The sequence below is a fragment of the Halobacterium yunchengense genome, from assembly GCF_037031165.1.
GTDB classification, from domain to species: Archaea; Halobacteriota; Halobacteria; order Halobacteriales; family Halobacteriaceae; genus Halobacterium; species Halobacterium yunchengense.
In genome coordinates, this window is record NZ_JAYEZL010000003.1 from 437,436 (window position 1) to 495,106 (window position 57,671).

At 65.2% G+C, this 57,671-nt stretch carries 51 protein-coding genes, 1 tRNA gene and 1 other RNA gene (2 of these 53 cut by a window edge); 25 read left to right on the forward strand and 28 right to left on the reverse strand.

Features of this window, described 5'->3' with window-relative positions; all coding sequences use genetic code 11:
- Both mvaD and U5911_RS11390 read left to right on the forward strand, forming a co-directional pair.
- Positions 1 to 644, forward strand: partial view of a phosphomevalonate decarboxylase MvaD gene (gene mvaD / locus U5911_RS11385; RefSeq protein WP_336034246.1) — the 3' portion only. 337 nt of this gene lie to the left of the window's left edge; the window shows 644 of its 981 coding nt (coding positions 338-981); its start codon lies off the left edge, out of view; the stop codon is at positions 642 to 644.
- A 118-nt stretch (positions 645 to 762) separates the two neighbouring features.
- A complete protein-coding gene (locus U5911_RS11390; protein WP_336034248.1) occupies positions 763 to 1,914 on the forward strand; it encodes an NAD(P)/FAD-dependent oxidoreductase in 1,152 nt (383 codons plus the stop codon).
- Positions 1,915 to 1,971: 57 nt separating this feature from the next.
- Here U5911_RS11390 and U5911_RS11395 read toward each other — a convergent pair whose 3' ends face one another.
- Complete coding sequence (locus tag U5911_RS11395) at positions 1,972 to 3,312, reverse strand: phosphoribosylamine--glycine ligase (RefSeq protein ID WP_336034250.1); 1,341 nt, start codon at positions 3,310 to 3,312, stop codon at positions 1,972 to 1,974.
- A gap of 225 nt (positions 3,313 to 3,537) precedes the next feature.
- On the opposite strand from U5911_RS11395, the gene U5911_RS11400 reads away from it, so the two are divergent.
- The 4 genes from U5911_RS11400 (at position 3,538) to U5911_RS11415 (ending at position 7,595) form a co-directional block, all read left to right on the forward strand.
- The gene (locus tag U5911_RS11400) at positions 3,538 to 4,839 is read left to right on the forward strand and encodes an ABC transporter substrate-binding protein (protein ID WP_336034252.1); all 1,302 of its coding nucleotides are present in this window, start codon (positions 3,538 to 3,540) and stop codon (positions 4,837 to 4,839) included.
- A 167-nt stretch (positions 4,840 to 5,006) separates the two neighbouring features.
- Positions 5,007 to 5,648, forward strand: coding sequence for a LolA family protein (locus U5911_RS11405; RefSeq protein ID WP_336034254.1), 642 nt, complete (start codon positions 5,007 to 5,009; stop codon positions 5,646 to 5,648).
- Positions 5,645 to 6,550, forward strand: a complete 906-nt coding sequence (locus tag U5911_RS11410) for a S49 family peptidase (protein ID WP_336034255.1) — start codon at positions 5,645 to 5,647, stop codon at positions 6,548 to 6,550. The genes U5911_RS11405 and U5911_RS11410 overlap by 4 nt, the downstream gene beginning before the upstream one ends.
- The gene (locus tag U5911_RS11415) at positions 6,537 to 7,595 is read left to right on the forward strand and encodes a DUF4350 domain-containing protein (protein ID WP_336034257.1); all 1,059 of its coding nucleotides are present in this window, start codon (positions 6,537 to 6,539) and stop codon (positions 7,593 to 7,595) included. Before U5911_RS11410 ends, U5911_RS11415 begins: the two co-directional genes overlap by 14 nt.
- Before the next feature lie 170 nt (positions 7,596 to 7,765).
- Here U5911_RS11415 and U5911_RS11420 read toward each other — a convergent pair whose 3' ends face one another.
- The 8 genes from U5911_RS11420 to U5911_RS11455 all read right to left on the reverse strand — a co-directional run bounded on the left by U5911_RS11420 (position 7,766) and on the right by U5911_RS11455 (position 15,541).
- Positions 7,766 to 8,515, reverse strand: a complete 750-nt coding sequence (locus U5911_RS11420; RefSeq protein ID WP_336034259.1) for an ABC transporter ATP-binding protein — start codon at positions 8,513 to 8,515, stop codon at positions 7,766 to 7,768.
- A complete protein-coding gene (locus U5911_RS11425) occupies positions 8,512 to 9,405 on the reverse strand; it encodes an ABC transporter ATP-binding protein (RefSeq protein ID WP_418771471.1) in 894 nt (297 codons plus the stop codon). Before U5911_RS11425 ends, U5911_RS11420 begins: the two co-directional genes overlap by 4 nt.
- Complete coding sequence (locus tag U5911_RS11430) at positions 9,398 to 10,741, reverse strand: branched-chain amino acid ABC transporter permease (protein WP_336034261.1); 1,344 nt, start codon at positions 10,739 to 10,741, stop codon at positions 9,398 to 9,400. The genes U5911_RS11425 and U5911_RS11430 overlap by 8 nt, the downstream gene beginning before the upstream one ends.
- Positions 10,738 to 11,949: a branched-chain amino acid ABC transporter permease gene (locus U5911_RS11435; RefSeq protein ID WP_336034262.1), complete on the reverse strand. Its 1,212-nt coding sequence runs from the start codon at positions 11,947 to 11,949 to the stop codon at positions 10,738 to 10,740. The genes U5911_RS11430 and U5911_RS11435 overlap by 4 nt, the downstream gene beginning before the upstream one ends.
- 216 nt (positions 11,950 to 12,165) lie before the next feature.
- Positions 12,166 to 12,492, reverse strand: coding sequence for a P-II family nitrogen regulator (locus U5911_RS11440; RefSeq protein ID WP_336035858.1), 327 nt, complete (start codon positions 12,490 to 12,492; stop codon positions 12,166 to 12,168).
- Between the two features lie 25 nt (positions 12,493 to 12,517).
- The gene (locus tag U5911_RS11445; RefSeq protein WP_336034264.1) at positions 12,518 to 13,903 is read right to left on the reverse strand and encodes an ammonium transporter; all 1,386 of its coding nucleotides are present in this window, start codon (positions 13,901 to 13,903) and stop codon (positions 12,518 to 12,520) included.
- Positions 13,904 to 14,201: 298 nt separating this feature from the next.
- Entirely contained in the window at positions 14,202 to 14,609 is a 408-nt protein-coding gene (locus U5911_RS11450; RefSeq protein ID WP_336034265.1) for a DoxX family membrane protein, read from the reverse strand.
- 317 nt (positions 14,610 to 14,926) lie between these two features.
- On the reverse strand, positions 14,927 to 15,541 hold the full coding sequence (locus U5911_RS11455) for a VOC family protein (RefSeq protein ID WP_336034266.1): 615 nt from the start codon (positions 15,539 to 15,541) through the stop codon (positions 14,927 to 14,929).
- A 135-nt stretch (positions 15,542 to 15,676) separates the two neighbouring features.
- Here U5911_RS11455 and U5911_RS11460 point away from each other — a divergent pair, with 135 nt between their 5' ends.
- On the forward strand, positions 15,677 to 16,435 hold the full coding sequence (locus U5911_RS11460) for a DUF2797 domain-containing protein (RefSeq protein WP_336034268.1): 759 nt from the start codon (positions 15,677 to 15,679) through the stop codon (positions 16,433 to 16,435).
- Positions 16,436 to 16,484: 49 nt separating this feature from the next.
- Positions 16,485 to 16,868: a hypothetical protein gene (locus U5911_RS11465; RefSeq protein ID WP_336037156.1), complete on the forward strand. Its 384-nt coding sequence runs from the start codon at positions 16,485 to 16,487 to the stop codon at positions 16,866 to 16,868.
- Positions 16,869 to 16,939: 71 nt separating this feature from the next.
- On the opposite strand, the gene U5911_RS11470 is transcribed toward U5911_RS11465, so the two are convergent.
- On the reverse strand, positions 16,940 to 18,043 hold the full coding sequence (locus U5911_RS11470) for a glycosyltransferase (RefSeq protein ID WP_418771514.1): 1,104 nt from the start codon (positions 18,041 to 18,043) through the stop codon (positions 16,940 to 16,942).
- Positions 18,044 to 18,056: 13 nt separating this feature from the next.
- Entirely contained in the window at positions 18,057 to 19,175 is a 1,119-nt protein-coding gene (locus tag U5911_RS11475) for a glycosyltransferase family 4 protein (RefSeq protein WP_336034272.1), read from the reverse strand.
- Positions 19,176 to 19,248: 73 nt separating this feature from the next.
- On the opposite strand from U5911_RS11475, the gene U5911_RS11480 reads away from it, so the two are divergent.
- The 3 genes from U5911_RS11480 (at position 19,249) to U5911_RS11490 (ending at position 20,755) form a co-directional block, all read left to right on the forward strand.
- Positions 19,249 to 19,524, forward strand: coding sequence for a ribonuclease P protein component 4 (locus U5911_RS11480; RefSeq protein WP_336034274.1), 276 nt, complete (start codon positions 19,249 to 19,251; stop codon positions 19,522 to 19,524).
- A gap of 83 nt (positions 19,525 to 19,607) precedes the next feature.
- The gene (locus U5911_RS11485) at positions 19,608 to 19,850 is read left to right on the forward strand and encodes a YhbY family RNA-binding protein (protein ID WP_336034276.1); all 243 of its coding nucleotides are present in this window, start codon (positions 19,608 to 19,610) and stop codon (positions 19,848 to 19,850) included.
- On the forward strand, positions 19,850 to 20,755 hold the full coding sequence (locus U5911_RS11490; RefSeq protein WP_336034278.1) for a mechanosensitive ion channel family protein: 906 nt from the start codon (positions 19,850 to 19,852) through the stop codon (positions 20,753 to 20,755). Before U5911_RS11485 ends, U5911_RS11490 begins: the two co-directional genes overlap by 1 nt.
- A 16-nt stretch (positions 20,756 to 20,771) precedes the next feature.
- On the opposite strand, the gene arsN2 is transcribed toward U5911_RS11490, so the two are convergent.
- Genes arsN2 through U5911_RS11510 form a run of 4 tightly spaced genes read right to left on the reverse strand, consistent with a single transcriptional unit; the run spans position 20,772 to position 22,721 of the window.
- Entirely contained in the window at positions 20,772 to 21,218 is a 447-nt protein-coding gene (arsN2, locus tag U5911_RS11495) for an arsenic resistance N-acetyltransferase ArsN2 (protein WP_336034279.1), read from the reverse strand.
- Positions 21,200 to 21,496: a hypothetical protein gene (locus U5911_RS11500; protein WP_336034280.1), complete on the reverse strand. Its 297-nt coding sequence runs from the start codon at positions 21,494 to 21,496 to the stop codon at positions 21,200 to 21,202. Before U5911_RS11500 ends, arsN2 begins: the two co-directional genes overlap by 19 nt.
- Before the next feature lie 27 nt (positions 21,497 to 21,523).
- Positions 21,524 to 22,354, reverse strand: a complete 831-nt coding sequence (arsM, locus tag U5911_RS11505) for an arsenite methyltransferase (RefSeq protein WP_336034282.1) — start codon at positions 22,352 to 22,354, stop codon at positions 21,524 to 21,526.
- Complete coding sequence (locus U5911_RS11510; protein WP_336034284.1) at positions 22,347 to 22,721, reverse strand: ArsR/SmtB family transcription factor; 375 nt, start codon at positions 22,719 to 22,721, stop codon at positions 22,347 to 22,349. Before U5911_RS11510 ends, arsM begins: the two co-directional genes overlap by 8 nt.
- Before the next feature lie 226 nt (positions 22,722 to 22,947).
- Here U5911_RS11510 and U5911_RS11515 point away from each other — a divergent pair, with 226 nt between their 5' ends.
- On the forward strand, positions 22,948 to 23,286 hold the full coding sequence (locus tag U5911_RS11515) for a MoaD-like domain-containing protein (protein ID WP_336034286.1): 339 nt from the start codon (positions 22,948 to 22,950) through the stop codon (positions 23,284 to 23,286).
- 65 nt (positions 23,287 to 23,351) lie between these two features.
- Here the strand turns inward: U5911_RS11515 and ffs are convergent.
- Positions 23,352 to 23,664, reverse strand: an RNA gene (ffs, locus tag U5911_RS11520) — signal recognition particle sRNA.
- A 128-nt stretch (positions 23,665 to 23,792) separates the two neighbouring features.
- Here ffs and U5911_RS11525 point away from each other — a divergent pair.
- From U5911_RS11525 to U5911_RS11535, 3 genes are all read left to right on the forward strand, one after another.
- Entirely contained in the window at positions 23,793 to 24,824 is a 1,032-nt protein-coding gene (locus U5911_RS11525) for a nucleotidyl transferase family protein (protein ID WP_336034288.1), read from the forward strand.
- A 116-nt stretch (positions 24,825 to 24,940) separates the two neighbouring features.
- Positions 24,941 to 25,333 (forward strand): DUF5798 family protein, encoded by a 393-nt coding sequence (locus tag U5911_RS11530; protein ID WP_336034290.1) that lies wholly within the window; start codon positions 24,941 to 24,943, stop codon positions 25,331 to 25,333.
- A 76-nt stretch (positions 25,334 to 25,409) separates the two neighbouring features.
- A complete protein-coding gene (locus U5911_RS11535) occupies positions 25,410 to 26,390 on the forward strand; it encodes a PLP-dependent cysteine synthase family protein (protein WP_336034291.1) in 981 nt (326 codons plus the stop codon).
- 12 nt (positions 26,391 to 26,402) lie between these two features.
- Here the strand turns inward: U5911_RS11535 and U5911_RS11540 are convergent, their stop codons facing one another.
- The 3 genes from U5911_RS11540 to U5911_RS11550 all read right to left on the reverse strand — a co-directional run bounded on the left by U5911_RS11540 (position 26,403) and on the right by U5911_RS11550 (position 28,565).
- A complete protein-coding gene (locus tag U5911_RS11540; protein WP_336034293.1) occupies positions 26,403 to 26,813 on the reverse strand; it encodes a CoA-binding protein in 411 nt (136 codons plus the stop codon).
- A 151-nt stretch (positions 26,814 to 26,964) separates the two neighbouring features.
- Entirely contained in the window at positions 26,965 to 27,609 is a 645-nt protein-coding gene (locus tag U5911_RS11545; RefSeq protein WP_336034295.1) for an RAD55 family ATPase, read from the reverse strand.
- A gap of 116 nt (positions 27,610 to 27,725) precedes the next feature.
- Positions 27,726 to 28,565, reverse strand: coding sequence for a geranylgeranylglycerol-phosphate geranylgeranyltransferase (locus U5911_RS11550; RefSeq protein WP_336034297.1), 840 nt, complete (start codon positions 28,563 to 28,565; stop codon positions 27,726 to 27,728).
- A gap of 96 nt (positions 28,566 to 28,661) precedes the next feature.
- Here U5911_RS11550 and U5911_RS11555 point away from each other — a divergent pair.
- Positions 28,662 to 28,736: transfer RNA gene (locus U5911_RS11555), tRNA-Arg, on the forward strand.
- A gap of 279 nt (positions 28,737 to 29,015) precedes the next feature.
- On the opposite strand, the gene U5911_RS11560 is transcribed toward U5911_RS11555, so the two are convergent.
- From U5911_RS11560 to U5911_RS11600, 9 genes are all read right to left on the reverse strand, one after another.
- On the reverse strand, positions 29,016 to 29,186 hold the full coding sequence (locus tag U5911_RS11560; protein WP_336034298.1) for a hypothetical protein: 171 nt from the start codon (positions 29,184 to 29,186) through the stop codon (positions 29,016 to 29,018).
- Positions 29,187 to 29,566: 380 nt separating this feature from the next.
- Positions 29,567 to 32,017: an Eco57I restriction-modification methylase domain-containing protein gene (locus U5911_RS11565; protein ID WP_336034300.1), complete on the reverse strand. Its 2,451-nt coding sequence runs from the start codon at positions 32,015 to 32,017 to the stop codon at positions 29,567 to 29,569.
- A gap of 74 nt (positions 32,018 to 32,091) precedes the next feature.
- Entirely contained in the window at positions 32,092 to 32,406 is a 315-nt protein-coding gene (locus U5911_RS11570) for a hypothetical protein (protein WP_336034303.1), read from the reverse strand.
- Positions 32,407 to 33,030: 624 nt separating this feature from the next.
- Positions 33,031 to 35,319, reverse strand: a complete 2,289-nt coding sequence (locus tag U5911_RS11575) for a phospholipase D-like domain-containing protein (protein WP_336034305.1) — start codon at positions 35,317 to 35,319, stop codon at positions 33,031 to 33,033.
- A gap of 102 nt (positions 35,320 to 35,421) precedes the next feature.
- Complete coding sequence (locus tag U5911_RS11580; protein ID WP_254768438.1) at positions 35,422 to 37,065, reverse strand: ATP-binding protein; 1,644 nt, start codon at positions 37,063 to 37,065, stop codon at positions 35,422 to 35,424.
- Positions 37,065 to 37,730, reverse strand: a complete 666-nt coding sequence (locus tag U5911_RS11585) for a DUF8166 family protein (protein ID WP_336034308.1) — start codon at positions 37,728 to 37,730, stop codon at positions 37,065 to 37,067. The genes U5911_RS11580 and U5911_RS11585 overlap by 1 nt, the downstream gene beginning before the upstream one ends.
- A gap of 73 nt (positions 37,731 to 37,803) precedes the next feature.
- Positions 37,804 to 39,069 (reverse strand): DNA double-strand break repair nuclease NurA, encoded by a 1,266-nt coding sequence (locus U5911_RS11590; RefSeq protein ID WP_336034310.1) that lies wholly within the window; start codon positions 39,067 to 39,069, stop codon positions 37,804 to 37,806.
- On the reverse strand, positions 39,069 to 41,780 hold the full coding sequence (locus U5911_RS11595) for an SMC family ATPase (RefSeq protein ID WP_336034312.1): 2,712 nt from the start codon (positions 41,778 to 41,780) through the stop codon (positions 39,069 to 39,071). Before U5911_RS11595 ends, U5911_RS11590 begins: the two co-directional genes overlap by 1 nt.
- A complete protein-coding gene (locus tag U5911_RS11600; RefSeq protein WP_336034314.1) occupies positions 41,777 to 43,294 on the reverse strand; it encodes a metallophosphoesterase family protein in 1,518 nt (505 codons plus the stop codon). The genes U5911_RS11595 and U5911_RS11600 overlap by 4 nt, the downstream gene beginning before the upstream one ends.
- A 60-nt stretch (positions 43,295 to 43,354) precedes the next feature.
- On the opposite strand from U5911_RS11600, the gene U5911_RS11605 reads away from it, so the two are divergent.
- The 9 genes from U5911_RS11605 to U5911_RS11645 all read left to right on the forward strand — a co-directional run.
- The gene (locus U5911_RS11605) at positions 43,355 to 44,485 is read left to right on the forward strand and encodes an ArsR/SmtB family transcription factor (RefSeq protein WP_472779955.1); all 1,131 of its coding nucleotides are present in this window, start codon (positions 43,355 to 43,357) and stop codon (positions 44,483 to 44,485) included.
- Entirely contained in the window at positions 44,478 to 45,197 is a 720-nt protein-coding gene (locus U5911_RS11610; protein WP_336034315.1) for a hypothetical protein, read from the forward strand. Before U5911_RS11605 ends, U5911_RS11610 begins: the two co-directional genes overlap by 8 nt.
- A 56-nt stretch (positions 45,198 to 45,253) precedes the next feature.
- Positions 45,254 to 46,060 carry a DUF2797 domain-containing protein gene (locus tag U5911_RS11615; RefSeq protein ID WP_336035863.1) on the forward strand — a complete coding sequence of 269 codons (807 nt, stop codon included), beginning with the start codon at positions 45,254 to 45,256 and terminating at the stop codon, positions 46,058 to 46,060.
- Positions 46,057 to 48,666, forward strand: a complete 2,610-nt coding sequence (locus tag U5911_RS11620; RefSeq protein WP_336034316.1) for a Piwi domain-containing protein — start codon at positions 46,057 to 46,059, stop codon at positions 48,664 to 48,666. The genes U5911_RS11615 and U5911_RS11620 overlap by 4 nt, the downstream gene beginning before the upstream one ends.
- Before the next feature lie 9 nt (positions 48,667 to 48,675).
- On the forward strand, positions 48,676 to 50,223 hold the full coding sequence (locus U5911_RS11625) for a ribonuclease H-like domain-containing protein (RefSeq protein WP_336034317.1): 1,548 nt from the start codon (positions 48,676 to 48,678) through the stop codon (positions 50,221 to 50,223).
- A 2-nt stretch (positions 50,224 to 50,225) separates the two neighbouring features.
- Positions 50,226 to 52,961 carry a DEAD/DEAH box helicase gene (locus U5911_RS11630; protein ID WP_336034318.1) on the forward strand — a complete coding sequence of 912 codons (2,736 nt, stop codon included), beginning with the start codon at positions 50,226 to 50,228 and terminating at the stop codon, positions 52,959 to 52,961.
- 269 nt (positions 52,962 to 53,230) lie between these two features.
- Positions 53,231 to 54,970 (forward strand): hypothetical protein, encoded by a 1,740-nt coding sequence (locus U5911_RS11635; protein WP_336034319.1) that lies wholly within the window; start codon positions 53,231 to 53,233, stop codon positions 54,968 to 54,970.
- Positions 54,967 to 57,450: a phospholipase D-like domain-containing protein gene (locus tag U5911_RS11640; protein WP_336034320.1), complete on the forward strand. Its 2,484-nt coding sequence runs from the start codon at positions 54,967 to 54,969 to the stop codon at positions 57,448 to 57,450. The genes U5911_RS11635 and U5911_RS11640 overlap by 4 nt, the downstream gene beginning before the upstream one ends.
- Before the next feature lie 115 nt (positions 57,451 to 57,565).
- A protein-coding gene (locus U5911_RS11645; RefSeq protein ID WP_336034321.1) for a hypothetical protein crosses the window boundary here: on the forward strand, positions 57,566 to 57,671 show its 5' end (the start). The gene runs 1,127 nt beyond the window's last position; only the first 106 of its 1,233 coding nucleotides appear in the window; the start codon lies at positions 57,566 to 57,568; its stop codon lies beyond the right edge, outside the window.

Here is a 57,671-nt window from a genome sequence, read left to right on the forward strand (position 1 = left end):
CACTGGCCGCCACGGAGGCCGCCGGCCTCGAGTACACGCTCCCCGAGGTGTCGACCATCGCGCGCCGCGGGTCGTCGTCGGCCGCGCGCGCCGTCACGGGCGGGTTCTCGGACCTGCACGCGGGCCTGAACGACGAGGACTGTCGGAGCGAGCGCCTCGACGTCCCCGAGTCGTTCGCGGCGGACGTCCGCGTCGTCGTCGCGAAGGTCCCCGCGTACAAGGAGACCGAGCACGCGCACGCGGAGGCCGCGGACAGCCACATGTTCGAGGCGCGGCTCGCGCACGTCCACGACCAGCTCGCGGAGGTCCGGGACGCGCTCCGCGAGGGGGACTTCGACCGCGTCTTCGAGACGGCCGAACACGACTCGCTGTCGCTGGCGGCGACGACGATGACCGGCCCGGCCGGGTGGGTGTACTGGAAACCGGACACCATCGAGGTGTTCGACGCCGTCCGGGAGCTCCGCAGCGACGAGGACGTCCCCGTCTACTTCTCGACGGACACGGGCGCGACCGTGTACGTGAACACGCGCGCGGCGTACGCCGACGAGGTCGAGGCGCGGATCGGCGACTGTGGCGTCGAGACGGACGTCTGGCGGGTCGGCGGGCCGGCCCAGGTGCTCGACGACGACGCCGCGCTGTTCTGACGACACCAGGAGACCGAACGACGACGCGCTGTTCTGAGGGCGGCTCCGCGGTCGTTCCGGGGCATGCTCGGTGGTTCGACCGGGTACCGTTTTGGGGCTGACGGCCGTAAGTCCGGGTATGCGCGTCGTCGTGCTCGGCGGAGGCTACGCGGGCGTGGTGTTGACCGACCGACTCGAGGACCGCCTGCCGGCGGACGTCGACCTCGTGGTCGTCGACGAGAACGGCCGGCACCTCGTCCAGCACGAGCTCCACCGCGCGATCCGCCGGCCGGGGTTCGCGGACGACATCGAGGTGCCGCTGTCCGAAATCTTCGACCGGGCGCGCGTGGAGGTGGCGACCGTCGACGCGGTCGACCGCGACAGCCGCCGCGTCGAGTTCGCGGACGGGTCGGGACTGGACTACGACGCGGCGGCGGTCTGCCTGGGCGCGGAGACGGCGTTCTACGGGCTGCCGGGCGTCGAGGAGCGCGCGGTCCCGCTGAAGCGCCTCGCGGACGCCGCGCGCGTCCGCAGCGACTTCGAGGACGTGCTCGCGGCGGGCGGCGGCACCGCGGTGGTCGGCGGCGCCGGGCTGTCCGGCGTCCAGACCGCGGGCGAGCTCGCGGCGTTCGCGCGCGAGGAGGGCGCCGCCGGGGACGTCGACGTGGTGTTGCTGGAGGCGCTCGACGACGTGGCGCCGTCGTTCCCGCCGGCGTTCCAGGACGCGGTGCGCGAGGAGCTCGACCGCGAGGGCGTGGACGTCAGGACGGGCGTCACCGTGGAGCGAGCGACCGACGACGCCGTGGAGACCGACGCCGGCGACGTCGAGTACGACGTGTTCGTGTGGACGGGCGGCATCCGGGGGCCCGACGCGCTCGGCGGCGAGCGTGTGGCCGTCCGCGCGGACCTGACCGTCGACGACCGGACCGTCGTCGTCGGGGACGCCGCGAAGGTCGTGGACGCGGAGGGCGCGAGCGTGCCGGCGAGCGCGCAGGCTGCGGTCCGCGAGGCGAAGGTCGCCGCGCGGAACGTCGAGGCCATCGTCGCGGACGTCCGCGAGCCCGCGGACGGCTTCCGCCCGAGGCTGGAGCGGTACACGTTCGACTCGCCGGGCTGGCTGGTGAGCGTCGGCGACGGCGCGGTCGCGCAGGTGGGCCCGACGGTGTTCCGGGGCGCCGCGGCGAACGCGGTGAAGTCCGGCGTCGGCGCGAGCTACCTGGCGTCGGCGGGCGGCGTCCGACGGGCGGTCGGACTGCTCCGCGAGGAGTTCGAGGTCGCGTCCGGCGAGTGAGGGCCACCGAGCCACTCGCCGGCAGGCCCGGACCGAGATACTCGGCCGCCGGACCGCCTACTCGTCGGCGGGGCCGAGGTACCCCCACGCGTGCAGGCGGTCGCCGTCGCCGTCCACCCAGCGGTCGCCGATGTCGTCGCGGTAGTAGAGGTTCGGGATGAGGACGTCGTCGACGCGCTCGTAGGCCTGTCGCTGCGCCTCGCCCATTGTGTCGCCCTTGCCGGTGACGACCAGCGGCATGCCGCTGTCGCCGGCGACCCGCCACTGGCCGTCGACGCGCTTGGCGTCCTCGATGTGGACGCCGGGCGGCGGCGTCGTGGCGCCGTCGTCGTCGTCGGACGCGAAGACGATGGCGGCGTTCCGCGAGTTCTCGTCGTAGGTCTTCTCGTCGTCGAACGGGAACGGCGGCAGCACGACGCGGATGCCGACCTGGTAGCCGTCGTGGACGTCGACGTCAGGGTCGCGGCCGAACGCGAGCTCGCGGAAGAACTCGCCCGTCGAGGACTCGATGGACTCCTCCTGGAGCGTGATGGTGGGGTAGCCGAACCGCGGCGTGAACTCCAGGGGGTAGACGCCGGTCTCGTTGACGATGCAGTTGAGGTCGATGCTGCCGACGTAGCCCTCGTCGGCGAGCCAGCCCTCGAGTCGGCCGAGCGTCCGCTCGAAGAGGTCGTTGCGCCGCGACCAGAACATCGACGTCCCCATCTCGCCCGTCGAGGGACCGATGTTCCCGGGGAACAACCGCTTGTGCTCGAAGTTGAAGTTCGCGGGTTCGACGAACCGCTCGCCGTTGAAGAACCCGCAGACGGCGACCTCGACGCCCTCGACCTTGCGCTGGAGCTGGAACCCCTTCATGCGGTGGCCCCAGGCCTTCTCGTACGCGCGGAGGACGTCGACGACGTCGCTGCCGTCGTCGTCGTCGCCGACGTAGAGGAGGCGCTTGACGTTCTGGACTTCGCCGAGGGGTTTGACGACGTAGGGCCCGGGGTTCTCGCGGACGTGCTGGATGCCGGCGTCGAAGTCCGTGAACTCCTCGTGGTCGATGGTGTTGACGCCGTTGGCCTCGAGGACCTCCATGGCGTACCCGCGGTCCTCCTCGAGGCGGTCGGTGTTCGGCGTGCCGCCGACGACCGCGTGGCCGTCGGCGCGCAGCTCGGCGGCAAGTTCGCCCGTGCCGACGTCGCTGCCGACCCAGACGTCGTCGAAGACGACGACGTCGGCCCAGTCGACGTTCGCGCGCCAGTCGTCGGTCTTCGGCACGAAGCCGTCCGCGATCTCCCTGTCGCTTTCGGCCTCGATGTAGTACTTGACGTCGTGGCCCTCCTCGTGGACCTTCCAGGCGACGTCGCCGATGAGCGCGGCGTCCGCGGAGACGAACAGGAACTTCGTGGGCTGCATAGCGAGAGGTCGACGGGAACGACGAAAAGGTTGGCGACCGGACCAGTCTCGGGGGCTCGAGACGCGCCAGGGTACTGGCAGCGCGGAGACATCTCAGCTCCGGACTCCGTCCCTCGAGGCCCGAATCGGCGTGTCGAGTCCGCGAGAAAGGTGTCGTAGCCGGAATTCATTTATACTAATTGAGTGTTAATGCGGGATATGCCACCACGTATCAATCGGCGCGACGTGATCAGGGGAGTCGGGGCAGCAGGCATCGCGGGACTCGCCGGGTGTACCGGCGGCGGTGGCGACGGGGGGGACGACACGACCACCGCACCCGACACCACGGCCGCGAACGGAGACGGCACGACGGCCGCCGAGACGACTACCGGCGGCGGAGGCGGCGGCGCGGCCGACCGCACTCTCAAGCAGGGCGTGCTCCTGCCGACGACGGGCGGCCTCGCGGACCTCGGCGGCCCCATCCGGGACGCCGCGGTGCTCCCGCAGGTCGTCCTCGAGGGCGAGACCGACTTCACGCTGGACTTCGACGTCCAGGACACCCAGACCGACGCGAACGCAGCGCAGTCCGCCGCGCAGTCGCTGCGCAACGGCGGCTACCCGGCGGTGACGGGCGCGGCGTCCTCGGAGGTGTCCATCGCCGTCTACGAGAACGTGTTCATCCCGGCCGGCATCACCGCGTGCTCGCCGGCGAGCACGTCCCCGGACATCACCGGCCTGAACGACAACGACCTCATCTACCGCACCGCGCCGACCGACGCCCTCCAGGGGCAGGTACTCGCAGACATCGCGGTGAACGAACTCGACGCGTCGACGGCGGCGACGATGTACGTCAACAACTCCTACGGCCAGCTGCTCTCCGAGAGCTTCGTGTCCGCGTTCGAGGACGGCGGCGGCCAGGTGAACCAGCAGGTGTCCTTCCAGAAGGGCGCGTCGTCGTACACGTCCCGGCTCTCGCAGGCGCTGAACGACGACCCGGACGTCGTCGTCGTCATCGGCTACCCGGAGAGCGGCGTCCAGCTGTTCAGCGACTTCTACTCGGAGTTCGACACGGACGTCCCCATCCTGGTGACCGACGGCCTGCGGTCGTCGAGCCTGCCGGCCGACGTCGGCCAGTCGATGGACAACGTCACCGGCACCGCGCCGCTGGCGGCCGGGCCGGGCCGGGAGTACTTCGACGAGCAGTTCCAGAACGAGTACGGCTCGGAGCCGGGCGTGTTCACCGCGCAGGCGTTCGACGCCACCGCGGTCTGCCTGCTCGCGAACGCGCGCGCAGGCGAGAACTCCGGGAGCGCCATCGCCGCCGAGATGCGCGCGGTCGCGAACCCCGAGGGCGAGGAGGTGACGCCGAGCACCCTCGCCGACGGCCTCGCGATGGCGGCCGAGGGCACGGAGATCAACTACAACGGCGCGTCCAGCGCGGTCGCGTTCGACGACAACGGCGACCTCCGCGCCGCGACCTACGAGTACTTCGGCTTCGAGGAGGGCGGCGGCATCGAGACCATCGACCAGATCGAGTTCTCGGCCTGACGCCCGCGACCACCCGCGTTCTTTCGACGCCGCGTCCGCAGCGACGGAGTCGTACGGAACCGCGCAGCCGGGACTGAGCCGCGCTCGCGACCGGAGTGGATTCTCGGGCCGTGCGAACGCGGCCGCCGAGTTTAGTCGGGGGACGCAGAAGCGTGAGGCGGACACGCATGCACACGAAGCGAACGCGAGTGGCGGTCGCCGCCGCCCTCGCCGTGACCCTCCTCACGAGCGGCTGCATCGGCGGGCTGTCCTCGGACGGCTCCCTGGACGCGGCCGCCGTCGGAGACTACGTCGAACAGCGACACGCCGCCCTCGACGGCTACTCCGCCGACGTCACGCGGACCGTCGCAGTCGGCGACGAGACGAGCACCGTATCGGCGACCGTCGACGTCGAGCGCGGCGAGCGACAGCGAGTGACGTACACGGACGGCCCGCGCGCCGGCGAGACGGTCGCGCGGTCGACCGACGCAGGGCCGGTGTTCGACGCCGCGCTCGGAGCGGACGGACCGGCGACGCCAGCGCGGTTCGGCGACCTCGCCGAGGAACTCGTCCGCGCGAACAACGTCACGCTCGAGCGCGTGACGGTCGTCGACGCGCGGCGCACCGCCGTCCTGGAGCTGACGCCGCGGTCGAACGCGTCGGCGGCGGACCTCACGCGGACGGTCTGGGTCGACCTCGAGCGGAACGTCCCGACGCGCGTCGAGACGTCGTGGACGACCGCGGACGGGCGGTCGGCGACGGTCACCGTCGCGTACGACGACGTGACCCTGGTCGAGAACGAGTCCGCCAGCGCGGAGGTACCGGCGTGACGGCCGACCGTGCACGCGGCGCGGTCCGCGCGACGACGCTCGCGTTCGTCGTCGTCGGGATCGTCGTCGGCGCGGCGGCCGCGCCGTACGCGTGGAGCTACGCTGACCAGCCCGACGGCACCGTCGCCGTCGTCGAACTCCACGGCACCATCACGGGCGAGACGGCGACCGGCGTCGTCGACAACCTCCGCGAGGCGCGCCAGAACGACTCCGTCGAGGCCGTCGTCCTGGACGTCGACAGCCCGGGCGGCACGGCGTCCGCCAGCGAACAGCTCTACCTCGCGGTGAAGCGCACGGCCGCCGAGATGCCGGTGGTGACCAGCGTCACGGGCACCGCGGCGTCGGGGTCGTACTACGCCGCGGTTCCCAGCGACGACATCTACGTCACGCCGGCGTCCGTCGTCGGGAGCGTGGGCGTCCGGGCGACGCTGCCCGACGCGAGCGTCCCGGAGGGACAGGTCGTCACCGGCCCGGACAAGAACGCCGGCGCGACCCACGACGAGGTCCGCCAGCGCGTCGAGACGCTCCGCCGGGCGTTCGTGGGGTCGGTGTTCGCCGAGCGCGGCGACCGCATCGACCTGACCCGCGAGGAGGTCTCCCACGCGAAGGTGTACGCCGGCGCGACCGGCGTGCAGAACGGGCTCGCCGACGACGTCGGCGGCGTCGACGCGGCCGTCGCGGCGGCCGCCGCGGACGCCGGCCTCGGCGACTACGACGTCGCGCGGATGGACGCGCCCCAGCCGTCCGTCCTCTCCCAGCTCGGGCTGTCCGCCGAGGACGCGCCCGAGGTCCCCTCCACCGAACAGGTATTCGAGTACCGCGGCGTGGACACCGTCCAGTACCTGATGCTGCACGGGACCATCCGGACGACGACGGGGGTGAGCGCGAATGCGAGCGCGTGACGTCGCGCGAGCGGTCGGCGTGGTCGCGGTGGTCGCGGCGGTCGTCGTCGCGGCGGCGTACGCCGGCGGTGCGGTGCTGTCGGCGCCGTCCGGCGTCGGCGACGCGCCGGACGCACCGGCCTACGACACCGGAGCGCTGGCGACCGGTCCCGTCGAGGACGACGGCGAGGTGACCGCGCCGAGCGGCGGCGAGTCCAAGACCGTCGTCTTCGACGTGAGCCACGGCAACGACGTCAGCGAGAACGACGTCCAGCCCGTGGTGGACGCGCTCGTCGCGGCCGGCCACGAGGTCAGGTTCTACGCGGGCAGCGAGTCGAGCTTCGGCGCGTCCCAGGGCGCGTCCCCGTTCAACGAGACGCTGCGCGGCGCCGACGCGCTCGTCGTGGTGAGCCCGTCGACGGCGTACACGGACGCCGAGAGCGACGGCGTCGAGGCGTTCGCGGACGCGGGCGGCCGCGTGCTGCTCGCGGCGAACCCGCCGGCGACGGCGGCGACCGAGACGACCGTCTCGCTGCCCGGCCTGAGTACCGAGTCTGCGGCGTCGGCGGCCGGCCAGCCCGCGAACCTGGCCGCGCGGTTCGACGTGACGTTCGGCGCCGGCTACCTCTACGACATGGGGGAGAACGGGAACAACTTCCAGCGCGTGTACGCCGGCGGCGACGGCGGCGGCGTCGCCGAGGGCGTCGAGCGGGCGGTCCTGCTGGACGCGACGCCGCTCCGCACTGGGCCCGACGCGTCGGCGGTGCTGTCCGCCGAGGCCGCCAGCTCGGAGACCCGCGAGGACGGCACGTACGCGGTCGCCGCGCGGAACGGGAACGTGCTCGCCGTCGGCGACGCCGACGTGCTGACCGCGGGCGTGGCGACGGACGGCGACAACGACGCGTTCGTCAGCAACGTCGCTGCCTTCCTCGTCTCCGGCGACAAGGAGGCGGGCGCGCCGTCGGGCGGCCAGGGCGGCGGCCAGCCGGGCGGACAGCCCGGCGGCGGCGCGGGCAACTCGACCCAGCCGACCCCGACTGCGCGGCTGGCGCCCGGGCTGGCGTAACGGCGTCGGGTCCGCGACCGGCGGCGGGCGTTCTCAGCCGGGCTGTTTTCCACGGCGCAGTAGTCGCGTCCCTCGCTTCGTTCGCTTCCCTGGGTCGCGTCCCTCGCTTCGTTCGCTTCCCTGGGTCGCGCCCTGGACGCGGCCGACCGACGGCGAGAACGGGAGCGGCGTCAGCCGCCGAGGAACTGCTGGCGGACCTCGTCGTCGGCGAGCAGCGCGTCGCCGTCGTCCATGTAGCTGTTCTGGCCGTTCGCGAGGACGTAGCCGCGGTCGCAGCGCCGCAGCGCCTCCTTGGCGTTCTGCTCGACCATCAGCACCGCGGTGCCGTCGTCGTTGATGCGGTCGATGCGGTCGAACATCTCGTCGACGAGGTCCGGCGCCAGCCCGGCGCTCGGCTCGTCGAGCAACAGCAGGTCGGGGTCGAGCATCAGCGCGCGCCCCATCGCGAGCATCTGCTGCTGGCCGCCCGACAGCGACCCCGCCTTCTGGTCGTCCCGCTCCTCGAGGATGGGGAACCGGTCGTAGACCGCCCGGAGGCTGTCCTCGGGCACCTCGTCGAGGACGTACGCGCCCATCTCGAGGTTCTCGCGGACGGACAGCCCCGCGAACACGTTCTCGTTCTGGGGGACGTAACCGATGCCCTCGTGGATGATCTCCTCGGGCTTGCGCTCGTGGATCGCCTCGCCGGCGAACGTGATGGAGCCGCCCATGTACGTCGTCAGCCCGAACACGGACTTCATCACGGTCGACTTCCCGGCGCCGTTCGGCCCGACGACGGTGACGTGCTCGCCGTCCCGGACGTCCAGGTCGACGCCGCTCAGCACCTGGAGGTCGCCGTAGCCGGCGTCCAGGTCCCGCACCGCGAGGAGGCCGGACTCGCCGTCCGGGAGGCTGGCCTCCCTGGAGGCCTGCTGGCTCATACCTCACCCCCGAGGTAGGCCTCGATGACTTCCTCGCTGTTCCGGATCTGTTCGGGCGGCCCCTCGTCGAGGACCCGCCCCTGGTGCATGACGATGACGTGCTCGCAGTTCTCCATGATGAGGTCCATGTCGTGTTCCACGAGCAGGAAGGTCAGGCCCTGCTCGCGGAGTTCGTGTAGCTGGTCGAGGAGCTTCTCCTCGAGGGTGGGGTTGACGCCCGCGAACGGCTCGTCCAGCAGGAGGACGTCCGGGTCGGTCATCATCGCGCGCGCCAGCTCCAGGAGCTTCCGCTGGCCGCCGGAGAGGTTGCCGGCGTACTCGGTCGCGAGGTGGTCGAGTTCGAAGAACTCCAGGGTCTCCCAGGCGCGGTCGCGGAGGGCCCGTTCCTCGGCGACGACGCCGCCGCGGGTCCCCGGGAGCACGGACCGCGCGATGGACTCGCCGCTCTGGCCGCCCGGCGCCAGCATCACGTTCTCCAGGACGGTCATCTCGCCGAGCTGGCGGGCGATCTGGAACGTCCGCACGAGGCCGCGCTGGGCGATGGTGTGCGGCCGCAGCCCCGTGACGTCCTCGCCGCGGAAGTACACCTCGCCGCCGTCGGCCCTGTGGACGCCGGTGATGCAGTTGAACGTCGTCGACTTGCCGGCGCCGTTCGGCCCGATGAGCCCCGTCAGCGACCCCGCTTCCACCTCGAAGGTCGCGCCGTCGACGGCGGTGATGCCGCCGAACTCCTTCCGGAGGCCCTCGACGCGCAGCGGGACGCCGCGGGGCACCGTCTTCGCCGCCTCCTCGACCTCGGAGTCCATCGTCTCCGGTTCGACGTCCTCGGGCGCGTCGACGTCCTCGGGGAGGTCGGCGTCGGCCACGTTCGCCGGGTCCTCGTCACTCATCGGTCTCACCCCCGTCTGCGGCGGCGGCGCCGCGACCGGTCGAGCCGGTCGGGCGCGTGTCCTCGGTGAGCGCGACGCTGGAGGCGGTCTCCTTGCGCGCCCCGAGCAGGCCGTCGGGCCGCCGCTGGACGAGCACCACCAGGAGGACGCCGATGCCGATGAACCGGAGCGTGTCGATGTTGTTCAGCAGGAAGCCGGCCAGCGGCGCGAGCTCGCCGCTGGCGACCGGGACGAGCGCCTCGACGAGGTTCGCCGGGTCGGCCTGCACGTCGAAGGCGTCCGTGACGATCGAGCGGACGATGGGCGGCGCCTCGAACAGCAGGCTGGCGAACAGGGCGCCGCCGAGCACGCTCCCGGTGTTCGAGCCGGCGCCGCCGACGATGAGCGCGATGAAGATGTAGAACGTGATGTTCGGGCGGAACGTCGCCGGCGTGACCGACGCCCGGGGCCCCATCCCGAACCAGAGGATGCCCGCCAGCCCCATCAGCGCGCAGCCGAGCGCGAACGCCCGCACCTTGAAGTTCTGGGTGTCCTTGCCGAGCGACTGCGCGGCGGTCTCGTCCTCGCGGATCGCCTTCAGCACGCGGCCGTACGGCGACTTCCCCGTGCGCTCGAGGAGGAGGTAGACGCCGAGCAGGACCGCCAGCACGCCGACCGTGTAGACGGTGTTGACGACGGCGAACTGCTGGATGCCGTAGTCGGCCGCGAACGAGAACAGCACGTCGCCGACGGGAGTGGGGTCAGACGTGGGGTCCGTGGGGTTCCGGTACAGCAGCCAGGTGGCGGGGCTGGTCGGCAGGTTGCCGAAGCCGCGCGCGCCCCCGGTGACGTCCGAGAGCGCCGGCGAGTTGTAGGTGATGCGGATGATCTCGGAGATGCCGACCGTGACGATGGCGAGGTAGTCCGCCTTCAGTCTGAGCGCCGGCAGCGCCGCGACCAGTCCGATCACGGTCGCGGCGAGCACGCCCCCGAGGATGCCGAGGGGAAGGGGCAGCCCCAGTCCGGGCGGCGTCCCCGTCGGGGCACCCGACAGCATCGCCATCGTGTACGCGCCGACGGCCATGAAGCCGGCGACGCCGATGTTGAACAGGCCGGCGTACCCCCAGTGGAGGTTCAACGCGAGCACGACGAGCCCGTAGACGGCCGCGAGGAACGTCACGCGGCGGACGAGCGCCAGCTTGCCGGTGTTCGCGTAGCCGAGGTGGTCGGCGAACGCGTAGAACACCACCCAGATGGCGAGGTACATCGCCGCCACCTTCACCGCGTCGTTCGCGAACACCCGGCGCAGCACGTCGAGCGCGCCGGCGGCCGGGGAGTCGCTCGCGGACTCGCTCATGCGGTCTTCACCCCACCGAAGATGCCCGAGGGCCGGAACAGCAACACGAGGATCATCAGCGCGAACGCCGTCGGCCGGGCGAACGACGCGAGGTCGCCCTGCAGCCAGACGAGGGAGACGCGGCTCGCCAGCCCGATGAGCAGGCCGCCCGCGATGGCGCCGTAGATGGAGCCGATGCCGCCCATGATGACGGCGGCGAAGACGAGCAACAGCAGCAGCCAGCCGGTCTGGAAGCCGAGGCCGCCCTGGGAGAGCACAAGCAGGAACCCGGCGGCGCCGGTCAGCCCGGCGCCGATCAGCCAGGTGGACGTGATGACGCGCTCGACGGGGATGCCGGTGACCTGCGCGAGCGAGCGGTTGTCCGCCATCGCGCGCATCGCCTTCCCGAGTTTGGTGCGCTGGAGGAGCACGTGCAGCCCGACCATGAGGACGGCCGCGGTGACGACGAGCGTGACCTCGTGGGCGTCGACGATGACGCCGCCGAGGTTCACGGACGGCAGGTCCTCGCCGGAGGTGACGATGCGGCGCTGGTTCCCGAACACGAGCGCCACGAAGTACCGGACGGCGAACGCGACCCCGATGGACGCGATGAGCAGGGAGATGCCGTCGGCGTCCCGCATCGGCCGGTAGACGAGGCGGTCGAGCACGAGCGCGAGCGCGACGGTCGCCGCGGCGGCGACGGCGAGCCCGATGACGACCGCGGCCGGCGACAGCACGATGTTCGCGCCGGCCTGCAGCGGCGGCGTGCGCAGCAACACGAGGCTGACGAGGTCGGCGTCCTCGAGGCGGTGGGCGCCAAGCCCGGTGAGGAGGTGGACGGCGGTCTCCGAAATCTTCAGCAGGCCGCCGATGCCGGCGATGACGTACGTCGCGGCCCACCCGGAGAACGCGCCCGCGGTGATGTAGTCGCCGTGCGCGAAGTTCGCGAAGTTCAGGATGCTGTACGTCAGCGACAGGCCGATGCTCGCGAGGCCGATGATGGCGCCGATGACGACGCCGTCCCAGACGTAGCCGGCGACCTGGCCGAGGCCGACGTGGCCGCCGAACCAGAGCGCGAACCAGGGCGTCCGGAGCGGCCCGAGCGCGACGCCCGCGAGTTTCGCGAGGAGGTCGAGGAGGAGTAGCGCGGCGAACGCGGCGACGGCGGCCGCGCCGGGGCTGCTCCGGGCGAATCCGAGTCCGCGTTCGACGGTTGCGTTCGCGTCCATGTGTGTGTCTCTCGTGGTACGCTCAGACACGGAAGGGTAAATAAACCTCGCCTCCCGCCGCAGGAATTGACGCGTCCGACAGCCCGGACGCCGTCCCCGAGAAACGGGACGGCTGTGGCGACCGGGCGGGCCGGACGTGTCGCCGGCGTGACTCAGACCGCGGCGGACGGGTCGCGGCCGAAGCTCGGACAGCAGCGGCCGTCTCGCCGTCGTGGCTCAGACCGCGTCGACGCCCGTGTCGCCGGTGCGGATCTGGACGGCGTGCGCGACCGGCAGCACGAAGACCTTGCCGTCGCCGGACTCGCCGGTGTGGGCGGCGTCGCGAATCGCCTCGACGACGTCGTCGACGGGGACGTCCGCGACGACACACTCGACTTTCACCTTCTGGTGGAGGTCGACGGTGTACTCCTCGCCGCGCCACTGCTCGGTCAGCACGGGCTGGCTGCCGCGCCCGGAGACGTCCGTGACGGTCAGGCTGGGCGCGCCGACGTTCGCGAGCGCCTCCTTCGTGGCGGAGAGCTTCTCCGGGCGGATGACGGCCATGACGAGCGCGACGTCCGTGTCGACGTCAGTCACCGTCGCTCACCTCGCCGCCGTCGGTGGCCATCCCACCGGGGTCGCCGCTCGCGACCGTCGGCCCGGAGTCGTTGCCGGCGTCGACGAACTCGGGGTAGGCGGTGTAGCCGTGTTCGCTGCGGTCGAGGCCGAGCGCCTCGTCGTCGTCGTCGACGCGCAGACCGACGGCCGCGTCCGCGACCTTGAACACGACCCACGTGGTCGCGACGGTCCACGCGACGATGACGGCGATGCCGGCGGCCTGCATCGCGAACTGGGTCGCGGAGAAGCCCTCGACGGCGAACACCGGGATCAGCAGCGTGCCGAGGGCGCCGGCGCTCCCGTGGACGGGGAAGACGGCGGCGACGTCGTCGACCTTCAGGGAGTCCGTGACCCAGCGGTAGACGACCGGGGCCTGCGCGCCGCCGAGGGCGCCGAGCGCGAGGCCGCCGACCCACGTGACGTGCGGGACGGCGCCGGTGACGGCGACGAGGCCGGCGAGCAGGCCGCTCGCGGTGAACAGGGGGTCTGGCTTGCCCTCGGTCCACGCGGTGACGAGCGCGGCGGCGACCGCGCCGCCGCCCATGCCGAGCGTGGTGTTGAGCGCGACGCGGCCGAGCGTGTCGCCGCTGAACGCGAGCGCGCCGTCCTCGACGGACAGCACGGCGGCCTGCGTGCCGACGTTGAAGCCGTACCAGCCGAACGCGAGGATGAACGTCCCGAGGACGGCGAGCGTGATCGAGTGGCCGGGAATCGGCTGGCTCTCGCCGTCGGCGTCGTACCGCCCCTTCCGGGGGCCGACCATGGCCGCGCCGACGAGCGCGGCGACGCCGCCGAGCATGTGGACGACGGTCGCGCCGGCGAAGTCCTGGAAGCCGGTGCCGAGCGCCTCGCCGAGGTAGCCGGCGCTGGACAGCAGGCCGGTGCCGCCCCACGCCATCCCCGCGACGACGGGGTAGATGAACGCGGTGAGGCCGACGGAGTAGAAGACGTACGCCTCGAACTTGATGCGCTCGGCGACGGCGCCGGAGACGATGGTCGCGGCGGTCATCGCGAACACCGCGCTGAAGAGGTACGACCCGACCCACGTGCCGGAGTCGGAGGCGTACGCGAACGCCGCGCCGACGTCGAGCGCGAGGCCGGGCGTGGTGAGCTGGCCGGCGACGGCGACGACGCCGAGGCCCACGAGGAAGAACACCACGACGCCCATCCCCCAGTCCATGAGGTTCTTCATGAGGACGTTCGCGACGTTCTTCGCGCGCACCTGGCCGGCCTCCAGCATCGCGAACCCGGGCTGCATGAAGAAGATGAGGAAGCAGGCGACGAGCGTCCACACGGTGTTGACGCCCTCCACGACCGTGCCGGGGTCGGCCGCCGAGAGGACCGTCGGGTCAAGCACCGGCGGCCACCCCGGAACGACCGCGGTTCGGTTCGTTTTCGTTTTCGGGCTCTACCAGTGGGAATTCGGTAGTTTCGACCGAATTCACTCCACGTTCGGGCATTGATCTCGACACGGAACTGGACACCACGCTCCCGGACTAAAGCGTACCGTACAAAGACATAACCTAATACAGTCCTGTCGGTACTGTTGGAACTGTTTAAGGATGATACGATACGATTCTGAAGGAATATCCATTATTTCCGGACGAGTGTTCGTTACATTCTGGGCGTGAGCGCGCCCTGCTACGGCGGCCCGCCTAGAACAGCGAGAGGCCGACGCTGTACGCCCACCCGGCGGCGCCGGACGCGGCGACGACGAGCGCGCCGCCCGCCAGCGCGACGTTCTTCAGGAACGACGTCAGTTCGTCCTGGGCCTGGTCCTCGGGGACCGCCCAGAAGTCGTGCATCGTCACCGCGGACGCGACCAGGAAGGCGGCGAGCGCGAGCGCGCCGGCGACCGGGAACGCGCCGACGGCGACGGCGAGTCCGCCGAGCGCGAGCACGGCCCCCGAGGCCAGCACGGAGAGCTTCGGGGCGGGGAGGCCCTTGTGCTGGGCGTACCCCGTCATCTGCTCGGTCTGCAGGAAGTGGTTGAGGCCCATGAACGCGAGGACGCCGCCGAACAGCAGGCGTCCGCCGAGCAGCGCGAGGTCCGCGGCGGCCATCACTCGGCCACCTCCGCTCCGGCGAGGGACCGGCCCGGCTGTGGTGCGCTCGATTCGACTGACGTTTGGATAGTCGATTTCGTCACGTTACTTGGTTCGCGGTGGAACCTACTTGTACGTTCGGCGATACGAACGCCACCGGGTGACGCGCGTGTCGCCGACCAGTACGCGGACTGACCTGACTGCCTCCAGTCACGGGTACGGTGGCGCGGTACGGTGGCGAGAGTGCCGCGGTACGGTAGCGAGAGTCCCGCAGTACGATGGCCAGAGTGCCGCGGTACGATGGCCAGAGTGTGAGCGACGCGTCCGCGGGACCGTCAGTAGCCGACGCCCGTGGGGGCGTCCGGCAGGTCGTTCGGTTCGGCGTCCATCCCGAGTTCCTCGAGCGCCTGCCGCACGTGGCGGTCCTCGGCGAAGTCCGCGCCGTCCGCCTCCCGGAGGCGCTGGGCGGTCGCCAGCACCTCGCCGCGCCGGCCGTCCGGGATGTCGTACTTGTCCGCGCTCAACTCGACGACGAGGCCGTTGTTGTCCTGGGTGTACAGCGAGAAGAAGATGCCGCGGTCGAAGACGTTGTAGCCGTGCCCCGCGTCGTCGAGCGCCCCCATCACGTCCTCGAAGTCCTCGGCGGCGATGGAGAAACACAGGTGGTGGACGCCACCGGTCGGCGTGGGCATCCGACCGCGGTTGGACGCGCGGTCGTCGCTGACGAACACGGTGAGGATGCGTCCGTCGCCCGTGTCGAAGAAGAGGTGCGTCTGCGAGGGGTCGTCGAGGTTCGGCTGCCGGAGCACGAGCGGCATCCCGAGCAGGTCGCGGTAGAACGCGATGGTGTCCTCGGCGTTGCTCCCCCAGATGGTCACGTGGTCGGTCCCCGTCGTGTGGAACGGACTGTCCGGCGCCTCCGCGGACACCGGGATGGAGTCGTCTGCCATGGCGGTCGGTACGCCGCCCGCGCGGATAAGCGCTCGCGGATGGCGGCGTCACCCGGTGACGGGCGTGTCAGGTGGCGAGTGCCCGGCGGCGCCGCAAGCGCCACCGCTTTATCGGCCGACGGCCTACGCGCTGGCGTGCAGATTGTCGGGTACGAGACGGCGCCCGGCGACGGGCCCCCGGCCCTCCGCGTCGCCAGCGGCGGCAGCGTCGACCGCGTGCCGCTGCTCGCCGGCGAGGAAATCGCGTACGCGCTCGGCGAGCGCCACTGCGCCGGCGTCGACCGCGGCGGCGACGGCCACGAGGCCTGCGACAGCCCCGACGCGCCGCACTGCGACGAGCACACGTCGACGTGGCCGTGCGCGCGCTGCGTGGGCAACTGCGCGATGCCCCTGGAGTCCTGCCACGAGGAACACGCCGTCTACCTCGCCGCGTTCGCGCCCGACGTCTTCAAGGTCGGCGTGACGCGGTCGTGGCGCCTCGACACCAGGCTGCGCGAGCAGGGCGCCGACCGCGCCGCGCACGTCCGGACCGTCGAGGACGGCCGGCGCGCGCGCCGCGTCGAGTACGGCATCGCCGCGGAGATCCCGGACCGCGTGCGCGTCCCGACGAAGGTCGAGGGGTTCGGCGAGCGAGTCGACGCCGCGGCGTGGGACGCCCTCGTCGCGGACTACGACCCCATCGAGGAGTTCGACTTCGACTACGGGCTCGGCCTCGACCGCCGGCCCGTCGCGGAGACGATGGCGACCGGGACGGTCGTCGGGACGAAGGGCCGCGTGCTCGTCCTCGAACGCCAGGGGACGACGTACGCCGTCGACATGCGCGACCTCGTCGGCTACGACGTCACCCCTGACGGGGGGGGCCGCGACGTCCAGTCGAGTCTCGGCGCGTTCTGACCGGCGCCAAAGAGCGCTTTTTTCCGTGCGGCCGGCGAACCCACCGCGTATGGCTGACGACGAACCCGAGGCCGACGACTCGAACGGCGACAGCGAGGAGAAGTCCTTCCGAGAGCGCGTCGAGGAGATCCGCGAGGAGCGCGCCCAGGAACGCGAGGAGGGCGAGGGGGACGACCGCCGCGAGCGCATGGAGGAGGCCATGGGCGGCGGTGGCGGCCCCGGCGGCATGGGCGGCGGCGGGAACCCGTTCGCGCAGATGATGGGCGGCATGATGGGCGGCGGTGGCGGCCCCGGCGGCATGGGCGGCCCCGGCCGCGAGGAGTCCGGCGGCGGCACCAGCGAGAAGGTCGAGCGCGAGCTCGAGCAGCTCCGGAAGGAACTCGAGCGCACGAACAACAAGCTCGACCGCATCGCGAACGCGCTCGAGGACTGAGCGCGGCGGTCCGACTGCGGTTTCTCTCGGAGCTGTCAGTCCAGCAGCCGCGCGCACACCGGCCGGTGCAGTCAGTCCAGCAGTTGCTCGTACACCGACCGGAGTTCCTCGATGGCGCGCGCGACGCTGACGTCGTCGCGGCGGTCGAGGCAGTTCTCGGAGAGCCGGTCGCGCTCGGCGAGCGTCCGCCGGATGGCGGTCCGGAACCCCTCGATGTCGCCGGGCTCGTAGTGGTAGCCCGTCTCGCCGTCCACGACGGTCTCCGCGAGCGCGCCCGCGTTCACGCCCGCGACCGGCGTGCCGCAGGCGTTCGCCTCCAGGGCGACCAGTCCCTCCGTCTCGACGGGGCTGGGGAACGCGAACGCGTCCAGGACCGAGTAGAACGCCGGCAGGTCCTCGCGGTCGAGGAATCCCAGGAAGCGCGCGTCGACGCCGCGGTCGCGGGCGGCGGCCTCGAGGTCGTCACGCGCCGGCCCGTCGCCGCCGAACACGAGCGTCGCCTCGAGGTCCTCGGCGGCCTCCACGAGGTCGAACAGCTGCTTCTCGTAGCCGTGGCGGCCCGTGTACCCGACGAGCGGTCGGTCGTCGGGCAGCGAGTACCGCCGCCGGAAGTCGTCCGCGTCGACCGGCCGGAACTGGTCGACGTCGACGCCGTTCGGCAGCGGCTCGACGGGGACGTCGACGCCGAGGTCCCAGACGTGGTCGCGGGCGCGCTCGCTCGGCGTCAACACGAGGTCCGCGCGGTCGAGGAACCACCGCTCCCAGCGCTCGCTGGCCGCCCGCACCGGCCCCGTCGCGGCGTCCGGCACGACGTAGTCGGCGTACTCCGCGGTCGGCGTGTGGTAGGAGGCGACGAGCGGCACGTCGTGGCCGTGTGCGTACCGCCAGCCCGCGAGCCCGAGGCCGAACGGCGTGTGCGCGTGCACCAGGTCGGCGTCGACGTCCGCGACGGCCGACGGCGTCCGCGGCAGGGCGACGCGGTAGCCGTCGTAGAACGGGAACCGCAGGCTCGGGACGTCGTACTCGCCGGCGCCGGGGTCGTGCGAGGAGCGCGGGTAGACGACGGGCATCTCGCCGCCGCGCTCCCGCCAGCGGTCCCGCCACGTCGACACTGTGTACGTCACGCCGTTCACCGTCGGCAGGTAGGAGTCCGTGAACGCCGCGACGGTCGGCAGGTCCCCGCTCACGCTACCCCTCCGCGGAGTCGGCGTCGGTCGTTCGGACGGCCCGTTCGCCCGGCGTCGCGGCGTCCTCGAGGCGGCCCTCGAGCAGCGCCTCGTAGACGGCCTCGAGCTGGTCGCCGACGCGGTCGAGGCTGTGTTCGGCGGCGGTCTCGCGCGCGTTCTCGCCGAGGCGCTCGCGGAGGCCGGGGTCGTCCGCGAGCCGGTCCAGGGCGTCCCGGAACTCCGCGAACGTCGAACACATCAGACAGTCCTCGCCGTCCGTGAAGAACTCCCGGAACACCTCGATGTCCCGGAGGACGACGGGCTTCCCGCAGGCCATCGCCTCCAGGACGGCGATGCCCTGGTTCTCGACCTTCGCGGGGAAGAGGTAGACGTCGCCCGCGCCGAACGCGGCGCGCTTGTCCGCCATGTAGCCCGTGAACGTCACGTTCTCGGGTGGATTGTTCACCCACTTCCGGGTGGCCTTCCCGGCCTGTGGCCCCTCGTCGTAGGGCCCGAACCACGCGAAGTCGTACTCCGTGGCCTCCGCGAGCTCGCAGAACGTCGTGAGGCCCTTCCGCTCGAACACCTCGCCGACCGCGTACACGACGAGGCCGTCGAGGTCGAAGCGCTCGCGGGTCTCCTCGCGGAAGTCCTCGTAGCCCCGCATGCTCTCGACGTCCACGCCGTTCGAGATGGGGCGGATGGGCGCCTCGACGGGGTAGGACTCCAGTACGCCCTTCGTGTACTCGCTGGGGCAGAGCACGAGGTCGGCCTGCGAGTAGAACCACCGCAGGTACGGCTCCAGCGCCGGCGCCACCCTCGTCGACCCCCGGAAGGACTCCGCGAAGTCCTCCCGCGTGAGGTGGGCGTGCAGCACGAGCGGGGCGTCGTTCCGTCTGGCGTGCCGCGCCACCGCGACGCTCCCCGGGCCGACGAGGTTGCAGTGTGCGACGTCGTACTCCGCGAAGTACCCCTCGCCCGCGAACAGCGTGCCCAGCGACTGCACGGGGTTGCCGGCCCGCCACGGCGTCTCCACCACCTCGACGTCCGTCCGCGCGAGGGCCGCCCGCTGCTGGCGGGTCGCGGTCACCATCCCCCCGCGGACCCGGTCCTCGAACTCGAGGTAGTTCAGCGCCCGCATTACGCGACGCAAACCGGTCGCGGCCGATAACCCTACCGGAACTGTCTTGGGTCGCGGCCGTGCCACGGGCCGTATGGGCATCGCCGCGGAACGCATCGACCGCCTCCACGACCTCGCGCGGCGGGCCGCCCGGGAGGGCGACGACGACCGGGCCCGCAAGTACGTGCGGCTGGCGCGCCGCCTTGCGGAACGGAACCGCCTGCGGCTCCCCCGGGAGTTCCGGCGGTTCACGTGCGACGCCTGCGACGCCTACCTGATTCCCGGCCGGAACGCCCGCGTCCGCACCCGGGACGGCCACGTCGTCGTCACCTGCGACTGCGGCGCCCAGTCGCGGTACCCCTACGAGTAGCCGCGACAGCCGCCAGCGCGGTCTCGGGGCGTCTCCCCATGCAACAAGTTTCAAAGCCTCGCGGCCGGTACACTGGCCCAGAGATGACCGAGGACCTAGCGAAGAAGGCCCACGAGGCCGACGTCACCGTCTGGGTGGGGAAGGCCGGCGTCGACGCCGTCGCCGACGAGCTCGCCGACCAGCTGGACGACCGCGACGTCGTGAAGGTGAAGTTCCTGCGGGCAGCCCGCGGCGGGTCGTCCACGGCGGAGCTGGCCGACGAACTCGGCGACCTCGCGGACGCCGACCTCGTCGAGACGCGCGGGAACACGGCGGTGTACAAGTGATGTTCCGGGGGGCATCCGGCGCCGTGGCGAGCGTCGACCCGCTGCCGTTCCTCGAGGACCTCGTCCCGCAGTACGCGGGCGCCCTGACGCAGTTCGTCTACTTCGTCGCGGCGTTCCTCGCCGTCTACCTCCTCGGGCGGCTCGTCGTCCGGCCGCTGTTCGACCGCGTGCTCCGACGCCGCGACCTCGACGAGCACGCGCGCAAGCCGCTGCGGAAGGTGCTGTCGTTCGCCGTCGTCTTCGTCGCCGTCTCGGTGGCGTTCGGGTTCGCCGGCTACGGCAGCTTCCTGACGAGTCTCGCGACCATCGCGGCGGCCGCGACGCTCGCGGTCGGGTTCGCGATGCAGGACGTCATCGCGAACTTCGTCGCGGGCGTGTTCATCTACACGGACGAGCCGTTCCGCGTCGGCGACTGGATCGAGTGGGACGGCAACTCGGGCGTCGTCGAGGACATCAGCCTGCGCGTGACGCGCGTGCGGACGTTCGACAACGAGCTCCTGACGGTGCCGAACTCCGTGCTGACCTCGGGCGTGGTCAAGAACCCGGTCGCGAAAGAGCGGCTCCGCCAGCAGTTCATGTTCGGCATCGGCTACGACGACGACATCGACGAGGCCACGGAGATCATCCTCGAGGAGGCCCAGGCCCACGACGGCATCCTCGACGACCCGGGCGTCACCGTCCGCCTCACGGAGCTCGGGGACTCCTACGTCGGCCTCAAGTCGCGGTTCTGGATCGACGACCCGTCCCGGTCGGACTTCGTGAAGACCCGCAGCGAGTACGTGCAGGCCGTCAAGGAGCGCTTCGACGAGGCGGGCATCGACATCCCGTACCCGGTCCGAACGCTCGACGGCAGCGTCGACGTCGACCTCGCGGGCGAACCGGCGACCGAGCACCTCGAGGGGTAGCGGGCTCCGCGGGCGGTCACTCGATTTCTCGCCGCATGCAGGTCGCGGTCGTCGGACAGACGTCGCCGAACTGCGCGGTCTCGCGGACGCTCGCGGGCGCTGCGTCCCGGTCGACGACGTCGTAGCCGAGGCCGTCGAAGAACGCGGTCGCCGTCGTCGTCAGCAGGAAGACCTCGCGGACGCCGGCGTCCCGCGCCGCCGCTTCGAGCGTCCCGCAGACAGCAGTTCCGTGGCCGCGGCCGCGGTGTGCGGCCGCGACGACGACCGACCGCAGCAGCGCGGCGTCGCCGCACAGTTCGAGGCCGCCGCCGGCGGTGACGAGGCCGTCGACGCGGCCGACGTAGTACCGGCCGCCGCCCGCGCGGACGTGGCCGTCCGGCAGGCCGGCGTCGGCGAGCAGGGCCGCGAGCGCCTCGCGGTCCCGGCCGGTGGCGCGCCGGACTGTCAGCCCGTCGTCCGGCACGGGCCGTCACCCCAGGAGACGGCGACCTGGACGCCGCCGGGCAGGTCGTAGGCGAGCGCGCGACACTGCTCGACGCAGCGAGCGAGCCGGCGGGCGCGTCGCCCGAGAACGACTGCCGTCGCGAGCACGAGCGCCGACGCGGCAGCGGCCAGCGGCGCGCTCGCTGCCCACACGAGGACGGCGAGAACCGGCGCGAGGGCGTAGCTCGCGGCGACGTCGGTCCACGAGAGTCGTTCGAGTGCGGTGCGAGTCGAGTCGGCGGTGGGTGGCAGGGACATCGTGGGGGTTGGAGTGTCCGTGTGCAGTCAGTGTCGCCTCGCGTCGGTCGGTTTCCGGGCTTCGATGGCGGCGGGTGCGACGTGGTCGACGCCGCGGTCGCTCCCGTCGCCGTCGAGCGTCACGGCGACGTCCGCGAAGCCGGCCTCACGGAGCATCGACTCGAGGGCGTCGGGCGCGGCCGCGCCGCCGACGCACGCGGCGACGGCGTCGGGGTCCTCGCGGACCGCCGGCGGGATCTCGTCGACGGCGACCAGGTCGGAGACCGCGAGGCGGCCGCCAGGGGCCAGGACGCGGAAGGCCTCGCGGAACACGCGCGGCTTGTCCGGCGAGAGGTTCACCACGCAGTTCGAGACGACGGCGTCGACGGACGCGTCGGCGACCGGGAGGTGTTCGATCTCGCCGAGGCGGAACTCGACGTTCTCGAGGTCGGCGTCCGCGGCGTTCTCGCGGGCCGTATCTATCATCTCCGGCGTCATGTCGACGCCGACGACGCGGCCGTCCGGGCCGACTTCGCGCGCCGCGAGCAAGCAGTCGAAGCCGCCGCCGGAGCCGAGGTCGAGGACCACCTCCCCCGCCTCGAGTTCGGCGATCGCGCGTGGGTTCCCGCAGGACAGCCCGAGGTTCGCGCCGTCCGGTGCGGCGTCGACGTCGTCGGCCGAGTAGCCGACCTGGCGAGCGATGGCGCTCGCGTCGGCTCCGGACCCGGCACAGCAGTCGGCGTCGGCGCCGCCAGTCGGACCGTCGCTCCCGCAGCAGCCGCCGGTGGCGGCGTCGGCGTACCGCTCGCGGACGGCACTGCGTCGCGCGGCGGCGTCGAGGTCGCCGGCGCTCCGGTCGCCGGTCGCGCCGTCAGTCATCGCCGCCCCTCCGCGTGTCGTCGAGCACGGCGAGGACGCGTTCGGCGCGCTCCGTGGCGGTGTAGTACCGCCAGCGCCCCTCCTTCCGCCGGTCGACGAGCCCCGCGGTGAACAGCCGGGAGAGCGCCTGACTGACCGCGCTCTGGCTGACGCCGAGCGCCGGTTCGACCTCGCAGACGCAGACGCCGTCGTCGTCGCCGGCGGCGACGATCCGCAGCGCCTCGTAGCGCGTGTCGTTGCCCAGCGTCGACAGCACCTCGACGTCGGCGGCGAGGTCGCGGTCCGGCAGCGAGTGCGTCGCGGCGCAGCACCTGCCCGGAGTCTCCTGTGCGTCGTCCGTTCCGGCGTCGATCTCCTGTCCAGTCATCTTAGCTAGCGCTAATATTAGCGTACAGTAATATAATGGTTCGGGTGGCCGCGGGTCGCCGCCGGAAACTACCGGCATCGTCCGGGAGAGCCCACAGGACACCGGGATGCGGCACCGGAGCGGCCCCAGGACACCGGGTTGCGGCACCGGAGCGTACAGTTACACGGCTGGACGCCGAACTGTGAGGCGGGGCCGCTCCCATGACCTGTGACACGAGGCCGCGACCATGACCGACGACCCGGCGTTCCACCACCTTCGGGCCGGACTCGACGCGCTGCCGCCCGTCGAGCGGACGGTCGGCGGCGGCGAGTTACGCGAAACCCGGCAGTTCCGCGGACTGACCCTCGACCAGGCAGCGGGCTACCTCGTGAGCCTGGGCGGCGAGCGAGTCCGGACGGACCGCGTCGAGGGGGCGGGCTGGACCGCGGACCTCTCCGCGCGCCGCGTGCCCGTCGGCCCGTCGTACCGGCTGACGGAGGTCACGGTGACGTGGGCCGGCGACCCGGAGGTCCTCGAACCGCTCATCGTGCGGTTCCGGCTGAAGGCGTTCCGCGCGCCCGGATGACGGCGCCGCGTCTACGCGTGAACGCACTGTAGCGCCGCGACTACGCGGCGTGGATGCGGTATGAATGGTGGACGGGCCGGGGTCGCCCGGCGTTCCGGCCCGGGTAGTCCCGGTCGCCTCCTCCACCCCGCGACCCTCCGAGCGACGGACGTCCGGTGCTCCGCTGCTCACTTCCGTGCCTGACGGAGTGGCACCGGCGAACCGCGACGACGACACCCCTGCAGGTGCGCGCCGCGGACCGCCGTCCCCGAAGGACGAGGCTTCCACGTTGGCTCCCGGGGCCCGGACAGGTCGACCGGACTCGCCCGGATTTCGGCCCCCGCTGATGACTGTACCGCGGGTGACGGGCGGGGCCAAACCGCCCGGCCTAGTCCAGTTCGTCGTAGGCGACTCCCTCTTAAGGGCCTTTCGGGACGCGGCGTTCGTTACGGTTTCGAGACGCGTGTTCGTCACGTGTTACCTAGTAACGCGTTAACACTTTCAATCGGCGGCCGGAACCGCCACCCATGTCGGCGCTGACCGACCACTACGACGCCCTCCGCAGCGAGTTCGACTACGACGACCCCGCCGTCGGCGTCGGCGGCCTCGACGCCGGCGTCGTCGACCGCGCATTCGCCGCGACCACCGACGAGGACGCGCTCCGCGCCGCGGACTCGGGGGACGCCGAGACCCTGTTCGTCGCCAGCGCCGGCCTCACCGGCACGCCGCACGTCGGCACCCTCGCGCAGATGTTCGCCGCCGAGCGCTTCCACGAGGCGGGCTTCGACGCGCAGTTCCTGCTCGCGGACTACGAGAAGTACGCGGGCTCCGGCCGCGACCTCGACGTCGTCCGCGACCTCGCGGCGGCCTACGAGGCGTTCCTCGACGCCCTCGGCTTCGATGGCCGCGTCCGCACGCAGTACGGCGACCGCGACGTGATGCACACGGCGTTCCGCCTCGGGCCGCACGTCGACCTCGAGGAGACGCCGACGTTCGACGTCGAGCCGACCGACTGGGTCGAGCGCGTCCGCGCGGCCTACGACAGCGACCGCGAACCCATCGCCGACGCGACCGGCAGCACCGACCTCGGCAGCCGGCTCGCCGAGCTGCTCTGCCTCGCGGACTTCGTCCACCCGACGCTCGCGGACGGCTACGACCGGACCGTCTTCGTGCTCGGCGTCGACGAGCACGCGCTCGTCCAGTACAACGCCCACTTCCTCGCCGACGCGCCGTTCGACGCGGCCTTCGAGGGGCTGTTCACGCGCATGGTGCCGGGCCTCGACGGCTACCCGAAGATGGCCAAGACCATCCCCGGCTCCGCCATCACCATGGACCTCTCCCCCGACCGCGTGCGGTCGCTCGTCCGCGACGCCGACGACGCCCGCGACCCGGCAGCGTCGACGGTCTACCAGATGATGGCGCTGGCGTCGGACTACGACGGCGACCGGCTCGCCGAGCTCGAGGCCGCCTGCGAGCACGGGGGCGAGGCCTGGGACGCCGCGGTCGCCGAGTACGCCGACTTCCTCGCCGGCCTCGCCGCCGAGTGGCCCGAGCACTGACCGCCACCCGCCGACAGCGTGCCCGAGCACTGACCGCATCCGTCGACACCGAATCGGTCCGCTCGCGGCGCCCAGCAGGGGAAACCGTCATCCCGGACGACCGTCTACAGGCGCCCATGGGATTCGGTTCGACCGCGAAGAAGCTCCAGAAGGTCACGGACATGGCCGACAAGCTCTACGAGCGATTCGAGCGGCTCCGAGAGCAGGTCAACGACCTCACGGGCACCGTCGAGGAGACCAACGACCGCGTCGCCGCACTCGAGGGGGAGGTGGCCGAGCAGCGCGCGCTCCTCGAAGCCCTCGCCAGCCGGCAGGGCGTCGACGTCGAGAGCGTCCTCGAGGACGTCGAGTCGGACGCGGCGGCCACGGACGCGGACTCACAGCCCGCCGACGCGAAGCCACGAACTGGCGACGCAGACGCACAGACAGACGGCGCGAACTCGCAGTCCGGCGGCGTGAACTCGCAGTCCGGCAGCGCGGCCTCGCAGACCGACGACGCCGGGACGTGACCGCCGCGTCGCGCGCGTCGGCAGCGAGCGCGCGGATGGCAACGCCTAAAGAACGCCGGCAAGAATTACCGGCCAGATGACCACCCACCGGAGGCCGCTGGACTCGGTGCTGGAGACCGTCGGCGAGACGCCGCTCGTGCGCGTGCACGCGTCGCCGGACGACGTCCCGGTGTACGCGAAACTCGAGTCGTTCAACCCGGGCGCGAGCGTGAAAGACCGCATCGGGAAGTACATGCTCGAGGCGATGCTGGAGTCCGGAGAGCTCCCCGAGGGCGGCACGGTCGTCGAACCCACCGCCGGGAACACCGGCATCGGGTTCGCGGTCGCCGCCGGTCAGCTCGGCGTCGACGCCGTCTTCGTCGTCCCCGAGCGGTTCAGCGTCGAGAAACAGCAGCTCATGCGCGCGCTCGGCGCCGACGTCATCAACACCCCCACCGAGGACGGCATGGGCGGCGCCATCGAGCGCGCCCACGAGCTCGCCGACGAGCTCGACGACGCGGTCGTCCCCCAGCAGTTCTCAAACCCCCTCAACGCCGAAGCCCACTACGAGACCACCGGCCCCGAGATCGGCGGCGCGCTCGACGGCGCCGTCGGCGCGCTCGTCGCCGGCTGCGGCACCGCCGGCACCCTCATGGGGACCGGACGGTACCTCCGCGAGCGCGTCCCCGACCTCCACGTCACCGCCGTCGAGCCGCGCGGCTCGCTGTACGCCACCACGAAGGGCCGCGACATCGAGGAGGCCGAGTACAAGACCGAGGGCATCGGCACCCACGACCCCTCGACGAACGAGCTGTTCGACCCCGAGTTCGTCGACGACGTCGTCCAGGTCCCCGACGAGGACACGCACGCGGAGATGCAGCGGCTCGCCCGCGAGGAGGGCCACCTCGTCGCGTCCAGTTCCGCCGCGAACAGCCTCGCCGCGCTCGACGTCGCCGAGCGCGCCGCACGCGGCGACCTCGACCTCCCGCACGACGCCGTCGTGACCGTGTTCCCCGACTCGAGCGAGCGCTACCTCTCGAAGGGCGTCTACGGCGACTACGAGGAGTGGGAGAGCTAGCGGCAGGGCGGCTCAGGCGACCAGCCGGCCGTGCTCGACCTTCATGCACTTGTCCTGGACGACGCGCAGCCCGGCCGCCTCGGCGCGCGCCGCCGCGTCGTCGTGCGTGATGCCGAGCTGCAGCCAGACCGCCCGCACGTCGTCGCGCGCGACCGCCTCGTCGACGATGCCGGGGACCTCCTCGCTCGGCCGGAACACGTCCACGAGTTCCACTTCCGCCTCGACGTCGCTCAGCGAGTCGTACGCCCGCCGGTCGAAGATCTCGTCCGCGAACGGGTTCACGGGGACCACGTCGTACCCGTGCTCGAGCAGGTACTTCGGGATGTCGTGAGCGGCCTTCCCCGGCGTCGTCGAACACCCGACCACGGCGACGGTCTCGTAGGCGAGCAGCTCCCGGAGCTCGTCGTCGGACTCCACTGGCATGGCCGAGTGTTCGGCGGCCGCGGCGAAAAACCCACAGGTCGCGCCGGCGGGCGCCGCCGCCGCGTCACGACCGCCGCCAGCAGCAGGCGGGCACAGCGCCCCGACACCTTCGGAGCGGCCGGTTCTCCACAGCAGTCGGCCAGTGCCGCCGTCAGAGCGGCCGCCAGTCCGTGCCGCCGTCGACGCCCAGCAGGCGCGCCTCGAAACCGTCGTCGGCCTCGCGGACGGTGACGATGCCGTCGAACAGCTGCTTGAGCGTGCTCACCGTCTGCTCGTCGTGCGCGCTCGAGTCCACGACGAACACGCCGAGGGCGTCCGCGCTCTGCACGCGCCCCGTGAACACGTGCAGGAACCGGAACACCGTCTGGAGGTCCGAGTACATCAACAGCGTCGACAGCGAGTGCAGGAGGATGCGGTTGCGCGTGACGTTGCGCTGCTGGTAGAGCGCGCGCAGCAGCTCGGAGAGTTCGATCCCGATGCCCGTCAGGTCCACGGGCGAGGACGCGTACCGCACCAGCTCGGACTCCGTCGCCGACCCCATCCCCTGCTGTTTCGTCACGCAGTCCACGACTCCGACGAGCGGTTCGCCGCCCGGCACGCGCGCGGCATACTCCTCGAGGACGCGGTCCGCGCCGTCCTTCGTCGTCACGACGATGGCGCCCTCGCCGTCCGCGGAACCGCGCGCCAGGACGTCGAACCCGAGGTCCCGCTTGCCGCTCATCGGCGGCCCCGCCACCAGGAGGTTCGTCCCCGGGTCCACGCTCACGTCCGAGAACGCCGCACCGATCTCGTACATCACGGTACCCCTCTCCGAACGGCGACCGGGGGATGGCGTGCGACCGGTTCGTGCGCCCCCGTGCTCATCTGCCCGAAAGATATGCTGATTCGCTTATATTCCTTTTGATTGGGCAGTCAGGCGGCGGCCACGCGGCCGACGACGAACGCCGCCGCGGCCACGAACGTCCCCAGCTTCAACAGCTGCTGGCCGCGCGTCGGGTCCTCGAAACTCCGGTAGGCCGCCACCAGCATCAGCGCGTCCGCCGGCGCCACCACCACGAGGTACGCCACGCCGAACGTCCCCAGGAGGTAGGGCACCGGGCTCGCCGCCACGGCGACCACCAGCAGCGCGGACGCCAGCACCAGCGCGCGCCGCTCCCCCACGGCGATCGGGAGCGTCCGCAACCCCTCCTCGCGGTCGCCCGCCACGTCCTCGACGTCCTTCACGACCTCCCGCGTGAACGTCGACAGCGCCGCGAGCACCGCGAGCACGCCCCCGGCGAGCGGGTCGCCGACCGCCGCCGCCCCGAACAGGAACGTGCTCCCGACGAGGTACGCCACCAGCGCGTTCCCCGCGCCCGGCAGCCCCTTGAAGTACTCCGTGTACGTCACCAGCCCCAGGAGGTTCACCGCCGCGATGCCGAGCGCGAGCGCCGGCAGGGACGCCGCCAGCCCGATAGCGCCCGCGAACAGCACCGCGCTGAACGCCAGCGCGCCCCGCGGGGACACCGCGCCGCGCGGAATCGGGCGGTCGGGCGCGTTGATGCGGTCGATCTCCCGGTCGAAGTAGTCGTTGATCGCCATCCCCGCCGCCGTCGCCAGCCACGTCGCGCCGACCGCGGCGGCCGTCGCCAGCGGCGCCGCGAACGCACCGCCCGCCACGAACGCGCCGGTGAACGTCAACGCGCCCGCCGCCAGCGTGTTCACCGGGCGCGTCAACTCCAGCAGTCCGCGCACGGTCGCCACCGAGACCATGCACGCCGCTACGCACACCCCGCCGAATAAACGGGTCGGTCCCGACCGCCACCGAACCACGGGGTTTAAAACTGCCCTCCGACTACGACTCCACGCGGGCGCTTAGCTCAGCTTGGACAGAGCACTTGGCTTCGGACCAAGATGCCGCGGGTTCAAATCCTGCAGCGCCCATCATTCTGCGTGACGGGCAACATTTGGCAGACGGCGGTACGGCGCTTATAAAGGAATTCCTCTTCGGCCGTTTTGATTTCATCACGTTTCGGAACGGGGGTCGCCGGTGTCATGCGATTCGCTTGCATTTGAATGACAGCGCGGGCACATAATACTTGGGTGGAGAGTGTAATTGGCGGCGCGCGCGAGGGGTTATGCTGTCCAACCTCGACTCTCATCTCACAACGCACTCTGCGATTCAGATAGAATTTCGTCTGCTTCCGTGCAGTTCCTCGTCCCTCAGAGTTCCTGCTCCAGCCTCTTGAAGAGCGTACGCCATCGTTCAGGCACGTCGTCAATGTCGTACACCCCTTCATTCGCTAATTGTAAGTACCGGACGGCTTCGGCGTCGGTCAGGTTTTGCAGATTCAACTCCTCAACGGTCTTTTCGCGCGCCCATTCCGTGCTCATTGGCCGGTCACGTTGGATGGCTCCGTAGAAATGGAACCAGAACATAAGGTTCCCCTCAGACGGAACGGGCGGGCTCTGATCTTGATGGAATCGGTCGGGGATCAGTGGAAGTGACGGTACTGCCGAAAGAACGCTGAGGAACGACCGTCGAAACATGCCGTCGACAAAGTGACTCCTCTTCTAAAATCTACCTCCGCCTCGTAGTACACTCTCGTGTACGTACTCACGTACATACGTAGGTACACAAGTGAGTGATTACATAGCTCTGTAAACTCTTTAGCAGGTGTCGTAACGAGTTCGGCGACGATTGCTTCGTTGATCCGTTCAATGAGGACACCACTCTCTTCGGTGGAACGCGCTCAACCAGCGACGATGAGGATTTACGTCACTTGTCGAGCCAGGCTGTCAAGTCGATTCAACACCGCGTCACGATTTCCCCCCTCTCGAGCAGTTTCCCGCAACTCATCGAATAGGTCAGCCAGAGTCGCCACGAGTGACTCTTCGAGCGATGTCGGATCGATAACAGGGAGTTCTTTGAGCGCACTGATACTGAGTTTCTCGTAGCCGCCTTGCTGTGTTTGCGTCTGTGTTTGGATCACCCGCTGCCCCACGTTACTATTTAAGTACGCGAGCAACGCCTTCAGCTCCGTCTCGTCGAGGTTCACATCGTAGAACCCACGGAAGTTGTGGATGTTCCTCGCAGCGGTCTCGTTGAGAATGAAGGTGAATCCATCTCGCCCAGCGTCTTGCACCAAGACCCGAGGCGAATCCTGTCGCCGGGGCCGATACCAGTACGGGCGGTTTTCGATTACGGTTGCTTCGAGTGAGTTGCTCCGGTACACGCTATCCCGTAGATACGAAACGATCCCCGGTATCTCACCGTTGCTGTTCCTCGGGAGCGAGTCAGCATTGAACAGGACTTGCTCCTGGAAGTTCTCTCGTGACTTCGGGACATCTGGTAGTTCGTCTGGGTCTAGTAGCCAGACCTCCTCACCAGCAGTTCGCAACTGTTCCCAGTCCTCCTCACGGAAGTCGTATCCGTTGACGAGCTTCGGTTGACGAATGAGCCGTGACAAGTGTTTCTCGGAGATTCCGGACTCGTCGACGTCATCCTGTGTCAGGCAGAAAAACGTCACATCGCCGGTTGATTTTCCGCGGTGGATCGTGGCGAACTCGCCGAGCGGTGTGAGTTCGCTTGTATCGATGTCGGAGGGATCGAATAGTGCTGCCCAGTTTTCCCCGGGGGCGAGATCTGCTTGCGGCACGTGATTGATGTAGCCCCAATCGGTCTTGCCCTGGTCACCGTTCTGGACTGCGTCACAAAGCGTATTCGAATCGATGGACTCGTCCACGCGAATGAAGCGTGTCTCACCCGTGTTACCACCGGAATCTACTTCTAAGAAGCAAACGAGTGCGGTGACTTGGGCGTCCTGGAAGACCGATTCGCCTTCTGGGTTGAACTGAACGAGCGCAGTGATGGAAAACTCATCCAGTAGGAACTGTTTGAGTGAGTCACCGTAGGCCGTCGTGAGGAAGCTGTCCGGCGTGAGGAACGCCGCACGGTCACCCGAAGACAGGAACGACCGACTGTGGTACAGGAAGTACGTGTAGAGTGGTGATCGCGCACTGACGTCGATTTCTGTCGATTGCTCTATGTCGCCGTTGATCTGTTCTTTGTACTCCTTCGGGAGCGCGTCCCCGCTCGTGTATGGGGGGTTACACACGATCCCGCCGATGTCGTGTTGCAGTTCGTCTGGATCAAGATTGAGGAAGTCGTGTGTTCGCGGCGTATTCAGCTGTCCACCCAAAGTGAGTGCTGTCCCGCCCATGACCCGAGCGAGGGGGCTCCGTTCGATCCCGTCGACGTGCGTGGGGTCAGTGTTCAGATTCCACCGCGGGTGAAACGCGCTGGATAGTACGCCCGCCCCCATTCCAGGGTCGAGAAGGTGGTCGACATCGCGGTTAGCCCAGGACTTCATCGTCGCTGCAATTTCCGGCGGTGTCCGAAACTGCCCGAGTGACTGTCGATACTCGCTCGGTGTTAGCTCCGCGTAGAGCTTCCCAATATCTTCCGTTGGCTGGGGTGAGAAGAGCAATCGAGCCCGGTGAGCCAACGCAGATTCCAGGGCGTTCTCATCAGCCAGTTCCGCGACGTGGTCAAGAACGAACTGATCGAACACTCCGTCTCCTGTCTGCTTCCGTGCGTTGTGAAACGCCTGTTGTACCGAATGGGAGAGTGGCGGAACGACGCCGCAACACCGGTACCATTCGTACACCGTCGCTTTTAGCAGAACACTCAGGACGGCATGACGCGTAACAGTTCTCTGTACCGACTCTGTTTCTATCGACCCGATCCCGTGCAGTTCGCACCACTCCTGGAGTCGCTTGAGGAGAGACTCGGACAATTTCGTGTTGAATGCTGGAGTGATGGTGCCTGCTGCCCGTCGAATGTCCTCGATGAGTTCATCCGTGACGACGGGCGCGAATGTTTGAGAGGCTAAGTCCCACTCGTAGTTGAGTCGGTCGAGTACACGCTCGGTGACTCGGTTCTTTACTGCGGGTTTCCACACCTCGATTCCAACGCCAGCAGCAGTCTGGTACAGCTCTCGTTTCGAGAACGGTGCTGGAATCTCGTGCCGGTCGCCCGTCAACTTCTGGATGACGGCGTCTACCTGTTCACGCCGCTGTGCGTCCAATCCTACTGGGGTAACCGGTGAGCGGTCTCTCCCACCACTCGTCGCCGGAGACGGGACAGGGGTCTGCGGATACGGACGAGCGTTATCACTCGTTCCCCGGCGGTGGAGCCGCTTGATCTCTTCTGGGTCTCTCATATACCTCGCTGCGGGCACGATCCGCAGTACGCCAGCCACTCAGAGCGGAGTGGTTTCCGAGGTAGTCGCTGGAACTACGTTTCGATCAAGTGACCGAACTCCTCGACGACGATCTCACCATCAATGCCGCGTTCTTCGCACCAGTCCAGCGCTGCTTCCTCATCAAGGAGTTCGATCTCCGCACCGCCAGTCGTGCCGCCCCCGCTACACGGCTTGGCGTATTGGGTTGCCGCACCGCCCTCACAGTGAAGGAAGTACTCCCCGCCAGAGGTCTCGTATAGCGTTTCGATGAGGTAGTAGAGGTCACTCCGATCCGCGTTGGGGGCATACCTGGCTATTTGTTCAGCTCGGTCCGTGTCGTACAGTTTCCGGTCGATGACTCGCTGCATTGTAAACCGGGAAATTATCTGGTCGTATTAAAGGGTTAGCCCTGAGAATCCCGCTATTTCTAACGCTACAGGCCGTTAGAAGCCAAAATCCGGACTCACAGCACGACCGACCGACTCACAGCACGACCATATTGGGCAAAACGGTATCAGACCTCACCAGACAGGGAGCAGAAAGTAGACCACAACATGGACTCTCCAGAACCGCTTGACATGGCTATGACTCACCGAACATCTACGAGAGAGTAACCAATCACCCACGCACGTCCAGTACATTATACCCAGTTGCAGTCATCGGAACAGCAATCCACCCAGCCCCATATTCTTGATAGGTTTTCTGGACACCCCCCGTGTTGACAGCAAGAAACACCGCCTAATATGGCCTATACCCGCTGAAAAATTCTGGACACACCCCGCTACCAATTCGGGTGAGATCTGTGATACTATTCAAATGTTGAGCGTCACATGCTTTCAGCAAGCGAAATCCGTCGCCATTCAACTCACTCACCCTGGTGGACTGGCCACACACTGCTATTGTGCAACCGACGCGGCTTGTTTACCGGAGTGAAAGAGTATGTTAGGCATATTCAGCCCTCCTGCTCATGGTGGTGAAATCTGGGCCGTGGGTCAGCTGCCGAGTAGCCGTCGAAAGAATCCAGGCGAGTCTGTTTCTTCAGGAGTTACGTCGGATTCCGCCGGCTGGTCGGTAGTATCACCATTTTCTGCGGGTCCGTCGAGTAGTTCGTCTACCGAGTAGCCGACCCACTCGGCAAATTCCTTCGGTGCACCGATGTAGACACTCGTCCCAGATTTATCGGACATGAACCGCTTGTCTAGTCGTTTCTCGTAGTCGTAGACTTCCCAATCCTCGCGGTCAAAGTCAGCGTTCATCCCATCGGGTTCCGATTCGAACTCGACACGGCCTCCCTGGATGTCGCGCTGCCATTTGAGCCGCCCTGTATCGTACATCTGTTCCGCTGGCTCATTAGCAGGGAAATACTCCGGTGGTTCTCGGTCAGCCTCCTCGTAGAAGTCACAGAAGATCTGGCGGACGTCTTCCACGGTGCCATTGCCTTCGGTCCACGGCTGCTCTGCTAGCATTCGGCGAGCCACGTAGCTGAATATCGGATTTTCCCGCTCTAACACTTCTGCAAGGTCGTCCTGCGCCGCATGGAAGCCCGGATCTTCTGGATTCGAGGGGAACGACACGTCCATACTGAGGATCTTCATTCGGTTGCGGAACTCCGATTTCGGCAGTGAATCGTTGGTCGTGAAAATCAGACATGGCTGATCCACATTGGTTGGCGTCCAATCCCCCCAGTAGTTCCGGATCGGGCTCCAACCCTCTATTTTGTCTTTCTCCGCGTCGATGATCGCATACGGGAAACAGGTGTCCCACTCTCGAACCCCGCGAATCTCATCAACACCCACGTCGTCCGCATCAACTCCGGAAATGACGGTGTTGTCCGAAATTAGTCGTAGAATGTACTCTGTGAGTTTGTCTTTTCCGGCGTCACTGTTCCCTTCGATGTACAGGTGCTGCAGGACGTTGTCGAGGGTCCGTGACGGGGACGAAAGTGCCTCAGCGTACTGGTTGGCGAACGGGGCCCAGAAGCCGTAGAGGAACGCTTCGTACATCTGGGCCATCACCGCGGTCGGTGTCTGGGTATACCCGTGGTTCTCCACCGTCTCGACATAGGCCTCGATAGTATCTAGACAATGGTTCAGAACCTCGGGGGTTGGTGAATCCGTAGCGACTAAAATCAGATCCTCATCATCACCGATGATGACCTGCTCGGCTTCGGGGACCACGGACATAGTGGGGATTTCCGTTGATTCCCGAACTTGGTTGTTGTAGGCGCTCAGCGGTGCTGTAATACTATGATCTTCGACAGTCGCACCGCGGGAACGGAGAGTAGAGCTGAACTCGTCGGCGACGTCTCTGTCCACTTTACTGGTCCCCATTCGGATTTTCTTCTCTGGCGTCCGAACCCGTGGCCGGTCTAACGTCTCGGTGAGGGTCGTTTCGTGGTCTGATTCGACGAGTCCCACATCGGGTGATTCCTTGCTATCACCCTCTGTATCTGAAGGGCCGTTCGGATCAGTGTCATCGTCACCTGACCCATCTGGTTTGACGACCGTTCGGTCGGCTTTCTCCGGCTCATCGACGAATGCAACTGATTCATCCGCTTCCTCAGGGTCATCGACTGCTGCCGTTACCCGATCTGCGATCTCCTTCAGATCCTCCGTCGCATCTTGGTTGAGCGCGGCCGTATCGCTCACGTCTAAATCTCCAGATCCGACCCAGTACTCGATGCGGTTTTCGCGCTCTTCGGGAGTGTCTGCGTCTTCGATGGCTTCGACCAGCCCTTCAAGAAGCGTCTGACTGCTGTATCGTTCTCGGTACTCGTCGATAAACGCTGCAAACTCCTCATCGAGTTCCGTCCCGACTTCGGTAGTGATGACCGAGATCTGGTTCGTGTGGTACTCCCACGAGTTAACGGACAGGTTCGCGGACCCATGAACGAGCTTCACCGTATCGTCAGGCATAACGATACGGTACATTTTCGAGTGGACGATCTTTCGGTTCTTCAGTCGAACAGTCAGCCGGTCGTCCTGCCGGAGCTGAACGAGCGACCGCGCGGTTGAGACATCGTTGACCTGATTGGCGTAGTCGTTAGCATTCCCGACCAGCACATCGAGTGAATCGATGTCGTACTCGGTCAGCATCCGAACCATCAGTTCCGGCGTCTCAGCGTACGTCACCGCATCTACGTGGCGGGCTCCCTCGAACAGGTCGAGGAAGTCTTCGCGCTTTTTCACCATCACCAACCGATACCCCGCCTCACCGGAACCGTAGAATTCCGGCATGTCAGCGTACTTGTCGAACGAAACCTTCGCTGTTATCTCATCCATGGTCCTGACTGTGTTTACTTGATAAGGTGGACACTCGTTCCGTTCTTGGATGCTCGACGGCACTTTCGCACCGCAGCGACTGTCTTGAACCACTGCCCTCGTTCAATCAAGGCTCTGGACCCCCGTCGAATCTCCTTCACCGAAGTCAGCGGACTCCGAGTGGGTTGGTTCACGCTGGCGCTGATCGTACGCCTCACGCCAAGCATTGATGACGTCCTGACTCTCTGCCCCGTGAGATGTGTGTCGACGCCGGACTTGAATCAGCGCTGGCGTGTTCATCGCGTCACCAGAGACGACCGCTTGTCCGGGCGTCAGGCCGGGTAACTCGCGGAGGACATCTTCACCTGCCGCCTCGACAGAGTTCTTGATCGCGTCTTGGTCGTTCGGGTTCTTGATTTGCATCGAAATCTGTGTGCCACACTGCGACAGCACGTCCTGATCGATCTTTGAAGGACGTTGACTGATGATTCCCAGCCCGAATCCGAACTTGCGCCCCTCGGACGTGATCGTACGCATAATATCTAGCGAGGGGGCGTCACCCGAGGCCGGTGCGAACCGATGCCCCTCTTCGAACAGCGCGAAGATCGGGTGCTCGATCTGGGAGTCGCGGTCTCGGACGGCATCGAGACGTTCCCGGTACATCCGTCGCAGGAGCACGGTCGTGATGAGTTGCTGGTTCCACCGATCCAGCGTATCCATCTGCAGGACGGTACACTGGCCAGGGTCCACGATTTCGTCCAGTGGGACGTTGTCTTCAGGGTGGAATAGATCGTTCCGCTCTATCGAGCGGCGGAGCCGCCACTCTAGTGCACCGACACTCGCGTCATCGTCGTCGTATATTCGGTGCATCTCAGCGATGAGTTCATCGACGCCCCAGGTCCGGCTCTCCTGTCGCTGCATCGCGCGCCATGCCGTCGACAGTCGCTCTTGCATTCGGTTACTCGGATTGTCCAAGACGGCCATGACATCGCCAATGTCCAGTTCCGAAATGCGTACGCGAAGCCGCTCGGGGTCGTAGTAGACGACCTCTGGTTCGTATCCGTCCTCGCCCTGGAACGCTTCGTCACCCTGCATTTCTGCGAGAGTATCATACTCTCCGTGCGGGTCGAATACGAGCAGGGATGCACGGGAGCTCGGACGCATCATCTCCTCAATCAACACGGACGCTGTGTACGATTTCCCGCTGCCCGTGGATGCGAGAATCGCCAGGTGCGTCGAGGCGAATTCCTTGATCGGAACGTGGATGTTCGTCGCTTCGGGCGACCGATTCAATAGCCAGCCGAGGTACGCAGTTCCGTCCAGCTCGGTCACGTCTGCCCTGTCCGTCTCACACCCGAGGTTCGGAAGAACGGTTTCGAGCTGCTGATCAGGTGCAATCGACAACGGCGTTCCCGGAGACGGGAGCTGTCGCGGATTGGCGAACGTGGTCATGTCGGTGTCGTAGTACCCGATGACCGTCGCCCTGAGTCGGTACAGTTCGGTGTCGTCGGTCTGGACACCGAGCGTTGCTGCGACGGTATCTGGACCGACTTCCGGGTCTGCGAGGAAGCCGTCCGGGAGTCCGCGAATCAATTCGCGGTTCGTCACGCGGGCGAACACCGACCGGTTCTCCCCGTCGACGGAAACCGTGTAGGTGATGAATTCCCCCGTTTTGATGGATTTGTCCGCCGGGGTGACGAAGACAAACTCGTTCGGATCCTCTCCAGGTCCGGCGACGGTGCCGACGACCGATTGCTTCCGGGGCATCAGACCACCCCCCGGCGCTCGTGGGCCTGCCACTCGATGTTCTGTTCCACCACGTCCAGCACTCGTTGGTTCGGGTCATCCTCGGGGAGCATCCCCCGGAGCCGGTCGATGAGGGCGACGATGACTTCCGCACCAAGGTCACCCGCGATATCGACGAGTCGGTCAAGGTAGGCCAGTTGGATTTGCTCGTCGACGGTGTGGAAGGAGACTGTCTCCTCGTCCGGGCACTGGTAGACGGTGTCGTCGACCTCTAAGGTCCACCGCGGCATCCGGTGGGTTGGATCCGTGATTGTTCGGTCGTCGGTGATGACGGCTGTCCCGAGTAACGCTACGCCTGCGAGGGTCGTTCGCTCCTCGATGTATCCCGGCGTGAACTGGGCTTGGTCGTCTTGGGCTAGCCGCGGACCAGTGCGGCCTTGGTCAGGATCAACGAGTTTCGTGTCATAGATTACGCCCATGACCGCGTGTTCCGTGCCATCGATGACTTTCTTGATGAACACGGGTTGCCCGAACTCGCGCTCGTGGAGCTCTGGCGGCCGGTCACAGTCACGCTCTTTGAAAATCTCGACGACGTAGTCGAGATGGCTGTTCGAGGAAACGATGCTCCCAATCCGGACACACGAATCGAGATCCGGGCTGTCCGAGTCTGTCGCTGATTCTGTCATAGGGTCACCTCCGTAGTGCTGCGTGGTGGTCGAGCGAGCGGTGCGTCAGTCGTCTTGATGGTGATCTCGTTTGTCATCGGCGGCGGAGTTCCTTGCTCAGTGCTTTGGCGTTCCATTCCAACGGGACATCGTTCGATTCGGCCCAGCGCTGTACGACTCGGTGGAACTGCTGGCGGTCCTGGTGATCCAGCACCGCATCGCTGTCCACCTGCTGGAGAATTTCCGGGTAACCGCGCCCGATACCGGCCTCTGCGCGGACGATCTCGACGGTGTACTCGTACATCGACTCGTACTCGCCCGGGCCGTCGCTTCGACACAGCCACCCAGGGAACTCGATACGGTCAAGCCCAGCGCCTGGCGGCACATTCAGGTACGAGAACAAGATGTCATCGCGGAACTCGTACGACTCACCCTCGTAGGTTGCCTGTAAGGCGTCGATACTCCCGTCGCGTTTCGAAATGAACGGGAGTGTCGTGTCACCCCAGGGGCTCATCAACTCTGTCAGCACGTGCGCGTCTGGGATGACGCGATCATCTTCAAACTCCTCACGCCAGAGGAGCCGCGTCATCTTCACCAGCTCCGTTGCGCTCGACCCAGCAACGTACCCCACCAGCGGGATTTCGTGGTGCTGACTCGCGGCAATCACTCGACTCAGCGTCGAGAGGTATCGTTCTCGGGTTTCGGGCTTCAACGGATTTGCAAACGACGCGATCAACGGCCCGTCGTAGAACACGACTGGCGTGTGTTCGATATCGCCCGCATCTCGGGCAGCAGCCAGATCCGACAACTTCTCGATCAGGAGCTGTCCCTCGTGTTCGTAGCGATGATGGCCGACGAGTTGTGAGTCGACAAACCGATAGTCTCCATCCTCCGATTCCTGCGACACTTCGTTGGGTGTGAGCAGTCGCCCCTCGACACCTCGGTCGAGTCGGCCTTCCGAATGATGATGATTCACCGCCCACGCCGACTGGACGTACGCGAGAGGCACGTTGAACTGCGTCGTCGGCGGTAGCTGCGATCCGTCGACGGCCATCACGGGGATGTCGCGGACGATGTTACGTGCCCACTCGTTGACCTCCTCGTGATTCTCCCACCCGTCACTCTCTTCGTGCGGGACGATGATGCTGGCCGCGTCATCGAACGCATCTGTCGGGTACGCGCCCGGATACGACACGTCTTGTAAGGCCGCTCGTATCTCCTCGCTCGTCCACTCCTCCGGGAGGCGCTGGAACGCGTCTTGGTAGCGTTCGACGATTCCAGAGTCGTCTTCCAGGTACGCTTCTATCGTCTCGACGTTGGCCTCTAACTCAGTGGCGACCCCGCGTTTGTCAATCGGCATTAATTCACCGTCACCTCCGACGTCTGCCGGTCTTTCGTCACCGAGATGGTGTAGTCCGTCATCGAATCGAACGTCTCGTCGTGACTGATGACGGTGAGCTGCTCGAAACTATCCAGTTGCTTCAGCTGCGAGACCAGGTTTCGTTTCTTCTCCCGGTCGAGGTTCGCCGTCGGTTCGTCCAGGAACGCGACACCGACGGACGCGAGTTGTTCGAGGATAGCGAGTCGTACGGCGAGCGCGGCTGCCATCTTCTCACCGCCGCTCAGCGTCGAGAACGATTTCGTCACGTCCGCGTCGTGAACGACGATCTCGTAGTCGCTTGTCCACTCAAGCGTCTCGGCAGACGCACCGCGGATCGTCCGGAACAACTCGTTGGCCCGCGCCCCGATCCGGTCGGTGATGATCTCCCGCATCTTCGGCCCGGCCTCCCGAACGTTCTCCCGGACCCAGTCCGCGAACTGCTGATCAGCTTTCAGCTCCTTCAACTGTTGGAGCGTCTCCTGCCGCTCCTCTAACTTCGCCTCCAGACGCTCGATCTCCCCGCGTGCCTCGCGGAGGCTCTCTTTCTTCTCACCCAGGGATCCTTTCGCCCGCTGTATCTCGCCTTTGAGGTCATCGATGTCCGACTCAAGCGTCTGAAGCCGCTCCTCGTCGAACGCTGCTCTCGTCTCTTCGAGTTCGGCTTCCGTCTCGTCGAGAGCCTCTTTGAGCTCGGCCAGTTCCGCTTCCGTCTCGTCAACGGCCTGTTGCCGCTCCTCTACCTGAGACGCCTGTTGCTTGTGCTCGATGTACGTCTGATGCGCCGACTCGGTCTCCTCCAGTGTCTCTTTGACCTCAGACAGTTTCTCGTCCAGCCCTTCGTATTCAGCCAACTCGTCGTTGATTTCCTGCAACTGCGAGTTGGCAGCCTCAAGCTCTGCGCGCTTCTCCTCTAATTCGTCAGGGACGTCCGCGTGCTCCTGCACTCGGAACTCCGCAGTCTCGTATTCGTCATGCGCTTCCTGCAGTTCCTCTCGCTCTGCTTCGAGCTCAGGCAGTTCCGCCAGTTCCTCTTCGAGGCCCTCTAGCGTCTCCTCCGTCTCCGACTTCTCTGACTGGAGGTCCTCGATCTCTGCTTCCAACGACTCGATCTTCTCACGGTGAACCGGGAGCTTGTCGGCGCGGCGCTTGACGTCTCGCGCTTCCTCCCGACGGTCACGCAGATCGGAGAGTTCCTCGCTGAACTCCGCACGTTCTGTGGCGATGGCTTCGATCCGCTCTTCGCGCTGGTCGATTGCGTCCGACCGGTGTTCTTCCTTCAGGGGCCGGTCACACGTTGGACACGGCGCATCCACATCCGTATCTCGTAACCGCTCCAACTGCTCTTCGAGCCGTTCCCGTTCGTTCTGCAGTTGCTGTCGCCGCGCCTTCCGCTGGTTAATCTCGTCGTCGAGTTCTTCCGGATGCGTCGTCGCCTCCCACTCTTCCTCGATGGCTTCGACTTTCGCTTCGAGCGACTCGACCTTCTCTTGCTTCTCGTCGATGTCCCCGGCGAACTCGTCGATTTGGTCCTGCAGTTCCTCGACCTCGTCCTCACGTTGCTGTAGCGAGTTGATCTTCTCGTCGAGTTCTTCGTATCGCTGTTTCTCGTCCTCGCGCTCCTCCAGCGTCTCTTGGGCCGATTGCAGCGTCTCTAAGTCGTCTTCGAGCTGGTTCACCTCGAATTCGACCGATGAGACCTCTTGTTTCTGTTCGGCTTTCTGCTCAGCAAGCGCGTCTCGTTCGCTCTCTCGTTCCTCTAGCTCGTCCAGCCGCTCGCTCGCTTCCTCGTGCCGCTGATAGCCCTCACGGTTCTCCTCACACTTCTCTTGTGCCTTCTGAGCGGCGTGAAGCTCCTTCTCTGCAGTGTCCAGCTCTCCCTCGGTCGCCTCGATCTCTTGCTCCTGTGACCGGACTTCCTGTTCGAGGTTTTCGATTTCGTCCTGGACGGCCTCTAACTCTTCGTGCTCCGCTTCTTTCTCAGCCAGCTCGTCGGTCTTCCGATCAATCTCGGCTTCGATTGATTCGACCTCATCAGCCAGCGATTCCGCTTTCGCCCGCTCGTCTGGCAGGTCCTGCACCGTACTCGTGAGCCCTGCTATCTCCTCACGGAGCTTCTGCTCCTCCCGTTCAATCGCGTCCGGAATGTCCTTGAGACGATTCCAGGACTCTTCGTACGCGTCGAGGTTCAGCAGCGCATCGAACGTCGCTTTCCGACTGGCGGGTCGCTGCGCGAAGTCAGAGAGGAACCGCGTCTGCGGAACGCCGATACACGACTCCCACAGGCTCTGCAGTTCGTCTTTGTCTTCAACGCCGAACTGGGCGCACAACCACTTGACGAGCTGGGATTTGGAATCGATGTCCTGGTTAATCCACTCGTCGTTCTCGGCATCGTGGCGGTGTACACCGTAGCTCGAACGCCCTGCAGAGCGCGTCACACGGAAGCGTTTCCGGCCTCCCGAGGTCTCTTGTTCAAAGGTGACCTCGACAGTTCCGGAGCTCGCGCCCTCGCGCACGAAGTCCTTGTTGTTGAACGGCAGCGAATCGAACAGCGCGAAGCCAATCGCTTCCTGAATCGTCGATTTCCCTGCGCCGTTCTCACCGAGAATCGCCGTCACACCACCCTCAATCGGCACGACTGTCCGTCCCTCGTATGACTTGATGTCCTCCAACGCAACCTCGGTGATTTTCATTGTTGCATCACCTCCGCCTCATCGTCGGCTTCTCCGCTCGGTTCACCATCACCCGATTCCTCGCCGTCAGTATCCGTGTTCGAGAACGGATCCTCATCGATGTCGAGTACCACATCGTCAGCCAGCTCCGGGAATAACTCTCGCCGTGCGGAACTCACGGAATCACGGATGTCTTCGATGGCCTCTTCGGCCTGCGCCATCTGGTGTGCGTTCCCTAGGACCTCGGCGACATCTTCGGCTTGCTTGTCGTAGATGGATTCCTTCGCTATCGTCTCGAACACGCGGTGTTCCAGCGCCGCCGTGTTCAACCGGCCATCCTGAAAGACCTCGTCCTCGTCGATCTCCGAGATCAGTTGCTGGACGTCCGCCGTCCGGATCCCAGTGTTCACCTGCACGTACAGGGCCCCGCATTCCTCTTTCGCCCACTCCGCGAGTTCATCCGTCCGGAAGTCCCCGCGACTGAATTGTAACGTTCCGCTGAACCGCAGGTCGATGATCGGCGCTCTGGGGTCACCCTGCGCCGTGAACTCCTCTTTTCGACAGTACTCATCAATCCGTGATTGCTCCCCGCGGACGTGGTCCTGGAACCCGGCTTCGAGTTCGCTTGGTGAGTCGTACTCCGTGACATCGAACTCGACTCGGCAGTACGGTCGCCGTTTGGTCGGGTGGTGGTCCACCTCGTACTCGACCGCGTTCTCGGTCTCTTCTTCGGTGGTTGTCAACGCGACCGAATGGTAGCCGTGCTCCCAGTCGTGGTGGCCCTCGCGCGTGTTGTGGGCTTCTGGGGATCCGGGGTTGTAGATCCACCCAGCAGCGTCGTACCGCTTGTGAATGTGCCCGAGTGCGAGGTAATCGACGTGCTCTTTCACGTCGCGGAGTTCGGCGTGGGTCACCGTCCCGCCGAGCGTCGGAACCTCGTCCTCCATGCCGAAGTGCGCCAGTAGCACGGTCGCCGCCGGTTCGCCGTGCTCGGCGTTCGTCGCTTGAATCCCGTGTGCCACCTGTTGCAACGCTTGCCCTGTTCGTGCGCCTCGCCACTGGAGCCCGAACACGCGAACTGGACCGTCGAACTCCGCGACCTCGATGTCGTAGAACCCGGCGTGATCACCGGGATCCTCCGGGTCGTACGGTTCGAAGCGGGCAGTCTCCGAGTCTGCCTTCAGATCCGCCTTCAGAAACACGATGTGGCCGCGCCGGTGGAGGTAATTGAGCCACGTCACCTCGCGCGGGGTTAGGTTCTCGTCGTGGTTCCCCCGGGACACCAGTACCGGCACGTCGTCCGGTACTCGGCTGAGCTCTTGTTCGACCTGGTCGAGGACTTTCGGGCGGAGATCCCGGGAGTGAAACAGGTCCCCGGGAAGTAGGATGGCGTCCGTGTCGCGCTCGCCGACCATCTCTTGCAGTGCCGCGCGTGTCGTTGACACCATGTCGTCTTCTCGTTGTTTCAACCCGTACTGTCGGTGGCCGAGGTGCGTATCCGCGATGTGAGTCAGCGTTAACATGGTGGCTTCCACATACAGTCCATCTAACCAATAGGTTTTAATAGTTTTGCTCAACTTGGATAGTTTGAGGCGTTGGAACTGATGGACCCAGGTAACGACGACGAAGACAAGAAAAACCGCTTCCGAGAAGCCTTCGAACGCGGGCAACAGGGGCGCGTCGGGAGCTACGAAGTCTGGTTGTCCGATCACGAGTTCCAACCAGAGCAAGCTAGCTACGAACGACTCACAGAATACTTCCAAAATCACCCTGAGAAAGCGGTCAATCACGACGACGCGCTGGACGAAATCGGCGAGTACGCGGGCTTTGTAACCCGACAACAGGACGTCTACCACACTCCTGTGATCGGGCCGTCTGGTATCGGGAAGACGCAGTTACTCCACACGGTCGTCTCGTTTCTCACGGAACTTTCCGCAGACATCGATACGAAGCTCATCGACGCGACGGCTCTCGGAAAGAAGGCCGACGACGGATTCTTCCTCGATGAGTTCGCTCACGATCTGACCGAGCTCGAAACCCCAATCGTCTGCATCGATGATTGCGGGCTAGACAAACGAATCGAAACCTCACTCGACGAACTTCGAGGAGCCGTAGACAGCGGCCTGTTCGTAACGACTTGGACGCCCGAACGGTGGGCCGTCAACCGAGGGCGTGTGCAAGATGCGCTCCCGCCCTCGAACGAGATCCACCTCAATGCGTTCCCCCGCAAAGACACCGACGAGACGCTGCGAATCATCTTCGAGGTGCTCTCCGAGAACGAATTTACACTTCCCTCGAAAACCGTGGACCGTATCCACGAGCTAAGCGAGGGGATCCCGCGATTGATTCACACCCTGGCCTTGGAGTCGCTTCAAGAGGCGTTTCGGAAAGAACTGGAGCCAGGAGACGTCGCAGCCACGAACTCGGCTGCCGACCGACTCCACTTGGTCGATGCGAGCGCTCGCGTCCAGAACCTCTCGGAGTCGAAGCTCACGGTGTTGAGACAGATCCTCCAGTTGCCAAATGATCGAGGTGTCCAACCGGGCACGTTGGTCGAGGAACTCCACCGCGACAAATCGACCATCTCTTATCACCTCCGGGAACTCAGCGACGGAGGCTTTGTCGAACGCGACCGAGAGGGTCGGCGCGCGTTCTATCGTGTGACCGAGACGCTGGAACCGTTCATCCAACGACGAATCAACCAGGAGGCCGAGTTCGATGGCTAGCTACAAGATTGTGCCACTACGCGACGAGAGCATCGACACGGAAGCAATCGAAGCCGGAATTGAGGCCACCTCGGCATTCAACTCGGACGCCGACCTTCGCAGCGGAATGCTTCCACAGACGTTCAACGTGGGCGCAGACGGGATCTGCTGGGCAGAATACGGTCGTGAGACGTACTACGACCTGACCACGCTCGAAGGCACGGAGCAAACGAAACGCGCCGACCGGTACGCGGTCCTCTTCCTCCAGAACGGGTACGTGGCCATCGCAAAGGCAACCAAGGAGGTCGAACAGGAGATTCTCACGACACTCGCTGCGGTTCTCGATGAGGACGTAAAATTCGAGACCGTGGAGTTCGACGAGGAGGATCTTCGGACAGTCATCGAGGAATCCAGCCGCGTCCAGCGTGTCGACGTCAGTCCGAGCAAACGCGAACGACCGGACCACGTGTCGGCACAAGACCGGGGCGACCTGCGGGAGACGGACTGGTGGGAGCAGTATTTCGGAGACACGTTCGAACAGGTTCGTGTCGACCTTCCGAACCGGAACATCGAAGTTGAAGTCGGGTTCGACGACACCGGTCGCATCACGCTCTACGGCCGCGAAATCGAGATGGCGATCCAGGCAGAGGCGATGCGATACCTGACCGACGAGATCATCGACCCGTACAGGAGCCCGTCTGACTTCCAGGGTACCCTCGGAGGGTACAAATGACCGGTCAGCACCCGACCAAGCTGGCCTCGCGCGCGACCGTGAGTGGTCACCCAACGATGGTCTCCTGGTCGCGGGGGAAACCCCGACTGTACCTCGCTGACACTGACGGCCCAATCGACCTCGCCGGACTCGTCGGAGAAGAGATTCGCATCGACGTCCAGCCCGGATTCCGTTGCCAGCACTGCGGTGACCGAGCTGACGCCTCTCCGTGTGAGGAGTGCCAGTCGAAGCCACCGTTCCAACAGTGCGTCTACACGCCCGGAACAGCCTGTACGTATCAGGACTGCCCGTTCCCATTGTTTAAACGACGGTCGTGTGCGCACAACTTTGTCGTGTACCTCGTCGCCAAAGACAGCGTGAAAGCCGGCATCACGCAAGCAGATCGTGCCGCGAGTCGCTGGGCGGAACAGGGCGCGACGCACGGCATGATCGTCGCACGAACACCGAACCGCCGCGTCGCCGGCACCGTTGAGGACGCGTTGGAAGCCGTCGTGTCCACAGCATCGACGAAGGAGTGGTACGACCCGCTGGACGAGCCGAAACACGCGCTTACGGAAGCCGTCGAGTCGTGCCGCGATGTCCTCACAGGGCCGCTGGAACCGTTCTCGACGCTCCCCAGTGACGAGACCGCTCTCGAAGACCGAATTGTTCGAATCCCCGCTCACTTCGCCGGGGACGATGCGACCGTCAGCACCCTCCCAGGACTCACCGTGGACGAAGGACTACAGTCAGAGGTGCTCGGTGTCCGGGGTCAGATCCTAGCGACCAAGGACGCTGTTGTGAACTTCGACCAGCTGCAAGGGAAACAGGTCACGGTCGAAGCGCCTGCAGAATGTCTCCCAGCAACGGAGGCCGCACAATGAAACCAGTCAACCTCGACGAGAACTCACTCAACGACGTACCGGTCGGAGACACCTACGCTGTCCGCTTCACCCTCGACACAGTCTTCGAAAACGAAGGTCAGTACCCACGCCGCAACCTGAAATTCACAGACGGCGGCGGCGACGACCGAACCATCACGATGTGGAAGAACTCCGCACCAGTGGAGATCTACGACGAAGACTACGACAGAGGAGCCACGTACCTCATCACCGCTGTCGAGTACGATATCGACGAAGGCAACGACGGGACGAAATACCAGAACCTCACCGTCCAGAGCGATGCTAAACTCCTCGAACTGGAGGGTCCCCCGACCACCGAGGAAGCCCTTGAAGACGGGCTCGCCGAAACCCCCGATACGTCCGCGGACAGCGGCGACCACGGCCTCACGACGTTCCGTGCCACAGATAATCTGCCGGACTACGACGTCTACGAGTACGAACTTGTTCCGAAGCGAGGATACCGGCCCTCAGGGCAGAACACGCTCCGCGCGACGTACAAAGCACGCCGCAAAGTCCGGCAGCAACTCGATGTAACACCGGTCGTCGTCGGCAGCGCGTTCAAGCTCGTGTCCCTGGTGAAGCTCGCGCACGAACGCGTGGACCTGCCTCGCTTCGAGATCAACGAGGTCGGCACTCGACCGGTCGTCTACGCGGACGCGGATGACCGGGAGATCCTCGGCGAAATGCTCGGTGAAGCCCTCAAGGACGCGAAACGCGACCAGTACGATATCCACGGCATCGACAAGATCCTGGAGATCGACCCGGTCATCGAGAAGGAAGGGTTCCGCCTCCACGAGCGGTACAACCTCACCGTAGAGGTACTCCCCTCGCGTGCCGCCTACCTGCACGTCGATTACCGCCACCGGATCCTCTCCGACCGGACGCTCGACCAGCTCGACGACGACGAGATTCACCCGGGACTCCGGGTGACACCCTCCTACCGAGACAGGGGGTTGTACGTCATCGGCGTCGGCCCAGAAACCGTCACCGACAAGCTCCACATCGAGGGCAACAAGAGCCTCGTCCAGTATCACCGCGAAGAGCCCTGGGTCGATCCAGCGAAAGTCAACGATATCGAGAACGCAGACCGAGAAGTCATTTGGACGGTCCGTCAGCGCGGCGATGGAACCGAGATGGCGTTCCCACCGGAACTCCTCGCACTCCAAGGGCACCCTGAGAACCTCTCTCGATTCGCACCGGACTTCGCAGAAAAACAGCGGCTCAATACACGCCTGTCCGCACAGCAGTGCATCTCGAACGCAGAGAGCTTCGTCGAACAGCTCGGCCCACTCCAGTTCGACGGGCACACCATCGAGTTCGAATCTGACGCGCTGCTCGGCGATGAGAACATCTCCGTTCAAGGGCTCTTCGACCCAGAAGCAGACGTGCTCCAGTTCAGTAACGGGCAGACTGGGACGCACCCGAGCGACGTTACCAGCCTCGGCGTGTACGAAGCACCGGATCCCTTCCGCGTGTGCCACATCCGGATGGAAAAACGGGACGACCGGATCCAACGGGGCTGGTCTACGCTCAAAAGCAAGCTCGAACAGATCGGGGCCCCGCCAGACGACGTCGAAGAGGTCACGTTCGACGCGACGATGTCGGCCGACCAGCTCGGCATGGAGATCGCTGCAGAAATCCCGGACGACCACGATTACGACGCCGTGTTCTGCACGCTCCCGCCGAAGAACACCGGGTACTTCGACACGGTTGAACCGGGACGTGTGTACGACGAGGTGAAGAAAGTCCTCGCCACGAAAGACCTCAACAGCCAGTTCGCCCACGAAGCGACGCTCGACGAGCCCTTCACGATCATCAACATCGCCCTCGGACTGGTCGCCGCTGCCGGCGGCATCCCGTTCACTATCGAGCGCGCGTTGCCCGGTGACTCCGAACTCCACCTCGGCATCGACGTCACCCACCAGTACGACGAATCAGCCGACGGGAACCACATCCATCTCGCCGCCGCAACCACCGCAATCCACGCTGACGGGGCCGTCCTCGGGTACACCTCCTCCCGACCGCAGTCCGGGGAGAAGATCCCGCCCAAAGAACTCAAAGAGATCGTCAAACAGGCCGTGATGGGGTTCCGAACCCGGTACGACCGGTACCCGAACCACATCACAATCCACCGGGACGGGTTCGCCAACGAAGACCTCAGCGACGTCGAGACATTCCTCACCGAACTCGATGTCGCGTACGACGTCGTCGAAATCCGAAAGCAAGCCCCAGCCCGCGTCCTGAAATACAGCGGCGCACACTTCGACACGCCACAGAAAGCGACCGCAGCCATCTACGAGGACCTCCCCAAAGCCATCGTCGCCACCTTCGGCGAACCCGAAACCCTCGCCAGCAGAGAAGGCACTGGCCTTCCCCAACCCATCACCGTCGAACGCGTCCACGGCGAGACACCCATCGAGACGTTAGCTGCACAAACGTACCTCCTGTCACAAGCCCACATCGGCGCATCGAACGCCACCGCACGCCTCCCCATCACGACGATGTACGCCGACCTGGCGAGCGCCGCTGCCGCTCGCAAGCACCTCCCACCGACGAACAAACTCCGAGACAAAATCGGGTTCATCTAACAACCACCCATGACAGGCGATACTGACTGGACCACGGACGGCAATACGCCCCTGGAGTTACTGACACTCCCTGCAACGACGCTCGACCGCGTGTCACAGCCCGCAGTCCGGGACGCCGTCCAGTACTTCACTCCGGAACTCATCACGATCCCCGGGCCCCGAACGCCGACCGCAGAAGCCACCGCCCGTGACGCCGCCCCGAACATCCCCGTCTTGCACCCACAACTCGGACGCGGCAGTGACCGCGTCCACCACTACCGGTACTCCCCCGACGCCGGTGTTCACGAAGCCCCCGACGCAGCCCCACCACCCGCGACGATAGACATCCTCGCCGTCCAAACCGGGGACGTTCTCCCCCACCTCCAGACCCAACTGACATCGGGTGAGCGACAGACAGCCTCCGAAGCGGCGACGTTCCTGTTCGTCCCCGAACTCACCGTCGATTGGGATACAACGACCCTCTCGACAACCCTGCCGCACGCCGAGCAATTGGCGGCGATCAGCGCCGCCCTGCCCGAACCAGTCACCGTCCTCGCCGGCGGACAACCAGCAGAGTACTACCACGAATGGGAACTGCCGCACAACCACTCCTCAGTCCACGTTCCGATGTCTGGACTCGGCGCGACGGAGCACGGCGGTGCGATGTTCGCACAGTACACTTGTACGGCTCGCGGCACCATCGCCGCAGAAGCCGTCGACGCCGACCAGTTCGGCCTCAGAGCGTTGAACGGCGTCGGCCAATCAACTGCCCAGCGACTCCGCACACAGGGCTGTCAAACAACCACCGACGTCCAAAACCTCGCACTCAGTACCCTCACCGATCTGCCCGGAATCGGGCAGACAACCGCCGAAAAGATCCACGCTCACGCCGACGTCATCGATACCGGCGAACCAATCGTCCTCACGAACAAGACACCAGTCAAGACCCGCGACGACCGCCCACCGCTCTGCCTCGACATCGAAACCGACGGCCTGTCACCCACGATCATCTGGCAGTTCGGCGTCTACGACCCGGCAACCGACACCCACCAAGCGTTCATCGAGAAGCAACAACCGAAGGATCCGAAACCAGTCCTCGAAGCCTTCATCACCTGGTTCATCGCCAACCACCGAGACCGGACCGTCCTGACGTGGAACGGCCACAACTTCGACTACCGCCACATTACGCAGTTCCTCGAACAGCACCTCCCCGAATACGTCGAAGCCTGGGACGATATCTGGACGTACGACCTGTACAAGTGGGCAGTCCGCGACGGGAACGCCCTGCTACCCGGACGAACCAACAAACTCGATCACGTCGCTCGCGCGCTCGACTACGACTCGGCCGGAACCGGATTAACCGGCGCGCAAACCGCAGCCGCATACCAGGAATTCATGCGGAACCCCGACTCCCCGGCAGCCGAACTGGACTGGGACCGTCACAAGGCTTACTGTGAAGACGACTGCCGAGCGCTCTGGCACGTCTACCAAGCCATCACGAACGCCACACGCCGCGACATGACCGACAGCGGCACTGGCGGCGCAACCGGCCAGCAAGCCGGCCTCACCGACTTCTAACAATGAGTGACCACACCACCTCAACCGACGCGACCGCTCGCACCGACGTTAACGCCGACACCATCATCGACACGTTCCCGCGCGTCAGCCTCACCCCGGACTCAGAGTACATCGAAACCATCGAACTCCCCGCGGAACCCGCAGACACCACCCCGACCGCGGAGATCCTCCGCTCGGAACTCGCTGACCCGTACCCGTACGACCTGTTCAGCCACCAAGCCGACGCCCTCACCGCGCTCGAAACAGGTGACAACGTCGCCGTCACGACCTCCACCTCCAGCGGGAAAACCCACATTTACGGCCTGCAAATCGCGCGGAACCTCCTCGATGCCGGCGTTCTTAACCCCGACGGGACGAGAGCCACCGAACAAAACGACGCCTCCACCGCGCTGTGCGTCTACCCGATGAAGGCGCTCACCAAAGACCAGCAGGAAGCCCTCGACGACCTGTACGAGGAACTCGGGTTAGACATCCGCGTCGAGATCTACGACGGGGACGTCACAGACGGCCGGCGCGCCATCCGCGAGCAAGCTGACGTCATCCTCACGAACTTCGCTGGGCTCAACGTCTACCTCGAACACCACGACAAGTGGAGTCGCTTCTACAGCGCGCTCGACCTCATCGCCATCGATGAATCACACACGTACACCGGCATCGAAGGCATGCACGTCGCGTGGATCCTCCGCCGGATGCAACGCGTCGCCGACTACTGGGGCGGCAACCCACAATACATCCTCACCTCTGCCACAATCGGCAACCCGCGCGACCACTCCGAGAAACTCATCAACGCCCCCGTAACCGTCATCGACGACGACGGCTCACCACACGGCCCCCGCGACGTAATCCTCTGGAACCCCCCGCCACGGGACAAAACCCGAGGCGCCACGCCCGACGAGGAGTCATTCGAGATCGACATCGACGACGGACCCGACTCAGAAGCGGAAGACCACGAGGAGTTCGTCGCCGAGCGCGTTCCGGCCAGCGTCGAAGCGCCGAAAGTCTTCAACCACCTGACCTCCCGTGACATCCGCACGTTACTGTTCTGCGAGAGCCGCAAACTCACCGAACTCAGCATCCAACGCGCCGACGAACATCGGCGGAACAACCCTCGGGAATACGACCGCTCGACCACCGTTGGGCGAGAAGCGTACAACGCCGGGCTCGGTCGCCGCACGCGGCACTCCCGCGAACACCAGTTCAAAACCGGCGTCCTCACCGGGCTCGCCACGACATCCGCGCTCGAACTCGGCATCGACATCGGCAGCCTCGACGCGACCGTTCTCATGGGCTACCCAGGCCAGCGACAATCCTTCTGGCAACGTATTGGTCGCGCCGGCCGCGAAGCCAGCCGCAGCGTCGCCGTCCTCGTCGGCGACCACCGCACCCTCGACCAGTACATCCTCACCCACCCCGAGTACCTCCTCGAAAACGACGTCGAAGACGCCGTCGTCGACACCTCAAACAACTCCGTCTTCGCAACCCACGTCCTCGCCGCCGCCGACGAAATCGCCCTTGACGAATCAGACATCGACACGTTCGCCGACGAAGACCGACTCCGTGCCGCCGTGAAGATGTGGCGCGAAGCTGGGTTCGTAGACGGCTACCTCGACGCCGCCGTCCACTACTCCGGCCCAAGCCGCCCACAGACACGCGTCAACCTGTACGGCACCACCGGGACGGACTACCGCCTCCAACTCGCAGACGACGTCGACCGCGAGAAATGGGGCCTCCCCGACGATCTGGACTTAGAACCAATCGAACAGAACCGCGCGTACCGCGACTACCACGAGGGCGCAGTCCGCCTTCAGAACGGTCAGCAGTTCGAAGTCGTCAACATGGACGAGGACCGTCCGCAACCCATTATCGAACTCAAACCAGTCGATTGCGAGTACTACACTCGCACCCGCAACAAGGTCAACGTCCTTGACGCCGAATCCGAAGCATCCCGCGAGGTCAACGGCTTCACACTCCACTTCGGCCGCGGCACCGTCCTCGTCCACCACCACTCCTACGACCAGCTCTACATCGGCAACAGCGACCCGAAACAACAGGCGATCCCGACGGATACCCCGCCGATCCTGATGGACACGCAGCTTTGCTGGGTCGAAGTCCCCGAATACGTCGAGACCGCCCTCGTCCGGAAATATCAGGACTACGGCGTCGAAACCGGCGTTGATCCAGAAGAGACCGGCATCGCCCACCTCGGGTACATCGCTGGACTCCACGCCGCCGAACACGCTACCATCCAAACCGCGCCGCTCGAACTTCGCGTCGACAAGAACGACCTCGGCGGCCTCGCCACGCTCGTCATGGACACCCACTACAGCCATCCTGAATACGAGGACATCACCGACTCCATCGACGACTCCTTCGAAGCCGCCACGCACGCCCTTGAACAACGCACCCAGGAACTCACCGGCCGCACCGCCTCCGGCTGGTTCATCTACGACGGCGTCGACGGCGGCCTCGGCTTCGCCCGCGCCATCTACGAGAACTTCGAAGCGCTCGCCGAACGCGCCCGCGACCAACTCCGCGACTGCAACTGCGGCCAACCCAACGGCTGCCCCGCCTGCACCTTCGACGAAAACTGCGGCAACGACAACAAACCCCTCCTCCGCGCCTCCGCCATCGACGTCCTCAACCAACTCCTCGGCGCAGAAGATCGAGAAGACCTCGCCGAACACCTCCCCGACGACGAACACGGCGGCGACCGCCGCCCCGTCGTCTTCTACTCTTAATCACCATCTGCTGAATCACTACTCTGGCATATGGCGTGCTACGGAACTAGAATTTCTGTGAGCCCGTTATTTTATCACACCACCTACAGAATCAACGGATAATAATGGCGCTCGACCCGCAATGGAGCGAGCGATTATCTAAAACGGGGCCACCAGAACAGCCACTCCGAGCTGATAGCGTCCGTAATGGAATCGCAAGTACAATTGCACGAGGGATAACTACAGACGTCCGCGCACGAGGACGGTACCTTTCGGGGTTTTGCTGGGCAATGCATCGAGTTTCGACTGCGTCAACGACTGCCGATCTTTCCAGATCAGAAAAGCGACGGCTTCTGAAAGGCTTCGAAGAAATCCTCGCGCTCGCAAGTTATCGACGCCAACAAGTCCATGACGAAGTTCGAGACGGCCTCTCAGGATTAACGGGGAAAACAAACGCCTCAGACGACGATCTGTATGGAGCGGAAAGCATCGACCTCTCTTCTTTCTCGCTGTTGGACAAGAGCCAGTACGCAATTCGTGGATTCCAGTCCAATCTCGGGAACTTCTCGTTAAAAGAGGGGGAGTTCGCCCTCACGGCTGCTGGACGGTCACTCGCAGAGAGTTTGGATATCGTCGCGGGCGAATATTTCGACCAGATACTTGAAGCAATTCAGACCGGGGAAGTCTCGCTTGATCTACTTGATGAACTGGCAGATGCATTCACTCACCAGGGATGCTTCACTGGCTCAGACAACCAGTCAGAACGGGATTCTCTACAGCGCGTAGTTCTCGGACTCCTCGCCTGGGAAGAACGAGAACAGACTGTATCACTCGCCGAGTGGCCTTCTCAACTCGACATCCCCATCGGAGATCACTATCGCTACCTCATTTCTGAAGAACGGCATTCAAACGATTTGAAGGATGCTGTCGTCGGGGGGGTTCACTACTTCCGACGTGCTTGGTGCCTATCGATTTTGAGGGCTCACCAGTTACTGCAAGGTAACACCGACCAAGAGGTGCTCCAATATGACGACGTTGACGCTGAGCGATTTCAACCCTTCCGTCCAATCGGACGCGCCTACTTCCTTCAAGTACTGTTGGCCCACGCACTCCGATCTCAGCTATGGGGTCTGTCTGCTCACCTAGAACGCGAAGCTCCTGGCGGCACGTCCCGCTCGGAACTCCTTTCCGGGCTGAAAGAACCTTTACTCGTCGATGAGGCAAACGCGGTTCTCCAGACCGAAACCATACTTAATGGTGGACGCATGAGTCAGTCTGCAGTTACGAAGGAATTGCTTCTTGCAGGCCGCGTGAAACCCACTATCTACGAGACCACTGTTCCGGAGACAACCACAATAATCGGCACGACGCTCGGAGAAATCCAAGAGTGGTTGGACTCAAATCTCGCTGGCGAATGGCGACCAACGACAGACAATACAGTAAATTGTTGGACGCTGCTACACGCGACTGAGCACAGTTTTACGGGAATTGAAGCTGCCTCCTCGCCATCCGAAGCGTTTGACGCAATGAGCACCCTCGTCGCTCGGAGTTTAGTTCAACTTCTCGCGGTCGTCCGGCAGTACAACCACTTGACCGCCCATAATGACCTCTTCAACCGATATATGCAGGCCCAATACGGGCGTAGACCCTCTTCAATCGTCCGTACCGCTCAGTACGTGGGTAGCATTCCTCCAGACACGCCACTCATCACTGTTGCACGCGAGGTGTTGGCGGATCGGGTTATCGACGTTCACAACCAAGTGATCCATGATCGGCTTGGAAGCGGACCGATTTCGCTTGTGTTCGGTGTCGGGGCAGATTCTGGTGAGGAAACAACGGGGTACAGTGATGACACACTCTACGCCGCAGGAGGGACGAAACAACCCGGAACCCAAACCCTCCGTTACAATGACCTCCGTCGGCTCATGCGGGATGCTGGGTTGTTGACGTACAATGAGAACCGAGACCTCTGGGTGCCGACGCAAGATGGAGAGATCATCCTTGACCGGTTCCGAGGTGAATACGAGTGAATCTTATCGATGCCCTTGGTGGTGCAGACGTAGAATACGCAGTCTGCACCACGTTCCCATTTGAGCCGCTTTTCTTCGGGAACTACGCAATTGACCCACTACAAGACGCGGGCGTCGTCACACCGGTCGTCCTCATGGACGGGCAGAAATACGAACAGTTAGCCCGTCGAAATCAGCTGTCGAGTCGCGCAATCGGCAACCACTACTACCTAGAGCCAATCAGCGTCAGCGGCACATTCCATCCAAAAGTCAATTTCCTCGCCGGAGAGGAGGTATGTCACGTGGGAGTCTCCTCGGCCAATCTTACCCTTGGGGAATATTCGACGGCAGCACAACTGGGACAAACGATAACGGTTTCAAAGGAGTTGGACGACGACGAGGACTCACGTCCCCCAGAAGCGATTCACGTGGCGAAAGATGTACGCCGGTTTATACAACATCTTGCCGCCGATCACGTCTCAGGACACGACGTTCGGACGCAAATCGACCGGGCAGTGAATACGACCGAGTGGCTGGAAGATCTCGACCGACCGACTGAGGTTTCCGGTGGCTTCTTCCACAACCTCGAAGAGCCGATTCTCCAGCAGGTCATCGATGAGTTAGGTGACGTCACTACCGCAGTATTCTTTGCGCCATTCTTTGGAAGTGAAAAGACACTATCCAACATCGAGACGGTAATTGAAGCCGATCAGTACGAACTGCTCGTCTCTGATGGGAATACACACCTCAACCCTAACGATGCAGTCGCAGTGTTTGGTGAAAGCGTCACGTTTCGACCGCTTGAACACGATACTTCCCGCTGGATTCACGCCAAAGGACTACTGCTCGAAGGCCCCTGGGGCAGAGCAACGCTCTATGGAAGCCCAAACATCACCGGTCGTGCTCTCCTCGATACAGCGTCATCCGGGAATCTTGAAGCCGCCCTGCTCTCGGTAACCAACGAAACGCACGGTGAATCATCGCTATGGCATCAATCGAGTTTCTCCGCACACCCGGGGCAGCAGCGCAACCCTGACTCGTTCGACTTTGCCGAATACACGCCGGCCAGCCGGGAGAATTCGACAGCCACGCTAACTCTCCACGACGCACGTGTCGAACGCTTCGAAAGCGAGGTCATTACAGCACGGTTCGTCGCACCAGAAATCGACGACGGAGATACTGTCATTCTCGAATCGGACGGAGGAGAGACCCTTCAGATCGACTGGCAACGAGATAGTGATGATGAGCAAGAAGGCGTTACTGTCTCGGTTCCAGAAGCGTGGGCCCAGTCAATCGTTCGCCTCCGTCTCTCCGATGAGAGACACTCGAATTTCCGTCAAATCACGACGGAACCGACCGAGGGGACCCGAGAAGTAACCGAATTGCTACGGAGCGACGGCCGGGAGGGGATCCAGTCGCTCGTAGATGAGGCCCTCTTTTTTGACGTCGGAGTTGCGACCGCAGCCATCTCCCAAGCAACATCTAAACTCACAGAAAGATACCAGCAGCGACAGGACAACTCAGATGACCCTATAGCTAATCAAGACGCCGGGGAAGGAAGCTGGGCAACTGGCGGCACTCGAATCACAACAAAGCGACGAAAACCGCATTTGGAGCTCAAAGACGGGATGGACTACGCACAGAAGCGAATTGAAACGCTTCTCGAAGAACCACCAACTGTCCGCTCAGTCGAAGAACTCCTCGATCACTTCGACAACCTCTGGTACTACGTCATTAAAGGATTAATTCGGTCTGCGCTCTCTCCGCAACTTCAGGCGGGCGACGAACCCTACGAAACCGAGTTGAACGTCGAGCGGCTCCACTCGATCTGTGTAAATCGCATTCAGACGATCATCTCCTCTCAATTCTTGGTACGCAGTAGAATTCGTCTCAACCAAATCCGTCAAATCGAACCGGACATGACCGCTGACGTGCTCGACAGAGACCAGCTGACAGGCGTATTCGCCGTCCACCCGGCGACCCTTCTATCCCTGATGGAATGGCACGATGACGCCTTCGTTGAGCGGTTCGGGTTCCTCCGACACTACCACGAAGCCCTCACAGTAGCTGATCCGCTCATTGGAGAGCTTCTAATTAACGGTGAACACATTTCACGACGGATGTCTGAATTTGAACGCACCTTAGAAGACCAACTTTCTGCATTTGGCGACCGAGTTGACCGTGACCTCTCCTTACCGGGAGACCTCGATACCGGACTCGAATTATTGTTCTACGGGTTCTGGTATCGAGAACTCTCACAACAACGCGACACGGACCTATTCGACAATCCCGCCATCTTCGAACACTACAATTCTGCTGGACTGGCCGAAATGGCACGTATCGCGCTTAGGGGAAAGCAGAGAGTCGAAGACAGACGGGAGTACGAGGCTCTACGAAAAGGGACGTTCGACCCAATCGTTCGGCTAATGGAAGGAGCGAACGATCCAACACCACAGTTGGAATCGATCATTAGCCACACCGAGTCGATACAGAGACATTAGCATCAAGTCTATATCTAGCTGACCCTGCTCTCTGCACAAGAGTCCCCGTTTGAACAGTTAGATTGATTCTCGGACAGCCCAGTTTAATGATGACCGGTTGAGAAGGGCTGTAGCAATGGCAGCTACTCTCACCGAGCCCACCGTTCTCGCTGCCGCGAAGGACACTCTCTACCCTGATCTCGATACGAGCCCAGACCATTACGCTGTCACGGAAACCCAGT

Coding starts and splice junctions, on each gene's coding strand:
- U5911_RS11485 (WP_336034276.1), top strand. CDS start 19,608: ATGACCGAGGACCTAGCGAAGAAGGCCCACGAGGCCGACGTCACCGTC.
- U5911_RS11530 (WP_336034290.1), top strand. CDS start 24,941: ATGGGATTCGGTTCGACCGCGAAGAAGCTCCAGAAGGTCACGGACATG.
- U5911_RS11625 (WP_336034317.1), top strand. CDS start 48,676: ATGACAGGCGATACTGACTGGACCACGGACGGCAATACGCCCCTGGAG.
- U5911_RS11535 (WP_336034291.1), top strand. CDS start 25,410: ATGACCACCCACCGGAGGCCGCTGGACTCGGTGCTGGAGACCGTCGGC.
- U5911_RS11390 (WP_336034248.1), top strand. CDS start 763: ATGCGCGTCGTCGTGCTCGGCGGAGGCTACGCGGGCGTGGTGTTGACC.
- U5911_RS11415 (WP_336034257.1), top strand. CDS start 6,537: ATGCGAGCGCGTGACGTCGCGCGAGCGGTCGGCGTGGTCGCGGTGGTC.
- U5911_RS11545 (WP_336034295.1), bottom strand. CDS start 27,609: ATGTACGAGATCGGTGCGGCGTTCTCGGACGTGAGCGTGGACCCGGGG.
- U5911_RS11405 (WP_336034254.1), top strand. CDS start 5,007: ATGCACACGAAGCGAACGCGAGTGGCGGTCGCCGCCGCCCTCGCCGTG.
- U5911_RS11510 (WP_336034284.1), bottom strand. CDS start 22,721: ATGACTGGACAGGAGATCGACGCCGGAACGGACGACGCACAGGAGACT.
- U5911_RS11630 (WP_336034318.1), top strand. CDS start 50,226: ATGAGTGACCACACCACCTCAACCGACGCGACCGCTCGCACCGACGTT.
- U5911_RS11420 (WP_336034259.1), bottom strand. CDS start 8,515: ATGAGCCAGCAGGCCTCCAGGGAGGCCAGCCTCCCGGACGGCGAGTCC.
- U5911_RS11475 (WP_336034272.1), bottom strand. CDS start 19,175: ATGCGGGCGCTGAACTACCTCGAGTTCGAGGACCGGGTCCGCGGGGGG.
- U5911_RS11595 (WP_336034312.1), bottom strand. CDS start 41,780: ATGAAAATCACCGAGGTTGCGTTGGAGGACATCAAGTCATACGAGGGA.
- U5911_RS11440 (WP_336035858.1), bottom strand. CDS start 12,492: ATGGCCGTCATCCGCCCGGAGAAGCTCTCCGCCACGAAGGAGGCGCTC.
- U5911_RS11515 (WP_336034286.1), top strand. CDS start 22,948: ATGACCGACGACCCGGCGTTCCACCACCTTCGGGCCGGACTCGACGCG.
- U5911_RS11500 (WP_336034280.1), bottom strand. CDS start 21,496: ATGTCCCTGCCACCCACCGCCGACTCGACTCGCACCGCACTCGAACGA.
- U5911_RS11395 (WP_336034250.1), bottom strand. CDS start 3,312: ATGCAGCCCACGAAGTTCCTGTTCGTCTCCGCGGACGCCGCGCTCATC.
- U5911_RS11615 (WP_336035863.1), top strand. CDS start 45,254: ATGGTCTCCTGGTCGCGGGGGAAACCCCGACTGTACCTCGCTGACACT.
- U5911_RS11490 (WP_336034278.1), top strand. CDS start 19,850: ATGTTCCGGGGGGCATCCGGCGCCGTGGCGAGCGTCGACCCGCTGCCG.
- U5911_RS11575 (WP_336034305.1), bottom strand. CDS start 35,319: ATGGATGAGATAACAGCGAAGGTTTCGTTCGACAAGTACGCTGACATG.
- U5911_RS11620 (WP_336034316.1), top strand. CDS start 46,057: ATGAAACCAGTCAACCTCGACGAGAACTCACTCAACGACGTACCGGTC.
- U5911_RS11590 (WP_336034310.1), bottom strand. CDS start 39,069: ATGCCGATTGACAAACGCGGGGTCGCCACTGAGTTAGAGGCCAACGTC.
- U5911_RS11580 (WP_254768438.1), bottom strand. CDS start 37,065: ATGCCCCGGAAGCAATCGGTCGTCGGCACCGTCGCCGGACCTGGAGAG.
- U5911_RS11635 (WP_336034319.1), top strand. CDS start 53,231: ATGCATCGAGTTTCGACTGCGTCAACGACTGCCGATCTTTCCAGATCA.
- U5911_RS11565 (WP_336034300.1), bottom strand. CDS start 32,017: ATGAGAGACCCAGAAGAGATCAAGCGGCTCCACCGCCGGGGAACGAGT.
- U5911_RS11570 (WP_336034303.1), bottom strand. CDS start 32,406: ATGCAGCGAGTCATCGACCGGAAACTGTACGACACGGACCGAGCTGAA.
- U5911_RS11435 (WP_336034262.1), bottom strand. CDS start 11,949: ATGGACGCGAACGCAACCGTCGAACGCGGACTCGGATTCGCCCGGAGC.
- U5911_RS11525 (WP_336034288.1), top strand. CDS start 23,793: ATGTCGGCGCTGACCGACCACTACGACGCCCTCCGCAGCGAGTTCGAC.
- U5911_RS11540 (WP_336034293.1), bottom strand. CDS start 26,813: ATGCCAGTGGAGTCCGACGACGAGCTCCGGGAGCTGCTCGCCTACGAG.
- U5911_RS11465 (WP_336037156.1), top strand. CDS start 16,485: ATGGCTGACGACGAACCCGAGGCCGACGACTCGAACGGCGACAGCGAG.
- U5911_RS11455 (WP_336034266.1), bottom strand. CDS start 15,541: ATGGCAGACGACTCCATCCCGGTGTCCGCGGAGGCGCCGGACAGTCCG.
- arsM (WP_336034282.1), bottom strand. CDS start 22,354: ATGACTGACGGCGCGACCGGCGACCGGAGCGCCGGCGACCTCGACGCC.
- U5911_RS11480 (WP_336034274.1), top strand. CDS start 19,249: ATGGGCATCGCCGCGGAACGCATCGACCGCCTCCACGACCTCGCGCGG.
- U5911_RS11430 (WP_336034261.1), bottom strand. CDS start 10,741: ATGAGCGAGTCCGCGAGCGACTCCCCGGCCGCCGGCGCGCTCGACGTG.
- U5911_RS11450 (WP_336034265.1), bottom strand. CDS start 14,609: ATGGCCGCCGCGGACCTCGCGCTGCTCGGCGGACGCCTGCTGTTCGGC.
- U5911_RS11560 (WP_336034298.1), bottom strand. CDS start 29,186: ATGAGCACGGAATGGGCGCGCGAAAAGACCGTTGAGGAGTTGAATCTG.
- U5911_RS11550 (WP_336034297.1), bottom strand. CDS start 28,565: ATGGTCTCGGTGGCGACCGTGCGCGGACTGCTGGAGTTGACGCGCCCG.
- U5911_RS11425 (WP_418771471.1), bottom strand. CDS start 9,405: ATGAGTGACGAGGACCCGGCGAACGTGGCCGACGCCGACCTCCCCGAG.
- U5911_RS11610 (WP_336034315.1), top strand. CDS start 44,478: ATGGCTAGCTACAAGATTGTGCCACTACGCGACGAGAGCATCGACACG.
- U5911_RS11585 (WP_336034308.1), bottom strand. CDS start 37,730: ATGACAGAATCAGCGACAGACTCGGACAGCCCGGATCTCGATTCGTGT.